Source organism: Pseudomonas sp. PVC-3-1 (genome assembly GCF_057444315.1).
The window spans coordinates 6,379,945-6,435,949 of record NZ_CM172023.1; the positions used below are offsets into that span (position 1 = coordinate 6,379,945).

The window sequence follows — 56,005 nt, forward strand, 5'->3', positions numbered from 1 at the left end:
CGTGAGCAGTTGGAAGAGGCCTTCGCCGGCGACATCATCGGCCTGCACAACCACGGCACCATCCAGATCGGTGACACCTTCACCGAAGGCGAGGCGCTGGGCTTCACCGGCATCCCGCACTTCGCCCCGGAACTGTTCCGCCGCGTGCGCCTGAAGGACCCGCTGAAGTCCAAGCAGCTGCGCCAGGGCCTGCAGGAACTGGCCGAGGAAGGCGCCACCCAGGTGTTCTTCCCCGAGCGCAACAACGACATCATCCTCGGCGCCGTCGGTGTGCTGCAGTTCGACGTCGTCGCCAGCCGCCTGAAGGAGGAATACAAGGTCGAGTGCGCCTACGAGCAGATCAACGTCTGGTCCGCGCGCTGGATCGAGTGCAAGGACGAGAAGAAGCTCAAGGAGTTCAAGGACAAGGCTTTCGAGAACCTGTCCGTGGACGGCGGCGGCCACCTCACCTACCTGGCCCCGACCCGCGTGAACCTGAGCCTGATGGAAGAGCGCTGGCCGGACATCACCTTCCGCGCCACCCGCGAACACCACTGAGTTCGCCGCCCTTTGAAACGCCCGCCTTGTGCGGGCGTTTTTGTTTTCCCTTCCTGGCTTTTTGTAGGAGCGAGCTTGCTCGCGAACCGGACCCCACAGGTTCGCGAGCAAGCTCGCTCCTACAGGCAGGCCTTGCCTCCTCTGCGACCTTTGGCATTGATCTGCACAGGGGATTGGCAATGGGGTTTCATGGCAAGAATTTGCGCAGCGGCCGCCACTCGGTTTCGGGTCAGATTTACTTTGTCACCACCGTTACTCACCAACGTGAGCCATTGTTTAGGGATTGGAGTGCCTGTTGCGCCGCCGCGCGAGAACTTCACAGCCTGGCGCAATCCGATATCCTCGCCTGGGTATTGATGCCGGATCATCTGCATTGCCTGATTCAACTCGACGGCAACTCGCTGGGTGACTTCATGCGACAGCTGAAATCACTCACCGCGATCTCGATCAACAAGGCTCTCAGGCGCACAGGGAAAGTCTGGCAATCGGGCTATCACGACCACGCTCTACGCCGTGATGAAGACCTGAAAGCCGCAGCCCGCTATCTGGTCGCCAATCCCTTGCGCGCAGGACTGGTCAAATCACTTCGTGAATATCCCTTCTGGAACGCTGTCTGGTTGTAACGCATAGCCCTGTAGGAGCGAGCTTGCTCGCGAACCCGGCCCCTGCAGCGGGGTTTGTTCGCGAGCAAGCTCGCTCCTACGAAGAGCAGCACATCATGGATCGAGAGCCCCGGCACTCCAGGTGCTCGAAGGCGCTGTGCCGGTAAACTTGCCCGCGATAGCCCCCTGGGGAATCAGCCGGTCACGGTAACGGGTGGCGAACAATCCACTCTGCGGCGCCCGCAGGATGTGCTCACTGCTTGTGTCGCCAGGGCGCGAAACGATGCGCGCAAAGCGCTCGCCCGCCTCGATGTACTCGCCCAACTCACGCTCGAACACCAGCACGCCGGCAGCTGGTGCAAATACGGTTTCCATGAACCCCATGGGCGTAGCGACGCCCTTCCAGTCCGGCAATGGCCCGGCATCGGTGACCACGCCACGGGCGCCGAGGAAGCGGTACAGGCCATCGGCATCCTGCTGCGCCAGCGCGTCGCTGACGTCGCCCTGGCCACGCAGCTCGACGGTCGCCACCAGGCGCCCGGCGAAGCGCTGCTCGGCCAGCCACGGGGCAATCACTACCTCTTCGAACGCGCCGTCGCCATCGCCTTCCCAGATGATCGCCAGCTCCGCGTGCAGCGCGGCGGCAAGGTCCTGCGCGGCCGGCCAGAAGCACTCGTGGATGTAGACGTACTGCAACGCCTCGTCGTCGGTGTGCAGGTCGAGCACGATGTCCGCCGGCGCGGCCAGCTCGGCCAGGCGCTTCTGCCACAGCGTGAGGTTGTCCAGGGTGCCGCTGGCGGCAGCCGAGGCGATGAAGCCGCGATTGAAATTGCGCGAGGTCGCGTCGTGGTTTCGACCGAGAATCCGTCCCTGGCGGAACTGCCCGATACCGATGGGATTGGCCTGCGGCACAAGCGTCACGCTGCCATTGAGCACGCCGCGCTCGGCGGCATCGCGCAGGCGCGGCAGCAGCTGGTGAAGCACCAGCATCCCGGCTATTTCATCGGCGTGCACGCCAGCCTGCAAGTGCACCTTTGGCCCCGGCCTGCCGCCGTCGATACGCCACGCACGTACGCGCAGCTCGGCACCGGAATCACCGGGTACGGCAAAGGATACGTCCTCGATCATCTGTGCTCTCTCCTCTGTCTGGTCTCTGTCTGCGCTCTATCCAAAAGGCCCGTGGAAATCTTCTTCGTCGCCTCCTAGTATCGAAACCGTTCGCCGCGTACCGGCACCACGCAACACAGGACGCCCGCCCTTGGATATCCTCCGCCAGAAAGCCCAGCGCGCCACACCCGAGGAACGCCGCGATCACCTCGTGCGCGCCTGCCTCAAGTGCCTGGTCGCCGATGGTCACGCGGGCATCTCGGTGCGCCGCATCGCCAAGGAAGCCGGCGTCGCCGTGGGCCTGGTGAACCACCACTTCGGCAGCATCGACGCGCTGGTCGCCCAGGCCTACGAAACCCTCGCCAGCGAGGTCACCCAGGCGCTCTACCAGCAGGTCGATGCGGTCGGCAACGACCCTGCCGCGCGCATGGAAGCCTTCCTCACCGGCTCCTTCTCGCCCCAGGTGCTGGACCCGGATCTGCTCAGCCCCTGGGTAGTGTTCTGGAGCCTGATCCGTCACTCGCCGCCGGTGAACGAAGCGCACGAGCGCGGCTACCACAGCTATCTCGCCATCCTGGAAAACCTCATCAGCCAGCTCGCCAGCGCCGAGGGGTTCCGCGTGGCGCGCCCGCGCCTCGCCGCCATCGGCCTCTCCGCCATGCTCGACGGACTGTGGCTGGAGTGGTGCCTGAACCCGACCAACTTCAGCGCCGCCGACGGCCTCGAACTCAGCCGCTGCTGGGTGGAAGGGCTCCGCCGCGGCGCCTACGCCTGAGGTTTGGCAACGATCTGCTGCGCGTCGGCTGGATGTCGTTGAGCGCCGCCCGCCTGATCCAGCTCTAGCTCGCAAGATCGTAAGGCGAACTATGCATCATCAAACTGCCGTCCTTGCCCTGCGCTTGCCCAACCATGATCGCTGCGCCGGCTTCTGCACCTCGCGGCGAACCGGCGTGGCGCGCTCCAGCACGGCGAACAGCGCCTCGATGATGAAGGTCAGGCAGACGTAGATCGCCGCCACCAGCAGCAGCGGCTCATACACCTGGAAGGTCTGCGCGCGTACCACGTTGGCCGCGCCGAGCAGGTCGACCACGGCGATGGTGGAGGCCAGTGCGGTGGACTTGAGGAGCATCACGCTCTCCCCCGCCAGGGTCGGCAGCAGCAGGCGGATCGCCCGCGGCAGCCACACGCGATAGAGCACCAGCGTGCGGTTCATGCCGAATGCCGAAGCGGCCTCCAACTCGCCGCGCGGCACGGCCTTCAGGCCGCCGCGAACCACCTCGCCGACGTAGGCGCCGACCGAGAGGATCAGTGCGATCACGATGTACCAGAAGCCATCGCGCAAATACGGCCAGAGAAAGCTGCCGCGGATCAGCGGGAACTGCGCGAACAGGCTGCCCAGGCCGTAGTAGAAGATGTAGATCTGCACCAGCAGCGGCGTGCCGCGAATCACGCTGGTGTACGCCAGCGCCAGGCGCGAGACGAGGAAGTTGCGCGACATCCGCGCCAATGCCACAGCCAGTGCGAGCACGAAGCCCAGCGTGGCGGAAATCAGCAGGATCACCAGGGTGGTGCCCAGGCCCTTGAGCAACAGGGCACCGTAGACGAATAGCCAGTGTTCGTTCATCGCCGCGCCTCGCTCAGACCGCCGGAATCCAGCGGCGGAAGCGCCGCTCCAGGTAGCCCGCGAACAGGTTGGAAAGCACGGTGAGCACGTAATACAGCGCCGCCGCGGTGAGGTAGAAGGTCAGGTAGTGACGGGTCGAGCCGGCAGCCTGCTTGGCGGTGTAGAGCAGCTCGTTGGTGCCCACCACGCTGATCAGCGCACTGTCCTTGATCAGGTTGACCCACAGGTTGGCCATGCCGGCCAGCGCGTTGGGCGCCATCATCGGCAACGTCACCCGGCGGAACAGGCCGAAGCCGTGCATGCCGTAGGCGCGCGCCGCCTCGATCTGGCCATAGGGAATCGATTGAATCGCGCCACGGAAGATCTCCGAGGCGTAGGCGCCCTGCACCAGGCCGAGCACGACAATGGCCACCATCATGCCGTTGAGCTTCACCTGGCCGTAGCCCAGCCACTCGAAGAACTGGTTCAGGCCCATGGAGCCGACGTAGAACAGCAGCAGGATCAGCAGCAGTTCCGGCACCGCCCGGCACAGCGTGGTGTAGCCACGCGCGAGCATCGCCAGTGGGCGCGGTCCGCCGATCTTGGCGCTGGCCGCGGCCAGGCCGATCAGCAGGCCGACGAGGAAGGCGCCGACGGAAATCTGCAGGGTGACCAGCAGCCCCTTGAGCAGGGCCGGGCCCCAGCCGGTAGGGCCGAAGCCGATCAGGTCGAAGATGCTTTGCATGGCCGTCTCCAGGATGGGAGGCTCAGGGTCAACCCCGTGCCCGCAGCGGGCACGGGTCCAGCTCACACCGGGATCACTGCTTGGGCGCGACGCTCATGCCGAAGTACTTGTCCGACAGCGCTTTGTAGTCGTCGCTGGCGAGCAGCTTGCCGATAGCCTCGTCCATCTTCGCCTTCAGCTCCGTATCGCCCTTGCGCAGACCGGCGCCGACGCCACGGCCGAACAGTGGGTCGTACTTCACCTCGCCCTTGTTGACGATGCCGGCCGCCTGGGCGTCCGGCGATTTGACGAAGGACGCCACGGCAATGCCGTCAGCCATCATCAGGTCGATGCGCCCGGCAACCAGGTCGGCGTTCACCGAGTCCTGGGTGTCGTAGTAGCGCACGTCGGCGATCTTCTCGTAGTACTTCTTCAGGTAGTTGGAGCTGACGGTGGATATCTGCACGCCGATAGCCTTGCCCTTCAGGCCCTCGGGGCTGATCTGCACATCCACCGCCTGGGGCGCGGCGACGGCCACCGGGGTGTCGTAGTAGGGGCGACTGAAGGCGATCTGCTTCTCGCGCTCGTCGGTGATCGACAGGGAGTTGAAGATCACGTCGATCTTCTTCGCCAGCAGCGCCGGGATGATGCCGTCCCAGGCCACTTCGTCGATCTCGCAGGTCGCCTTCATCTCGGCGCAGACCTTGTGGATCAGGTCCGGCTCGAAGCCGACCCAGCTGCCATCGGGCTGCTTCTGCGAGAACGGCGGATAGGGTTCGGCGGCCAGGGCGAAGCGGATCGTCTCGGCCTGGGCGCTCGCCACGCCGGCCACCAGCATCGCCGCACCCACCATCAGATTGCACAGACCTTTCTTGTTCATCGTGATCCCCTGCATTGTTTTATTTAGTGTTGGGTCACGCTCATCGATGCGCCGACAGCGCGGCATCGGTCAGCGATTCTGGTGCGCGTTGACGAACTGCCGGCAGCGCTCGCTGCGCGGCCGCAAGAAGACCTCCTCGGCGGTGCCCTCCTCCTCGATCAGCCCCTTGTGCAGGAACGCCACATGGCTGGAAACGTCGCGGGCGAAGGCCATTTCGTGGGTAACCAGGATCATGGTGCGCCCCTCCTCTGCCAGCGAGCGGATCACCTTCAGCACTTCGCCCACCAGCTCCGGGTCCAGCGCCGAGGTCGGCTCGTCGAACAACATCACTTTCGGCCGCACGGCCAGCGCACGAGCAATGGCCACGCGCTGCTGCTGGCCGCCGGAAAGGAAGGCCGGGTACTCATGGCGCTTCTCGGCCAGGCCGACGCGCTCCAGCAGCGCCTCGGCGCGTTCGCGGGCCTCGGCCTTGCTCTCGTGGAGGACGAAGGTCGGTGCCTCGATCAGGTTCTCCAGCACGGTGCGGTGCGGCCACAGGTTGAAGCTCTGGAACACCATGCCCAGTTGCGAGCGAATGCGCGTGAGCTGCTTCTGGTCGGCGACCTGTGGCTCGCCATGGCGGTTCTGGGTCAGGCCGATGGTCTCGCCGTTGACGGTGACCGAACCCTGGTTGGGAATCTCCAGCATGTTGATGCAGCGCAGCAGGGTGCTCTTGCCCGAGCCACTGGCGCCGATCAGCGAGATCACCTCGCCCTCGCGGGCCGACAGCGACACGCCCTTGAGCACTTCGAAATCGCCGAAGCGCTTGTGGATATCGCGGACTTCGATCACCGGCCTGGTTGCGGGCGGCTCTGCTTTCTGTAGGAGCGAGCTTGCTCGCGAACCAACCTCGACACCGGAAACATCAAGAGCGTTCGCGAGCAAGCTCGCTCCTACAGTTGATTCGGTACTCGCCGGAAGGGATTCGACGAAGCGGATGATCCGCGCGCAGGCCTCCGCCATGCTCTCGTCGCTCAGCCCGAATGACAGCCGCACGAAACCCTGCGCCTGAGGACCGAAGGCCGCCGCATCGAGCACCGAGACGCCGGTGGCATGGAACAGCTGCCAGGAAAAATCCAGCGAGCTGAGCCCGGTCTCACGCACATCGACCATGACGAACATGCCGGCTTCCGGCGACAGCACCTTCACCCGCGGGCAGTCGCTCAGCGCAGCGACCACCAGGTCGCGGCGACGGCGGTAGATTTCGCGCATCGCCGACACCACTTCATCGTGGCGTTCCACCGCCGCCAGCGCGGCCTCCTGCACAAAGCCCGGCAGACCGTAGAACATGTTCAGCGCGAGGTTTTCCAGGTGCCCGACCAGCGTCGGGTTGGCGACTATCCAGCCGGTGCGCCAGCCGGTCATGGCGTGGGATTTCGACAGGCTGCCGATGCTCAGGGTGCGCTCGGCCATGCCCGGCAATGCGGCGAAACTCTGGTGCTCGCGCTCGAAAGTCAGCCCCTCGTAGACCTCGTCCACCACCACCCAGAGGTCGTGTGCCTCGGCCAACGCGGCAATGGCCAGCAGCTCGTCGCGGCTGAGCACCACGCCGGTGGGGTTGCTCGGATTTGCCAGGAAGATCGCCTTGGTGCACGGAGTGATCGCCGCGGCGATATCGGCGGCCAGCGGGCGGAAGCCATTCTCCGGGCGGGTCGGAACGCCGACCAGCACGGCACCGGTGGCTTTCAGCGTGGCTTCGTAGGTGACGTAGACGGGGTCGAAGGTGATGACCTCGTCGCCCTTCTCCAGCAGGCACATGGCGGCGGCAAACAGGCCGTTTTGAGCGCCGGCGACAACGATGACGTTTTCGGCACCTGCCTTTTGGCCGAAACGCCGCTCATGTAGGGCGGCGATCGCCTGGCGCAGTGCGGGTTTGCCGGCTACATCACTGTAATGAGTGTCGCCGTCGCGCAACGCGGAAACGGCGGCATCGGTGATGAAGTCCGGGGTTGCGAAATCGGGGTCGCCGACGCTGAGCACGATCACGTCGCGGCCGGCTCGCTGGGCGGCGATGGCGGCGTAGTGAATGTCCCAGGCGGCAACGCCGGGTCCGACCATCCTGTCCACAAGCGACGAATAACGCATGCAAGGGCCTCATCCGAATGACGGAATGTCCTGCGAAGGGTCCGCAGGAGCGTGGGGCCACCATAGCCAAGGATGAACGAGTGTTCAACAGCGATTCGCGACAAGTCCTACGTCGTTTTCAGATAGTTCATCCATCTTCCCGCCCGCCTTCGGGTGCTTCATGTCGCATCTTCGCCCGACCAACGGAAACCCGACATCCACTTAACGCCTTCTTAACGAACTTCCCAGTAGCGTTCTCTTACTCCCTGACAGAGCCGGCACGGCCTTTGGAACACCACATGGAAACGCCCTTCCTCCCCTTCTCCCGCCCCAGCATTGGCGAGGAGGAGATCCAGGCAGTCAACGCAGTCCTGCGCTCGGGCTGGATCACCACCGGGCCGAAGAACGCCGAACTGGAGCAACGCTTCGCCGAGTCGATCGGCTGCCGCCACGCCGTGGCGCTGTCTTCCGCCACCGGCGGCATGCACCTGGCGCTGATGGCCCTGGGCATCGGCCCGGGCGACGAAGTGATCACCCCGTCGCAGACCTGGGTATCCACCGTCAACATGATCAGCCTGCTGGGCGCCACGCCGGTGTTCGTCGATGTCGACCGCGACACCCTGATGACCGACGCCGCCCGCATCGAAGCCGCGATCACCCCGCGTACCCGTGCCATCATCCCTGTGCACTACGCCGGCGCCGCCTGCGACATGGACCCGATCGATGAGCTCGCCCTGCGCCACGGCATCGCCGTGATCGAGGACGCCGCCCACGCCGCCGGCACTCTTTACCGCGGCCGCCCGGTGGGCCAGCGCGGTACCGCGATCTTCTCCTTCCACGCGATCAAGAACCTCACCTGCGCCGAGGGTGGCATGTTCGTCACCGATGACGAGGCCCTCGCCAACCGCGTGCGCACCCTGAAGTTCCACGGCCTGGGCGTCGACGCCTACGACCGCCTGACCCACGGCCGCAAGCCGCAGGCGCAGGTGGTAGAGCCGGGCTTCAAGTACAACCTGACCGACATCAATGCTGCCATCGCCCTGGCCCAGTTGCCTCGGCTCGAAGCGATCAACGCCCGCCGCGCCGAGCTGGCCAAGGCCTATGCCGAGCGCCTGGCGCATCTGCCCGCAGAGCCGCTGGCGCTGCCGGATTACCCGCAACACCACGCCTGGCACCTGTACATCCTGCGCATCGACCAGGAGCGTTGCGGCATCGACCGCGACGCCTTCATGCAGGGCCTGCAACAGCGCGGCATCGGCACCGGCATTCACTTCATCGGCAGTCACCTGCACAGCTACTACCGCCAGCGCTATCCGCGCGTGCAATTGCCCAACACCGAATGGAACTCCTCGCGGATCGTCTCCATCCCGCTGTTCCCCGATATGACCCAGGCCGACCAGGACCGCGTGGTCGACGCCATCGAAACCCTGCTTCGGTAACGCCACCGTGAAACCCTATCCGATCAATCGTGTGTCCATCGTCATCCCGGTGTACAACGAAGAGGCCAGCCTGCCTGAGCTGCTGCGCCGCACTAACGCCGCCTGCGAACAGCTGGGCCGCGACTACGAGATCGTGCTGATCGACGACGGCAGCCGCGACAGCTCCGCCGAGCTGCTGCAGGAAGCCGCCGAGGCGCCCGGCAGCCACGTGGTGGCGGTGATCCTCAACCGCAACTATGGCCAGCACGCCGCGATCATGGCCGGCTTCGAGCAGTGCCAGGGCGACCTGGTGATCACCCTCGATGCCGACCTGCAGAACCCCCCGGAAGAGATCCCGCGCCTGGTGGCCGAAGCCGCCAAGGGCTACGACGTGGTCGGCAGCGTGCGCCAGCAACGCCAGGACTCCGCCCTGCGCCGCTGGCCGTCGAAGCTGATCAACCTCGCGGTGCAGCGCTCCACCGGCGTGGCGATGAACGACTACGGCTGCATGCTGCGCGCCTACCGCGCGAGCATCGTCAAGGCGATGCTGGCCTGCCGCGAGCGCAGCACCTTCATCCCGATCCTGGCCAACAGCTTCGCCCGCCACACCAGCGAGATCCTCGTCGCCCACGCCGAGCGCGAGCACGGCGAGTCGAAGTACGACTTCCTGCGCCTGATCAACCTGATGTTCGACCTGGTCACCTGCATGACCACCTCGCCGCTGCGCCTGCTGTCCTTCGTCGGCGGCGGCATGGCGGTGGCCGGCTTCGCCTTCGCGCTGATGCTGCTGGTGCTGCGCCTGCTGTTCGGCGCCGCCTGGGCAGGCCACGGGGTATTCGTGCTGTTCGCCGTGCTGTTCATGTTCACCGGCGTGCAACTGGTCGGCATGGGCCTGCTCGGCGAGTACCTGGGGCGCATGTACAACGACGTGCGCGCCCGTCCCCGCTTCTTCATCGAGCGCATCGTCCGCGCTGATGCATCGCGCCCGCAGATTTCCTCTTCTTCCCCTTCCTTCGAGTCCATCCAGCCATGACCCAGCAGACCATCGTCTTCGCCTACCACGACTTCGGCTGCGCCGGCATCGAGGCACTGCTCGCCGCCGGTTACCAGATCGACGCCGTCTTCACCCACGCCGACGATCCCAAGGAAAACCGCTTCTACGGCTCGGTCGCGCAGCTCTGCGCGCGCCTGGGCATCCCGGTGCACGCACCGGAAGACGTCAACCACCCGCTGTGGGTCGCGCGCATTCGCGAGTTGCAGCCGCAGTACATCTTCTCTTTCTACTACCGCCACCTGCTCAGCGAAGAGCTGCTGGCCTGCGCCACCAAAGGCGCCTACAACCTGCACGGTTCGCTGCTGCCGCGCTACCGTGGCCGCGCCCCGGCCAACTGGGTGCTGGTCAACGGCGAAACCGAGACCGGCGTGACCCTGCACCGCATGGTCAAACGCGCCGATGCCGGCGGCATCCTCGCCCAGCAGAGCGTCGCCATCGGCGCCGACGACACCGCCCTGGTGCTGCACGGCAAGCTGCGCGAGGCCACCCGCGAGCTGCTCGCCTCCGCCCTGCCGCGCCTGGCCCGTGGTGAGCTGCAGGAAGTCGCCCAGGACGAATCCCGCGCCAGCTATTTCGGTCGCCGCGCCCCGGCGGACGGCCTGATCGACTGGAAGCGCCCGGCCCGCGAACTGCACAACCTGGTCCGCGCCGTGACCCAGCCCTATCCGGGCGCCTTTGCCCCGGTGGGTGATCGCAAGCTGATCGTCTGGAGTTCGCGCGTCGCCGCCGGCAACAACGGCATGGCACCCGGTTCGGTCCTGTCGGTCGACCCGCTGCGCATCGCCTGCGGCGAAGACTCGCTGGAAATCCTCTCCGGCCAGCAGAACGACAGCGGCCTGTTCCTCGCCGGCCCGCAACTGGCCCGCGAGATGGGCCTGGTGGATGGCTCGCGTCTGCACGGCGCAGTCGGCAAACCCAAGCGCAAGACCCGCGTGCTGATCCTTGGCGTCAACGGTTTCATCGGCAACCACCTCTCCGAGCGCCTGCTGCGCGACGGCAACTACGAGGTCTACGGCCTGGACATCGGCTCCGACGCCATCGAACGCCTGAAGGGCAACCCGGACTTCCACTTCGTCGAAGGCGACATCAGCATCCACACCGAGTGGATCGAATACCACATCAAGAAATGCGACGTGGTCCTGCCGCTGGTGGCCATCGCCACGCCCATCGAATACACCCGCAACCCGCTGCGCGTGTTCGAGCTGGACTTCGAGGAAAACCTCAAGCTGGTCCGCTACTGCGTGAAGTACAACAAGCGCGTGATCTTCCCCTCCACCTCGGAGGTGTACGGCATGTGCACCGACGCCAACTTCGACGAGGACAAGTCCAACCTCATCGTCGGCCCGATCAACAAGCAGCGCTGGATCTACTCGGTCTCCAAGCAACTGCTCGACCGCGTCATCTGGGCCTACGGCCAGAAGGGCCTGAAGTTCACCCTGTTCCGTCCGTTCAACTGGATGGGCCCGCGCCTGGACCGCCTGGACTCCGCGCGCATCGGCAGCTCCCGCGCCATCACCCAGCTGATCCTGCACCTGGTGGAAGGCACCCCGATCCGCCTGGTCGACGGCGGCGAGCAGAAGCGCTGCTTCACCGATGTGGACGACGGTATCGAGGCACTGGCGCGCATCATCGATAACGAGGGCAGCCGCTGCGACGGGCAAATCGTCAACATCGGCAACCCGGACAACGAAGCCAGCATCCGCCAACTGGGCGAAGAACTGCTCCGCCAGTTCGAGGCCCACCCGCTGCGCGACCAGTTCCCGCCCTTCGCCGGCTTCCGCGAAGTGGAGAGCCGCAGCTTCTATGGTGACGGCTACCAGGACGTATCGCACCGCAAACCGAGCATCGAGAACGCCCGTCGCCTGCTGAACTGGCAGCCGAGCGTGGAGCTCTCCGCCACCATCGGCAAGACCCTGGACTTCTTCCTCCGTGAAGCCTTGGCCGAGCGCTCCGGCGCCCAACCCCACGCCTTCCCGCTGAAGAAAAGCATCGCCTGATGAGAGCGGGCCTGCGCATCGACGTCGACACCTACCGTGGCACCCGTGATGGCGTGCCGCGGTTGCTGGACATGCTCGAGGAAGCCGACGTCAAGGCGACCTTCTTCTTCAGTGTCGGCCCCGACAACATGGGCCGGCACCTGTGGCGCCTGATCCGCCCGCAGTTCCTGTGGAAGATGCTGCGCTCCAACGCCGCCGGGCTGTATGGCTGGGACATCCTGCTGGCCGGCACCGCCTGGCCGGGCAAGCCGATCGGCCGCGACCTGGGCCACCTGATGCGACGCGCCCAGGATGCCGGCCATGAAGTTGGCCTGCACGCCTGGGACCACCACGGCTGGCAGGCCAACGCCGGCCGTTGGAGCGTGCAGCAACTGGAGCAACAGATCCGCCGTGGCGTGGACACCCTCGCTGACATCCTCGGCAACCCGGTGGAGTGTTCGGCGGTGGCCGGCTGGCGTGCAGACGAGCGCACCGTGGAAGCCAAGGAGCACTTCGGCTTTCGCTACAACAGCGATTGCCGGGGCCGCTCGCTGTTCCGCCCGCGCCTGGCCGACGGCCGCGCCGGCACCCCGCAGATCCCGGTGGACATGCCCACCTTCGACGAAGTCGTCGGCCCACAGGTGGCGCCATCCGCCTTCAACGATTACATCCTTTCCCGCTTCGACATGGACGCCTTGAACGTGTACACCATTCACGCCGAGGTCGAGGGCATTCTCATGGCCCACGACTTCCGCCGCTTGCTGGCCCAGGCACGGGCCGGCGGCATCCGCTTCGTCCCATTGGGTCGGCTGCTGCCGGACGATCCGACCACCCTGCCCGTCGCCAGCCTGGTACGCGGCGAACTGGCCGGCCGCGAAGGCTGGCTGGGGGTGCAGCGCGCATGAACCGCCTGGCCTACCCGACGCTGCTCGCCGCCTTCGTGTTGTGCATTCTGCTGCCGATGGCGTTCCACGGCCTGTGGATTCCCGACGAGTCGCGCAATGCGCAGATCAGCCAGGCCATGCTGCAGAGCGGCGACTGGGTTTCCCCGCACCTGCTCGGCCTGCGCTACTTCGAGAAGCCCACCGGCGGCTACTGGCTGATCGCAGCCAGCCAGGCGGTGTTCGGCCAGAATCTGTTCGGCGTGCGCTTCGCCTCGGCGCTGGTCACCGCGCTGAGTACCCTGCTGGTACTGCTGGTCGCCCGCCGGTTGTGGAATGACCCACGCCGCACCTGGGCCGCGGGCGTGCTGTACCTGAGCTTCGGGCTGATCGCCGGGCAGGCCGGTTACGCCAACCTCGACCCGCAATTCACCCTGTGTGTGAACCTCAGCCTCGGTGCCCTGTGGTTCGCCTTCGACGCCAGAACCGCGCGCGGTCGCTTCGCTGCCTGGAGCCTGCTGGGCGCGGCCTGTGCCTTGGGCTTCATGACCAAGGGCTTCCTCGCCTTCCTGCTGCCGGTTCTCGTCGGCCTGCCCTACGCCGTGCTGCAGAAACGCGTCGGCGAGCTGCTGCGCTACGGCCCGCTCGCGGTGCTGGTCGCCGCGCTGGTCGCCGCCCCCTGGGCGCTGCTGATCAATGCGCGCGAACCGGAGTTCTGGGACTTCTTCTTCTGGCACGAGCACATCCGCCGCTTCGCCGCTGACGACGCCCAGCACGGCCGGCCGATCTGGTTCTTCGTGCCGCTGCTGTTCGCCAGTGCGCTGCCCTGGGCGGTGCTGATCTTCCCGGCCCTACGCAACGGGATAAAAGGCTGGCGCGACTCGAAGCTGCTGTTCCTTCTGCTGTGGTTCGTCATGCCCTTCCTGTTCTTCAGCCTGGCCAAGGGCAAGCTGCCGACCTACATCATGCCGTGCTTCGCTCCGCTCGCCCTGCTGATGGCCGACGCCCTCGGCCGTGCGCTGCAGCAGCGCAAGCTGATCACCCTGAAACTCAACGGCGCGCTCAACCTGCTACTGGGCAGCAGCGCCCTGGCCGGCCTGCTGTTCATGCAGGCCCGCCACCCGCAGTACCACGACGAACTGCCCAGCATCCTGATGATCACCCTGGTCTGCATCGCCTGGCTGCTCGCCGGCCTGCTGCAACTGCTGCGGCCCGGTCGCTTCTGGGCAGCCCCGGCCTTCGCTGCCTGGCTGCTGGTGGCCCTGGTGCCCAATGCGATGCCGAACAAGATGGTCAACAGCAAGATGCCCGACCAGTTCATCGCCGAGCACCTCGACCAGCTCAAGGGCGCCCGCAGCCTGCTGAGCAATGACCTGGGCGCCGCCACCGCGCTGGCCTGGCGCACCCAGCGCAGCGACATCACGTTGTTCAACACCGAAGGCGAGCTGAAGTTCGGCCTGGGCTATCCCGAAGGCCAGGGGCGCAGCATCCCCCCCGAAGGTATCCATGCCTGGGTCGACCGCGCCCGCGCCGAGGGCTCCATCGGCGTGATCATGCGGGTCAACAGCGCCAGCGATGAAGCCGAACTGGCGATGCTGCCCAGCGACGCCATCAGCTACCGGCAGAACCACCTGGTGGTCCTGCTGATTCCGCAGGCCGCGCCATGACCGCCCTGCTGCTGGCCTGCGTATGCCTGCTTACCTGCCTGGGCCAACTGGCGCAGAAATTCGCCGTGGAAAGCTGGCGCGATGCGCCGGCCGGCATCGCGGCAAAACTCCTTTCGCCCTGGCTGCTGCTCGCCATCGCCTGCCTGGGCGGCGGCCTGCTGCTCTGGTTGCTGGTCCTGCAGCGCCTGGAAGTAGGCGTCGCCTACCCGATGCTGAGCCTGAACTTCGTGCTGGTGACGCTGCTGGCGAGCCGCCTGTTCGGCGAGCGCATCGATGCCCGCCACTGGTTCGGCGTGGCGCTGATCGTTGGCGGCGTCGCCCTGCTGGGGATGCACTCATGAAACGCGGCATCGCTTTCGCCCTGGGCAGCGTGCTGCTGGTGAGCAGTGCGCAGCTGGGCATGCGCTGGAGCATGACGCGCCTGCCCTCGCACTGGCCATTCGACCTGGCACAGCTCGACATCCCTGCCCTGCTGGCCCTGGCCGGCGCGGTGCTGGCCTACGCGCTGTCGATGCTCTGCTGGCTGCTCGCCCTCAAACACCTGCCGCTGAGCCGCGCCTATTCCTGGCTGAGCCTGAGCTATGCCCTCGTCTACCTCGGCGCCGCCGTACTGCCCGGCCTGGGCGAGCCCCTGAGCCTGCCGCGCACCCTGGGCGTTGCCCTGGTAATCGCCGGCGTGATCGCGATCAACGCGCCACGCCGCCATGACAGAACAACCGTCATCAAACCCAGCGACGCTCGCTCCGAGCACGCGCAGTTCGACTGACCTCAATCCCGCTTCAAGTCCCTTTTCGGGAGAGCAGACCATGAAAATCAGCGTATTCGGAATCGGTTATGTAGGCCTGGTGCAGGCTGCGGTCATGGCCGAAGTGGGCCACGACGTCCTGTGCATGGACATCGACGAGGACAAGATCGCCAAGCTCAAGCGCGGCCAGATCAGCATCTTCGAGCCGGGCCTCGCCGAGCTGGTGAAGGACAACCTGGAGGCCGGACGGCTGCGCTTTACCAGCGACGTCGCCGAGGCCGCCGCCCACGGCCGCGTGCAGTTCATCGCCGTCGGCACCCCGCCGCTGCCCGATGGCTCCGCTGACCTGCGTGCCGTGCTGGCGGTGGCCGAAGGCATCGCCCGCCACCGCACCCAGCCGGTGATCATCGTCGAGAAATCCACCGTACCGGTGGGCACCGGTGACCGCGTGAAGTCCAAGGTGCTGGCCGTGCTCGCCGAACAGGGCCGCAGCCTGGACTTCGAGATCGTCTCCAACCCCGAATTCCTCAAGGAAGGCTCCGCACTGGCCGACTGCCGCAAACCCGACCGCATCGTCATCGGCTGCGAAAGCCCCGAGGTGCTGGACGTGATGCGCGAGATCTACGAGCCGTTCAACCGCAACCACGACCGCATCCTGAGCATGAACCTGCGCAGCGCGGAGCTGACCAAGTACGCCGCCAACTGCATGCTCGCCACCAAGATCAGCTTCATCAACCAGATGGCCGAGCTGGCCGAGCACCTGGGCGCCGACATCGAAGCCGTACGCCAGGGCATGGGCGCCGACCCGCGCATCGGCTACCACTTCATCTACCCTGGCTGCGGCTACGGCGGTTCGTGCTTCCCCAAGGACGTCCAGGCCCTGATCCACAGCGCCGAGGAAGCCCACTGCTCCAGCGACCTGCTGCGCGCGGTGGAAGCAGTGAACCAGCGGCAGAAGAGCAAGCTGTTCGAGCGCATCCGCAGCTACTACGGCGGCAAGCTCAAGGGCCGCACCTTCGCGCTGTGGGGCCTGTCGTTCAAGCCCAACACCGACGATATGCGTGACGCCCCCAGCCGCACCCTGATGGAGGCCCTGTGGGCCGCCGGCGCCAAGGTCCGCGCCTTCGATCCCGAAGCCATGCCCGAAGCGCAACGCCTGTACGGCCACGATGAACGCCTGACCCTGATGGGCACTCCGGAAGCCACCCTCGGCGGCGCCGATGCCCTGGTGATCTGCACCGAGTGGCGACAGTTCAAGGCGCCGGACTTCGAACTGGTGGCCAGCCGCCTGAAGTCCCCGGTGATCTTCGACGGTCGCAACCTGTTCGACCCCGAGCGCGTGGCGCGCTACGGCTTCGAATACTTCCCCATGGGCCGCGGCGACTCGCACCGCCTGCCGGTACCGGCACAGGTCGCCGAGCAACGTCCGCGCCGCACGGCTTGAAGTGCATTCGCGAGCACGCTCGCTCCTACAGGAAGGACACGGCTTTTCGTAGGAGCGAGCTTGCTCGCGAACCCGCACACATCAACGCGGCCAAGCCTCTCACCCGCGCCCCGGCGCCTGCTCGCCCATCACCATCATCGGCGCTGCCTCGCCGCGCTTGAGCAGCGCATAGAGCACACCGGTCACCAGGCTGCCGATGGCAATTGCCAGCAGATAAAGCAACGCGTGGTTCATCGCGTTGGGGATCAGCAGCACGAAGAGTCCGCCATGGGGCGCCAGCAGCTTGCAGCCGAACAGCATCGACAGCGCGCCGGTCAGCGCGCCGCCAGCGATGCTCGCCGGGATCACCCGCAGCGGGTCCTTCGCGGCAAAGGGAATCGCTCCCTCGGAGATGAAGCACAGCCCCAGCACCAGCGCCGCCTTGCCGGCCTCGCGCTCGCTCTGGGCGAACTTGCGCCGCGCCAACAGCGTGGCGATGCCCATGCCAATCGGCGGGACCATGCCGCCAGCCATCACAGCAGCCATCGGCGCATAGCTCTGCGAAGCCAGCAGGCCGACCGAAAACGCATAGGCCGCCTTGTTGATCGGCCCGCCGAGGTCCACGCACATCATCCCGCCCAGCAGCAGGCCGAGCAGGATGGCATTGGTGGTGCCCATCCCGGCGAGAAAGTCGGTAAGCGAGCGCATCATCGCCGCCACCGGCGAACCCACCACGTAGATCATCACCAGCCCGGTGAACAGGCTGGCCAGCAGCGGAATGATCAGGATCGGCTTGAGCGCCGCGACACTGGCCGGCAAAGGAATCCACTGGGCAATCGCTCGCGCCGAATAGCCGGCGAGCAGGCCGGCGACTATGCCGCCGAGGAAGCCCGCGCCCAGCGTGCTCGCCAGCAGCCCGCCGATCATGCCCGGCGCCAACCCCGGGCGGTCGGCGATGGACCAGGCGATGTAGCCCGCCAGCATCGGCACCATCAGCTTGAACGCCGCGTCGCCGCCGATCTGCATCAGCGCCGCCGCCAGGGTGCCCTGCTGCTTGAACGCCTCGATGCCGAAGACGAAGGACAGCGCGATCAGCAGGCCGCCGGCCACCACCATCGGCAGCATGAAGGACACGCCGGTGAGCAGGTGTTTGTAGACCCCTCGCGCTTCGTTCTTCGCCGGCGCCGCAGCGCCGCCAGCGGACGAGGCGGACTCCGCCACCGCTTCCTTCAGCGCGCGCTCGATGGTCGCTTGCGGCTGCTTAAGCGCCACGCCGGTGCCGCAGCGGAATATCCGCTTGCCGGCGAAACGCTCAGGATTCACCTCGATATCCGCAGCCAGAAGGACCACATCGGCGGCGGCGATTTCCTCGGCACCCAGCGGATTACGCGCCCCCACCGAGCCCTGGGTTTCCACCCGCAACTCGACCCCCATCTGCTGCGCCGCCTGCTGCAATGCTTCGGCGGCCATGAAGGTGTGCGCCACGCCGGTCGGGCAGGCGGTCACGGCCACCAGCTTCGCCGTGTGCGTGACAGCGACAGGCTCACCCGGACGCTCCTCGCCTTGCCAGACTTGCGCCTCCTGCGCAGCACGCGGGAGGAAGCTGGCAGGCTCGGCCAGCGCCTCGGCCGGGCGCGCCTGCAGCAGGCGCTTGCCGACGAAACGCGAGAGGTCCAGCGGCTGCGCACTGACCACCAGCACCCAGTCGGCCGCGGCAATCTGGCCTTCGCTCAGCTGGCGCTCCGGATGCTGCGGGTCACATTGCTCGACACAGACAGACCAACCCAGGCGCTCGGCCGCCGCACGCAGCAGGCGAGCACTGAGCACACTGGAAATCTGGCCGTTAGGGCAGGCCGTGATCAGGGCAAGGTTCATCGTCATACCTCTTGTTGTTCTCTTGCTCAGGCCTGCGCCCGGACCTGCACCGCGTCTTCGATGCGTTTCAAACGCTGCACATCGCCGATGCCGAACTGGAACTGGGTGACCGCCAGCGCCGCCACCGCCGTGGCCTGGCGCAGCACGCGTTCAGCCGGCCAGCCGGCCAGCAGGCCATGGACCATGCCGGCCAGCAGCGAATCGCCAGCGCCCACCGTGCTGGCCACTTCCACCGTCGGCGGAACTGCCTGCCAGACTCCCGCCGGGCCGAACCAGCGCACGCCATTGGCGCCCTGCGAAACCACCACCTGTTCAATGCCACGAGCGTGCAACGACTCGACCTGCGCCGCTAATTCCTCGGCGCTGCCAGCAAGTTGTCCACAGGCCTCGCCCAGCTCCTGATCGTTGGGTTTGATCAGCCAGGGCGCCGCTTCGAGGCCCGCACGCAAAGCCGCGCCACTGCAATCAAAGGCGACCTTCAGGCCATGTCCCTGCAGGCGCAGCAGCAGCTCGCGCAACCACTGGGGGTCGACGCCGCGCGGCAGGCTGCCGGCGACCACCGCGATATCGAAATCGGCGGCAATCAGATCGAGACGATCCAGCAGCGCGTCCTGCTGCACACCACTGACTTCCGGGCCGGGGCCGTTGATATCGGTGATACGCCCAGTGCCTTCGGCGATCTTGATATTGCGGCGCGTCTCGCCCGGCACGCGGACAAAGGCATCGACGAATCCACGGCGGCGGAACAAGGCTTCGAAGGGCAGCACATTGTCCGCACCGAGGAAGCCGGCAACGGTCAGGGAGTGCCCCAGATCAGCCAGCACCTGGGCAACATTCAAGCCCTTGCCGGCGGCCTGGCTGAGCATCGACTCGCTGCGATTCACTTCGCCGACTTCCAGCTGCGGCAGGCGCACGGTGAGGTCCAGCGCGGGGTTCAGGGTCAGGGTCAGGATGCGGGCCATCAGTGCACCTCCGGCAGCGTGAGGGCAACGCTCTGGCGCACGTCCGCGGCCGAGCACAGGGTCAGAGCGGCCTGCGCCAGCTCGCGGGAAGTCGGCAGGTCCAACTCGCGGACCCGCGCTTTCACCAGCGGAATGCTGCGCGCCGAGACACTCAGCTCGTCCACCCCCAACCCGACGAGCAGCGGCACCGCCAGCGGATCGGCGGCCAGTTCGCCACACACACCTACCCACTTGCCGTGGGCATGGGCGGCGCGCACGGTCATGTCGATCAGTTGCAGCACCGCCGGGTGCAGACCGTCGGCCTGGGCGGACAGCGTCGGATGGCCACGGTCGATGGCCAGGGCGTATTGGGTCAGGTCGTTGGTGCCGACGCTGAAGAAGTCCACCTCCCGCGCCAGCACCGGCGCCAGCAGCGCGGCGGACGGCACCTCGACCATGATGCCGAGTTGCAGGTCATGCTCGCCGCCCAGCTCCGCGCACAGTTCGAGGGTCAGGTCGCGGGCCTGCCGCCACTCCTCCACCTGCCCGACCATGGGGAACATGATGCGCAGTGGGCGGCCTGCCGCAGCCGTCAGCAGTGCGCGCAACTGGGTACGGAATATCTGCGGGCGCTGCAGCGTGAGGCGCACGCCACGAATGCCCAGGTAAGGGTTGGTCTCCTCGGGAATCGGCCAGTACGGCAGCGGCTTGTCGCCCCCCACATCGAGGGTGCGGGCCACCAGCGGGCGGCCCTCCAGCGCATCGAGGACGCGGCGGTACTCGATTTCCTGGGTCGCCTGGTCCGGCGCCTGGGGGTTGTCCATGAAGACGAACTCGGTGCGCAGCAGACCCACACCCTCTGCGCCCAGCTCCACGGCTTGCGCCGCACCGCCGGTGTCGCCGAGGTTGGCGCAGACTTCCACGGCATGGCCGTCGCGGGTCACTGCCGGCTCATGGCGTCGCGCCTCGGCCTGCTCGGCGCGGCGCCGGCGCAGGTCACGCTGGGTTTCAGCGGCGTTCAGCGTTTGCGCATCGGGGGCGACCACCAGTTCGCCCTTCTCCCCATCGAGCAGCAAGGCCGTGTCGGATTCCAGCGCCAGCACGCTTTCCCCAGCACCCACTAGCGCGGGAATGCCCAGCGCGCGGGCGATGATCGCGCTGTGCGAAGTCGCACCTCCGCGCGCGGTGACGATACCGGCCACGCGCTCCGGGTCGAGCCGCGCCACGTCCGATGGACCAACTTCGTCCATCACCAGAATGTACGGCTCACCCGGCTCCACCGCACTCTCGACACCACACAAACGCGCCAGTACCCGCCGGCCGATGTCGCGCAGGTCCGCCGCACGCTCGGCGAGCAGCGCATCGCGCAGGGCTTCCTGCTCACCGGCCACACGCTCGATCACCTGGCTCCAGGCCGCTTCGGCGCTGGCGCCTTCGACCAGGCGCGCCTGCACCTCGTCGAGCAGTTCCGGGTCATCCAGCAGGGCCTGGTGGGTAATAAAGATGTCGCGGATCGCCTTCACCTGGCTGCGCTCCACCAGGGTTTCAATTTCCCGGTTGATGGCAGTACGCGCCTCGTCCAGGCGCGCGCGTTCGGCCTCCGGCGACTCGCCGCGCGCGGCGAACTCGAAGGTACGGGCGACCTGCACATAGGCCGGCCCATGGGCAATGCCCGGCGAGGCGGGAATGGCCTGGATCTGCGCGCCCGCTTCGGGCGCCCGCACGGCCTGTAGTTCCTGCTCATCCAGCTGAACGCTTTCGAAGCTCAGCTCGATGGCTTGCGGCAGTGGCTCGACCTCTTCGCCCAGGCCCTGCTCCACTGCAACGCGCACGGCGGCCAGCGCCGCTTCGGCAATCTCCGGTTCGGCGAAGAACTCCAGCATCTGCCCGCGCCGAGCGCCAAGGCTGAGCAGCTTGCTCAGGCTGCGGATCGACACCGGAGCGCTGTCGCCCTCGGCAAGGCGCACGCGGATTTCTCCGCTGAAGTCCCGCGCCAGCAGCATCAAAACCTGCGCTGGCCGAGCGTGCAGGCCATGCGGGTTGGCCAACGGCACGCGCACGCTGGGCCAGTCCACCGGCAGTTCGCCGCCCAGGGCTTCCAGCACCGCGCGAACGACAGTGGCGCTCGCCAGCTCTGCGGCACGCCCATCCACCAGCAGGTCGCACAGGCGTGCGAAGACCGATTCGTGGGCGTCGCCCTGGCGGGCCAGGCAGAACAGGCCGCGCACCGGCTGGCCAGCGTGACTCAGCTCGCGAGTTGGGGTGACGAAAACGAGGCCGGGGCGAGTGACGCACTGCTCGCTGTCCTGCCACCAGAGCCCTGCTCCCAGTGGCAGGGCTTCCTGGTCGTGCAGCGCGGCGGCGAAGCCGGGCACCACACAGCCGGCCTTCTTCAGGCGCCGCGCGCCGACCAGCGCCAGTTCGTCGAAGTCCTCGGCAGTGACGCCCAGCCCGACCAGGTGCTCGTCGAACAACAGCGGCTGCGGCGCGCCACCCTGCAGCAACTGCAGCAGGTCTTCGGGCTTCTCCGCCGCGCGCAATGCCGCGCCCACTTCGCCGTCACCCAGCGCACGGGTGAGTAGTTGCAGCAGGCGCAGGTGTTCGTCGGACTTGGCGGCAATGGCGATGGCCAGGTGCACAATCTGCCCGTCACCCCAGTACACGCCCTCTGGGAAGTGCATCAGGCGCACGCCGGTGCGTTGCACCAGGTGGCGCGTCTCTGGGGTGCCGTGGGGAATGGCGATGCCCTGGCCGAGGTAGGTGGAACCCTGCGCCTCGCGGGCCTGAATGCCGGCCAGATAACCGGCGGCGACCAGGCCGTCGTCCTCCAGGGCCGCACCGAGCATGGCCAGCGCGGCCTGCTTGTCGGCAGCGCGCTGGCCCATGCGGACCTGCTGCGCGTTGAAATCGAGCATCGCATTCTCCTCACCGGCATTCGTGCGCGCCGGCGCTGGGGGCGGTAGTCCGCTTGTACGGTGATCAGCTTAGAGGTTGCGGCGCAGGAACAGGGTTCAGGCAATACTGCGCGCGCAAAGCTGAATCGTTTCACCTATTGAGACTGGCACGTTACTCGATAATGCGTGATCCTTGAAGCCCCCAATTGTCGGCAGCATCCCGCGTTGAAACTCAGTGATATCGCCCGCCTGGCCGGTGTTTCGGTCACCACCGCCAGCTATGTGATCAACGGCAAGGCCGTCCAGCGCCGCATCAGTGCCGCCACGGTTGAGCGCGTGCGCGCGGTGATCGAGGAGCACGGCTACCATCCCGACCAGCAGGCCGCCAGCCTGCGCCGCGGGCAGACCCGCACGCTGGGTTTCGTCCTGCCGGACCTGGAAAACCCCAGCTACGCCAAGCTCGCCAAGCTGCTCGAACAGGGTGCGCGGGCGCGTGGCTACCAGTTGCTGATCGCCTGCTCCGACGACGAGCCGGACACCGAGCGCCAGGTGCTCAACCTGTTCCGCGCGCGACGCTGTGACGCGCTGATCGTCGCCAGTTGCCTGTCCGCCGATGACGGCAGTCACGCGCGCCTGCAAGCCGACGGCGTACCGATCATCGCGGTGGACCGCCAGCTCGACCCGCAGCGCTTCTGCTCGGTGGTCAGCGATGACCGCGACGCCAGCCAGCGCCTCACTGCCAGCCTGCTCAAGCCGGCGCCGCGCAGCATCGCCCTGCTCGGCGCGCGACCGGAGCTGATCATCTCCCAGGAGCGTGCCGCGGGGTTCCGCAGCGCCTTGCGCGACTATCAGGGCCAGGTGTTGATCGAGCATGGCGAAACCTTCAGCCGCCCCTGCGGACGCCGCCTGATGGAGGAACTGCTGGCCAGTCAGGGCCAGCTACCCGAAGCGCTGATCACCACCTCCTACGTGCTGCTCGAAGGCGTGTTCGACGTGCTCCAGGCGCTGCCCGCAGGTTGGCCTGCGAACCTGCGCATTGCCACTTTCGGCGACACCCAGCTGCTGGACTTCGTGCCGCTGAAGGTCAACGCCATTTCCCAGCAGCACGCGCTGATCGCCGAGCGCGCGCTGGACCTGGCGCTGGCCGCCATCGAGCAGAACAGCTACACCCCCGGTGTGCACCCGATCCCGCGCAACCTCAAGCTGCGCACGGAGTGAGCCGATGCGCCTGATCGATACCCACAACCACCTCGACTGCCCGGACTTCGAGCAGGATCGCGCCGCCGTGCTGCAGCGCAGCCGCGAGCTGGGCGTGGAGCGACAGGTGCTGCTGGGGGTATTCCGCGAGAACTGGGAAGACGTCTGGGCGCTGGTGGAGAAAGAGCCGGACCTGTACGCCGCCCTGGGCCTGCACCCGATCTACCTGGCGCGGCACCGGCCGGAGCATCTGGCGGCACTGCGCGAGTGGCTGCAACGCCTCGCCGGGCATCCGAAGCTCTGCGCAGTAGGCGAAATCGGCCTGGACTATTACCTGGAAGACCTCGACCGCGACGGCCAGCAGGCCATCTTCGAGGAGCAGCTGCGCATTGCCATCGACTTCGAGCTGCCGGTGCTGCTGCACGTGCGCCGCGCCCATGCGGCGATGATCGCCACGCTCAAGCGCTACAAGCCCAAGCGCCAGGGCATCATCCATGCCTTCGCCGGCAGCCGCGAGGAGGCCCGCGAATACCTCAAGCTGGGTTTCCGCCTGGGCCTGGGCGGCGCGCCAACCTGGCCGCAGGCCAACCGCCTGCGCAAGGTGGTGCCGGAGATTCCGCTCGAATCCATCGTGCTGGAAACCGACTCACCGGACATGGCGCCGTCGATGTACCCCGGCGTGCGCAACAGCCCGGAGCATCTGCCGGATATCTGCGTGGCACTGGCGGAATTGAAAGGCATCAGCCCGGAAGAACTGGCCAGCGCCAGCACACGCAACGCCATGGAGCTGTTCGGCTGGAGGTAGGAGCGGACTCCGTCCGCGATCGGTTTCCAGCCACTCCTGATCGCGGATGAATCCGCTCCTACAGGATCACGTTCGGCTGGGGGAGCTTTTCGTAGGAGCGAGCTTGCTCGCGAACCGCCCAACAATGAAGTGACCGGCTGACTCTGTTCGCGAGCAAGCTCGCTCCTACAGGGAATGGCTGCGCCGTCACGATCATGAGTCCACCGACAAACCGATGCCCGTGAGATGGGGTGCATCCGTGCGACCCACGGACATCGGTCTGCTGGCGAAAACCCGTTGCGGGGCGGATGGCACGTCCGCCCCTGATCCCTGAAGATCAGACGCGGAACGCGCCGATCAGTCGCTTCAGCTCCACCACCTGCCCGGCCAGTTCGCGGCTGGCGCGCTCGGTCTCGCTGGCACCTTCGGAGGTGCGTTCGCCGGCCTGGTTGATCTCGACGATGTTCTGGTCGATGTCATGGGCCACGGCGGTCTGCTGCTCGGCGGCGGCGGCGATCTGCTGGTTCTGGTCGACGATCGCGCCCACCGCGCTGAGGATGTTCTCCAGCGCTTGCTGCACCTGGGCCGATTGGCTGACCGTGCCATCGGCAGTCTGGTGGCTGCTGCCCATCGCCTTCACTGCGGCGCCCACACCGTTCTGCAAGCGCGCGATCATCTGCTCGATCTCTTCGGTGGACTGCTGGGTGCGCTTGGCCAGGGTGCGAACCTCATCGGCAACCACCGCGAACCCCCTGCCCTGCTCGCCGGCGCGCGCAGCCTCGATGGCGGCGTTGAGCGCCAGCAGGTTGGTCTGCTCGGCAATGCCCTTGATCACGTCCAGCACGCGGCTGATCGAGGCGCTGTCGGCGGCCAGCTGGTTGATCACCGCCACCGACTCGTCGATCTCGCCGGCCAGGCGCTGGATGCTGCCGACCTGGGACTCCACCAGGGCGCGACCGCTGGTGGTCTCCTGATTGACGTTGTGCGCACTGCCCACCGCGACGGCGGCGCTGCGCGCAACTTCCTGGGCGGTCGCGGCCATCTGGTTCATGGCCGTGGCGACCTGTTCGATCTGGTTGCGCTGCCCAGCCACCGCCTGGTTGCTTTCGGCGGACACCGACTCCACGCGCACGGTCTGCCGCTCCACTTCGCTGACAGTGCGGCCAACCTGCTCGATCAGGTCGTGGATCTTCGACACGGTCTGGTTGAAGGCATCGCCCAACTCGCCCAGTTCGTCGCGGCTCTGGGCCTGGAAGTTGACGGTCATGTCGCCGGAAGCGACGCGCTCCATCATCTTGCCCAGGCTCTTGAGCGTGGTACGGGTGGAGACGTAGAAACCGCCGTAGAGGTAGACGATGGAGACGAACACCACCACCAGCGCCAGGACCAGCAGCACCATCTGCCGCTGCTTGCTGGCCAGGCGCGCCTGGAGTGCGCCGTCGACGTAGTGAAGGACTTGGTCGTCGAGGCGGTAGGTAACGTCCATCGCCTTGCTGACCTGTTCGTAGAACTCGGCCCAGGGCGTGTCGAGGGTGTCGGCCATGACCACCTTGTCCTCGAACAGCTTGCCCATGCTCTTGATGGTTTCGCGGCTGGCCTGGGCGTCTGCGGACAACGCGCTCTGCGCAGCCGGGCTGGCACCCAGGGCGTCCTGCAATTTGAGTGCGTACTCGGCGTCGAGCTTCTCCAGGTCCTGCAGCAGGTCATCCAGCTTGCTGCTGGTGGAGGAGTTGAGGAACCCCTGCCCCAGCGCGCCGGCGCCCATGGTGCGGCCCTGGCTAAGGGTCTCGGTGACGTGCGGGGTGCCGGAGGTGATCAGTTCGGCAAGCTGGCGAAGGTCACGGGCATCGTCCTGGCTCAGGCCCGCCTGGGACACCAGCAGCTTGTTGAACACCTGCACTTCACTGAGCAGGCGCGTGGCCATGGCCGATTTGCTCTGCAGCGAGCCCTCGGCGTCGACACCCTTCAGGCTGGCCAGCAGCTCATCGCGCTTGCTGTTGAATTCGGCAATCTGCTCGGCGTCCTGGGTGACCGGTTGCAGGGCGCTGATCTGCGCCAGCAGATCCTTGTGCAACTGGCTGATGCGCGAATCGATGCCGGCGGATTTGTTCGATTGCCCGAGAATCCCATTGATCTGCAACAGGTCGTTGTAGGACTCGAGGTGGCGGCGCACCTGCAGCCCGTTGCCGATCAGCTGGAGGCTTTCCAGCTCGGCGCGGGTACTGACGAACTGCCCGTAGGAGTCGCGCACCAGGTAGAAGTTGGTAATCAGCATCGGCAGGAAAAACAGCACACTGATCAGGCTGAACTTCATGCCGAAGCTCAGACGGTTCATCAGCGCGATGGCCGGATAGAGCACGGTCCTCACGAAAGACGTCTCCTGTTCCCGTTATTGTTATGTCGCTTGTCGGGGATGGTGCGGCGCGCCCCTGGACGGGCCGTCGCCACGCGCGCTCACCGGAACGGCCACTGCACTGCAGCGGCCGTCACCTCGCGCTTTGGAATCGATGTGTACCTGATATCGGCGGGGAGTTCTGTAACTTAAGGTTAAAATGCCATCATCGGACCGGTGGTCGCCGGTCCGATTCACCGCCTCAGAGCAGCAGCGCCCAGATGGCAAAGACGGCGTACCAGAGCACCGCAGAGCGCACCAGCAGCTGCCAGAGCGCGTCCAGGCTGGCGACGCCCTTGGCGCCGAGACCGCCTTCGTTGAAGTCTTCGGCGACATAGCCGGCGCGCGCAAGCAGACGAGCGGCCGGTACATCCCAGGCCAGCAGGTCGTGCAGCAGGGTGCGAGTCACCGCAACGAAGTTGCCCACCAGGGCAAAACTCAACACCAGTGCGCGCGAGGGCAGCCAGTCGAAGGCGTGCCGCAGTTGCGCAGCGCGCTCGCGCAGCTCCGGGTGGCGGCCCTGCTCGGCGGCGATGGCGAGCAGCCGGTAGGCCAGCGCGGCCACCGGGCCGAGCAGCGCGAACCAGAAGATCACGGCGAAGAAGGCCTGATAGGCTTCCCACACCAAGGTGCCCTGCACCACGGCGAGCAGATCATCGTCGCCATCGGCCTGCACCTGTACGCCCAGGTCGCGCTCGGCGACGTGATAGGCGGCCTGGGCATCCTCACGGCGCCAGGCATCGCGGAACGGCCCTATGGCGCGCAGCACGTCGCCGCGGCCCAGGCTCCAGACCAGCACCAGCAACTGCACAGGCAGCGCCAGCAGGCCGTAGGCCACCGGTTCAAGAATAGTCAGCAGCAGCGCCAGCAACAGCAGCGGCGGCAGGATCGCCACCAGCAGGCCAAGCCAGGGCTGCGCCACCAGCGACTTCACGCCACCCACGGCATCCAGCCATCCAAGCCACCAGCCGTCACGCTGCACCCGCGCGCGCCAGCCGGAGAACTTCTCGACCAGCAGGACCAGCAACAGCACCAGGAAACTCATGTCGACTCCTTCTTCACACCCGCGCCGATGTCGGCAAAGTAGCGCGCCCAGTCGAACGCCTCGCCAGGGTCGGTCTTGCGCTCCGGCGCGATATCGCAGTGCCCCTGGATGCGCGGCGGAGTGATCGCGGGATAGACCTTGCGCAGTTGCCGTGTCAGTTCTGCGAGCACTTCGTACTGACGCTCGCTATAGGGTTCGGTATCGGTACCTTCGAGCTCGATGCCGATGGAGAAATCGTTGCAGTTCTCGCGACCGTCGAAGCGCGAAATGCCGGCATGCCAGGCGCGCGAGTTGCACGAGACGAACTGGAACAGCGAGCCATCGCGCTCGATGAGGAAATGCGCCGAGACGGTCAGGCTGCAGATGCTGGCGAAGTACGGATGCTCATCGGCGTCCAGGCGGTTCTGGAAGAACTCCTGCACCTTGCAGGTACCGAACTGGCCGGGCGGCAGGCTGATGTTGTGGATGACCAGCAGCGAGACTTCCTCGCCGTCGGGGCGGGCGTTGAAGTTCGGCGAGGGACAGCGCTGGGCTTCGAGGCACCAGCCGGATTCGGGGTCGATCTGCATGGAAGCTCCTTGGCAGAGCCCCACTCTAAAGCAGGCGACCGGGGAAATGAACTCGCTGGCGCGAGGCCAGCGGGCTCAGGCGTTCTTCAGGCGACGCAGGTTGCCGATCACCGACTCCAGAGCGCGGTCGAACAGCAGCGCATCGTCGAGCAGGCGCACGGCATTGCGGCGGAACTCGACGGCGAGGCTCATGCGCGTCTTTTCCAGCACCTTCATGCCGGTGCGGTTGACGAAGATGTAGCGACCGCTGGGGCGAATCACCGCAGCCAGCTTGCAGCGAAGCTTGTGCTCTTCGTCTTCCTGGATTTCCACCCAACTGCCGACACGCAGGTCATCGACCTTGCGCAGCGATTCGTCGTCATCGGCGAAGACTTCTTCAGGCTCCACCGCGCGGGCCTGTTCCGGCGAGGCGAGGATGATCTCCTCGACCACCGCGACCATGGCCGGCTGGGCAGCGGCGGGTGCGACGGCCACTGGAGCGTCCAGCGGGTCGTCCAGCAGCGGCAGGTCATCGTCCAGGTCGAGCAGCGGCGCTTCCTCGACCTGCTTGTAGCGCTGGAAGGCCTGCACGTGCAGCCCTTCCAGGCGACTGAAGAATTCGCCGGTGGAGAACGGATCGAAGGCGGCCGAAGCCAGGCCTTCGCGCAGCGACTTGAGCAGCTGCGGCACCATTTCCAGCAGGCGCAGGCGGGAGTCCGGGTCCTCGTGGGGCTCGACGCTCCAGATCAGGTCATCCATGGTGGCCAGGGCAGCTTCCCATTCGCTGGAATGGGTGCCGTGTTTCAGGCAAGTCAGCAGCAGGACCTGGCTCCAGGCTTCCTGCAGCAGGCGCACCACCACTTCGGGCAGGGTGCGGCCCAGCAGACGCTCGTTGAGCACGCCTTCCACATCCTGACGAGCCAGTTCGGCGCGCGCGCGGCCTTCCTCGGCATCGCGGGTGCGTTGCTCCAGCAGGTCGCTGCGGCGGCGCTCGTCGCCGGTGAAGGAGATGAACTCGTCGAGCAGCTCGGAGAAGATCGCCGGGTCGTCGACGAAGTCGTTCAGCAGGCGCATCACCACCTGCTCGATCTTCTGGTACAGATGGTCGCGCTGGCCGTCGGAGTGTTCGGCCCAGCCGAGGGCGGCCGAGGCGATCTCGTTGAGCAGGCGACGCGCCGGGTGGCTGCCACGGCTGAAGAAGGTCTTGTCGAGCACCGCGACCTTGAGCATCGGGATCTGCATGCGGCCGATCAGGGCCTTGAGCGAATCCGGCAGGGTGCGGTCATCGAGGATGAATTCGAAGAGCATGGAAACGAGGTTGATGACGTCCTCATCCACCTGGCCGACCACGCGGGAGCGGCCGCTCTTGCTGCTGACGCGGGTCAGCAGGTGGTCCAGGTGCTGGCGCACGTCGACTTCGTCGATGGTCTGCGCCGGCAGGTGCGACTGCAGGTGCGACAGCAGGCGCATCAGGTCATTGCTGGTAATAGGCACCGCGTCCGCCGGCATCGGGCGGGACGGTGCGGCGCTGCCGCGAACCTGCGAGAGCAGATCGCGCAGGGCGGCGAAGGCAGCCTGGCTGTCGGCATCCATGTACTGGCCGGCGCCCGGCTCGCCCGCTTGGGCGGTGGCAGCAGCGGCTGGCGCAGCACCCTGCTGGCTGCTGGGCACGGTGCGTTGCGGCGGGCGGCGCAGCGGAACGGATTTCAGCTCCGGCAGTACGCCGAGGGCGATCAGCGTCTGGTTGGCTTCCGCGTACAGGTGCTCGGCGTCGGCCAGCACATACTTCTCGAAGAGCTTGAGGATGATCAGCTTGACCTTGATCTCCACGCCCAGGCCACGGCAGGCCTCGAGGAAGGCCTCGCACAGCTGGCGCGGACCGAGCGGGTTGCTCTTGTCCTCGACCTTCTTGCTGACCAGGGTATTGAAGCGGGTGGTGAGGTGCGTGAGGGCAACGCCGTCGCGGCTCATCACCTTGGCGACCATGGCGTCCAGGGCGACGGACTCTTCCAGCTCGTCGTTCTGCACCAGGGTGAGATTCTCGTAGGAAACCGTGTCCAGCGCCGGCGCGCGGCCGATTTCATACTGGTTCAGGTTGGCGAAGCTCTCGAAGACCTTCTGCAGGAAGCCGCGCTCGATCCCCTTGCGCTTGAGGCGCAGGTCCCGCATGGCTTCGAAGTAGGCACTCTGTTCGGCGTTGTTGGCGGCGCGATCGGCCATCTCGAACAGGGTGTCGTCGGCGTTATCGAACAGTGCCTGCATGGCATGACGCAGTTGGACGGCGACCTTGTCGCGGACAGCAACGAGCCCCGCCGGAACACGTCCAGCGAAGGAAGTCTGCGAGGTTTCCGCGGCCGACTTGTTCAGCGGCACTACGTTCGCGTCGTTCTGCATCGCAAGTCTCCTGCCGTCAGACCCATCTGGCGGCACCAACAGTCATCGAAGCGTCATCCGTAACGTCAATTTAGTGGCGTCAAAAAGCGGAAAGGTTCAACGTCATTATAGGGAAGCTTCTTACACAACCAAGAGACATTTCACGCATTCTTGAAGAAATTCACACCCTCGCGCCCGCCGTCCGTCCGACAAATCGTACGATGATCCAAAAATACGCCTTCCCTGCACGCCGCGCGCCGTCGCCCGTATAATCGCGCCACTGCGAACAGGAGCCTTCCATGCCGAACCTCACCCTCGCCGAGCTTTCCGGGGAAATCCAGGCCAACGTCCGCGCCGCACTGGCCGAAGACGTCGGCAGCGGCGACATCACCGCCCAACTGATCCCCGCCGAGCGCGACGCCAGCGCCCGCATCATCACCCGCGAGAACGCCACGATCGCCGGCACCGCCTGGGTCGACGAAGTGTTCCGCCAGGTCGACCCGCGCGTGCAGGTGAAGTGGCAGGTCCGCGACGGCGAGCACGTCAGCGCCGACCAGACCCTGTTCACCCTGGAAGGCCCGGCCCGCGCGCTGCTTACCGGTGAGCGCAGCGCGCTGAACTTCCTCCAGCTGCTCTCCGGCACCGCCAGCCGCGCCCGCCACTATGCCAACCTGGTGGACGGCACCGGTGTGAAGCTACTCGACACCCGCAAGACCCTGCCCGGCCTGCGCCTGGCGCAGAAGTACGCGATCACCTGCGGTGGCTGCCATAACCATCGTATCGGCCTGTACGACGCCTTCCTGATCAAGGAAAACCACATCGCTGCCTGCGGCGGCATCGCCCAGGCCATCGCCGCCGCCCACCAGATCGCCCCCGGCAAGCCGGTGGAGATCGAAGTGGAAGATCTGGACGAGCTGCGCCAGGCCCTGGACGCCGGCGCCGACATCGTCATGCTCGACGAACTGAGCCTGGACGACATGCGCACCGCCGTGGCCCTCACCGCCGGCCGTGCCAAGCTCGAAGCCTCGGGCGGCATCACCGAGACCACCCTGCGTACCATCGCCGAGACCGGCGTGGACTACATCTCCATCGGCACCCTGACCAAGGACGTCAAGGCGCTGGACCTGTCGATGCGCCTGAGCCTGTAAGCCGGGCGTACGACCTTTCCGACCTGCCGACACGGTCACGCCGCCCTCGATGGTGCCGATTCGTGCGCCTCTGACATACTCAGACGCTCACGAATCAGCGAACCGCGAAGGGAGCAAGAGCGCGATCATGACGAAAAGGATTCTGTTGACCGGGGGCTGTGGCTATATCGGCTCCCACATCTGCCTGGAACTGATCGAGCAGGGCTTCCACCCCGTCGTCCTCGACAACCTCAGCAACAGCTCGCCCATTCCGCTGCAACGCATCGAGCAACTCACCGGCCAGACAATTCCCTTTGTGGAAGGTGACGTCCGCGACGAAGCAGTCCTCGACCGCCTGTTCCGCGAGCACGACATCGACGCCACCGTGCACCTCGCCGGCCTGAAGTCCGTCGCCGAATCGGTGGCCGACCCCATCGCCTACTACCAGACCAACTTCGCCGGCACCGTGAACCTTTGCCAGGTCATGCAGCGTCATGGAGTAAAGCGCTTCATCTATAGCTCCTCGGCGACGGTCTACGGCCTGGCGGCCGAAAGCCCGATCCGCGAAGACGCCCCCACAGGCCCGGCCAGCCCCTACGGGCAATCCAAACTGATGGCGGAAATTGCCCTGCGCGACATCGCCCGTGCCGACCCGCAGTGGACCATGGCCATCCTGCGCTACTTCAACCCCGTCGGCGCCCACGCAAGCGGCCGCATCGGCGAAGACCCCAACGGCATCCCCAACAACCTGATGCCCTACGTCTCCCAGGTCGCCACCGGCAAGCAACCCTTCATCCGCGTATTCGGCAACGACTACCCCACCCCGGACGGCACCGGCGTGCGCGACTACCTGCACGTCGTCGACCTCGCCAACGCCCACCTCAGCGCCCTGCGCTGGCTAGACGGCACCAGCGGCGCGAAGACCTTCAACATCGGCACCGGCCGCGGCTACAGCGTGCTGGAAATCATCCGCGCCTATGAGAAAGCCTGCGGCCGCGAACTGCCCTTCCAGTTCCTCCCTCGCCGCGACGGCGACATCGCCAGCTACCACGCCGACCCTGCGCTGGCGGGCACAGAACTACGCTGGAAGGCCGCCCGCGACATCGAAGACATGTGTCGCGACGCCTGGAACTGGCAAAGCCAGAACCCCGGCGGCTACGCCTGATTTTTCTGCAATCGGAAAACAAAAAGCCCCGCTCGAATGCGGGGCTTTTTGCTGAAGATGGTGCCGGTAAGAGGAATCGAATAAATCCATTAAACCCCTATTACTACTGGGCCTCTTCAGAAAACAACTTATCAGTACCCCTATACGTACCCCTAAACCAGAAAGCACCCCATACCGCCACCGGCAGCTACCGCTTCCGCCCCATAGCAGAACTTCGTGATCACGATGCAGGTGTGACCCTCAGCGTTGCGCGAAGCCCGCCGGAGGATAGATTGCTCAACTGCACGCTTCCTCCAAGCCGCTCCATGATCATCGCCACAATGGACAGGCCCAGTCCGGCGCCGTTCTCAGAACCTTTACTGTAAAAACGTTCGAAGACACGCTCCAGATCTTCCTGGTCGATTCCAGGCCCCTGATCTTCCACGTTCAGTACGATGGCGTTGCCTTCACGGTGTAGCGTGACGTTGACTCGCCCGCCAGCTGGTGAATGATTTACTGCGTTTGCGACCAGGTTCTGCAGAGCAATGCCCAAAGCGCCTGCATCACTTTGAAGCTGATAGTCGCCCTCGGTGATTTCCAGCGACGGTTCCTGGCCTTGATCCAAAATCCAGGGCGTCATCTCCGCCAATGTCTCTGTCGCCACGACAGCCACATCCACTACCACCCAGTTGCGTTGCCCGAGTCGCGGCTCGATTCTCGCCATGGTCAGTAGCTGGTTTACCACTCGACTGAGACGATCCACGCCACCAACCAGAAACTCCAAGGCTTTATCTCGCTCGACATCGCTCCTGGCCTCAAGCGCGTTCTGCGCATGCAGCCGAAGGATTGCCAGGGGCGTACGCATCTCATGGGCGGCGTCGGCGATAAATCGATGTTCACGGCGCAGCAGCTCATCAATCTGCCCCAGCAGTCGGTTGAGCGCCGCCTGCATGGGTTCTAGCTCTCGAGGTAGGGGTACCAGCTGCAGTGGCTCCAGTGACTCTGCATGCCGCGCTCGGATAACACGTGCCATGTTCTGCAACGGTTGCAGCCCCCAGCCGATGGCCAGCCATACCAGCAACGCTAACGCGAGGCTACCGATCAGGAAGGGAAATAAGGTGTGGCGGACGATGCGGCCGATCAGATCGTCCCGCACATCGTTGCGCTCACCGACCCAGATCACCAACTGGCGCTCTGGCACGGGAAGCACGAAGCTGCGCCATTGTTGCTCCCCCACCATGATGTTGGAAAAGCCGGGCTCGGTCAGCGGACGAGTGAAGCTTGGGGCGCTGGCCGTATGTACCAGGACTTCACCGTTGATGCGCCACACCTGGAAGGCGAGTTTGCTCTCGTAAGGGTGACCGACGCGATGCTTGCCCGCCTGCCTCAGCGCTTCGTTGAATGCCAGGTACAACGCATGGCGATCCTTGTCGTCTAGCGGCATGCTCATGACGCCTTGTAGGAGGCGCGCGTTCTGCGCCAGATGGGCGTCGTAGATCTCGTCAATCTCGTGGCTGCTGTCGTGATAGTTGTAGAGCGCAAGCAGGCTGGTACCGACCAGTAACAGCACCATGACTCGCCAGAGCGTGCGTTGGCGCAGCGAACTCATGCTTTGCCTTCCACCAGGTAGCCAATGCCGCGAACGGTGCGAATCAGATCGTTGAAGAGCTTCTTGCGCAGGTGATAGACGTTCACTTCCAGCGTGTTGCTCTCGGGCTCTTCATCCCAGCCGTAAAGGAGCTGAGTGAGCCGCTCGCGGGTGAAGACCTTGCCGGGTTGGGACAGCAGTTCATGGAGCAGCCGGTACTCTTTCGGGGTTAGCACGACTGGATGCCCCTGGTAGCTGACTTGCCGAGTGGCCGGGTCGAGTGTGACCCCGGCATGCTCAATCAGCACCTTGGCGCGACCGGCGCTGCGACGCAGTAGCGCACGCAGACGAGCTTTCAGCTCGTTGAGGTCGAACGGTTTGACCAGGTAGTCGTCGGCGCCGGCATCGAGACCCGCAATGCGATCATCGGTCGCGTCACGGGCTGTCAGGATCAGCACGGGCACCGCATCGCCCCCAGCACGCAACCGGCGCAGCACCTCGATGCCATCCAGGCGCGGAAGTCCCAGATCCAGCACGACCAGATCGAAGGTCTCCTGCTGCAAGGCGTGCAATGCACTCACCCCGTCCTGCAGCCAGTCGATGGTGTACCCCTCCTGGCGCAATCCGTTGCATATACCTTCCCCTAGAGCGGGATCGTCTTCGACCACCAGCAGCCGCATGCTTAGTCCTGCTTGTCCTTGATCGTCTTGAGTAAAGCATCGATTTCGCCGCGTCGGCCCTGGTCGGCCAGCTCACGGCCGGGCCGTGGCTGCGCCTGCAGTGCTTTCTGCAAAGCCGCACGCGCTTCGACGTAATGCCCTTGGCGATAGAGATGGTCACCCCAGAAGTAGTTGCTGTCGATGCCTTCTGGATTCAACTGCAGCGCCTTGCGCAGCAGCCCATCTGCCTTGTCCGAGTCACCGAACCCGATGGGCCAGCCAGGCACTCGGTCATACAGTGCGCCGAGGCTCGTGTAGGCCGATCCCTGCAAAGCGCTTGCATCGAGAGCCAGGGCCTTCTCCAGGCTTGCCCGGGCCGCTTTCACCTTGCCCAGTGCACCCAGCCCGCCTGTGGCACCGGCCCAACTGCTGGTGACGATTCCATTCCAGATCCAGGCTTCCGCAGCCTGAGGCTGCTCGCGGGTGAAGGCCTCGGCGTCGCTCGCCAGCTTTTCGAAAGCGGCTGCGCGTTGCGCCTCAGGCATCTGGTACTGGATTTGCGCCCAACGTTGCTGGATCGCGCTGAGGTGCTGGCTACCAGCCTGATCGAGCGCCCAGGTCAGTGGGGAGAAGGCAATGAGGCTGGCGAGTATCAGGCGTTTCATTTGCTGTGCTCCTTGGCGTTGGCATCGCTGTAGCGGCGGATCAGTGGGAGCTGCTTGCGCAACGCGCGGTCAACCACGCCGGGCAGCATGCCGTTGAGGCGCACGAAGAGTTTTTCAGGCCATCCCAGGTACAGCTCGTTGCGTTGCTGTTGCACCGCATCAAGTACTGCCCGCGCGACATCGACCGGATCATCCATCCCCACTTTCAGCGCTTGGTTGAGCGCGGTGGCGGCAGTTGTATTCATCGATGTACGGGTGGCACGTGGCGCTGCGTAGAGTACGTCGACCGTGGTATCGGCCAATTCGCGTCGAAGCGCTTCGGAGAATCCGCGCAAGGCGAACTTACTGGCGCTATAGGTCGCGTAGCCGGGATAGCCGATGGAGCCGTAGATGGAGCCAACGTTGACCACCAACGCATGAGGCTGCTCGCGCAACAATGGTAGCAGCAGGCGGGTCAGCTGCAGGGGGGCCTTGATGTTGAGATCCAGCAGGTCGTCCAGCGTGTCTTCGTCGATCTGCTCAAGCAGGGCGAAGCGGTTCACGCCTGCGGCGTTGATCAGCACGTTCACGCCGCCCATGGCCCAGGCAGCGGTGGCTACCTCCTGCCGGCCATTCTTGGTACGAAGATCAGCAGAGTGCCAGCGCAACTGATTGGGATAACGGTTCATGAGCACCGCCAGACCGCCAAGGTGCCGGCTGATGGCCAGCACTCGGGCGCCACCAGCACACAGCTGGCTGGCCAGTTCCAGGCCAATGCCGCCGCTGGCACCGGTCAATACCACCACCGACTCACGCAAGCGCATGCTGCACCTCTGGCTGGTGGGCTCGCGGTAGGCCTCGGAACATCTCGGTGTACAGCTGGTAGACGACCTTGGCGGAATGAATCACCGCCTCTTGATCTTCCGGACGATCCAGGCGGTTCATCAGCTCGCGATAGGTTGCCATGTGATCCTGGTCGAGCGCGCCGTGGGAGCTCAGGTAGCTGAATGCCGTCGGCGGCAGGCCAAGTCCTTGCTGGATGCTGCCGGCGGCCTGGGTAGCCAGGGCGATACTGGTACCTTCGAGGACGTTGACCATGCCGAACAGGCCGACGGGATTGTCGCGGGCAATCAAGTCATAAAGGAAGGCCACCATCAGCTCGATCGGCAGGCTGGGGCGGCTGTTACGCACCTGCTCCGCGTCGCCACCGCAGGCTGCAATGTCGTTGAGAATCCACTGCTCGTGGCCGTACTCCTCCTCGATGTATTCGCAGACTGCACCGCGCAACCATTCAAGTCGGCTGGGCAGACGAGCGCCGCACGCCATCATCAGTGGCACAGTATGGCGAACGTGGTGATAGGCCTGAGTGAGGAAGGCGATGTAACCCTCTAGGCTGACAACGCCACCCAGGGCATCGCGAATGACAGGGACGCTGAAAAGTGCCTGGCGTTCCTGAGTGGTTGCTGATTGGAGAGTGTCGAAGAAATTCATGGCTGGCCTCAGGGTTGCGAGAGTTCAGTGATGAGGGGCTGGTGGCGACGGAGGATTTCCAGGCGGCGCGGTCGGCCGTTACTGGTAAGGGTTCCGTCAGCACCGCTAAAGGGGCTGGGTAGGCGTCTCCAGGCATGAACCCGTGCGTAATCGGGTAAGCCGGCGTTGCATTGCTGCACAGCCTGTTCGATGACTTCGTCGCTGATGCCAGGGTCGATGGGCCAGAGCAATGCGAAGTTGCGCGGCAGCCCCTCGCCGTGGACGAAGGCCTGGAGGATTACGCCCGTCTGGGAAAGCTCGGCCTCGATCCACTCGGGATTCACGTTGCGACCGAAGCTGGTGATGAACTGGTTTTTTTTGCGGCCAGCCAGGTAGAGGAATCCAGCAGCGTCGAAATGGCCGAGATCGCCGGTTGGCCACCATTCCCCGTCGAAAGAAGGTTCGCCCAAGTAGCCCAGCAGGGTAGAACCGCGAACCAGCACTTCCCCGTCATCAGCGATACGCACCTGGACGTGCGGCAGAGGGCGGCCCACGCTGCCTGGATGCTGATTACCAGGGCGGTTCAGGCAAACCACGGAGGCGCATTCGGAGAGCCCGTAGCCTTCGAAGACCGGAAGCCCCACTGCTTCGGCGCGCTCCAGCAAGCTGCTCGCGACTTTGGCACCACCTACTGCGACGAATCGCAGGGGGCCGACTTTCATCATGCCGCGCTCGATGGCGGTGACCAGGCCAAGCAGGAGTTGTGGTACCAGGATCAGGCTCTCGGCGCCGCTGAGTGCAATGGTGCCGAGGAAGCGTTTCCAGTCGACCTGGCTGGCGCCACCGATGCCCATCTGCGCTTGCGGGTAGAGCGTGATGCCGGCTCCCGCCAGTAGGGCAGCATAAATACCGAGGTTCTCCAGCAGGACGGCCAGCGGAAGCACTGCGAGGTACTTCGTGGGCTCGGTGGGACGGCTCGCCGCTTCGAGCTCCTGTGCGACGCACAGCAGTGAAGAGGCGCTCAGGCATACGCCCTTGGGCGACCCGGTGCTCCCGGAGGTGTAGGTGATCTTGGCAGTGCCTGCCGGTAGATCGGCGTCGACAACGGCCGGCCGCTCCCAGAAGCGCTTGCCTGGTGTAAAACCGGCTGCTTGCAAATCTTCCGCGAAGGCGTCGTTGGCAACGGCCAGTGTCGCCTGGGTCTGCATCAAACAATGCAGGCGCTGTGCGGCACTAAAAAAGGGCGGGAGGATGACACAGGGGCGCTCAGCGAAAAGTGCGGCCAGATCCCAGAAGAGCGCTTCGGGGCCGTTCTCCAATGCGAGGGCAAACGGCCCTTCGGGTTGCTCTCGCAACCAGGCTTCGCGACGTTCAACTTCAGCCAGAAGCTGGGCATAGGTGACGTTGCCCGTGATTCCGCGTACAGCCACTTTCGACGCATGCTCCGTGGCGTGCGCCTGCAGCACCTCACGAAAGGCATTCAGTTCATGCGGCATGGCCGGCCTCCTGCAGCAGCATCGGGAAACCCATGCGCTTGTACACACCCGTGCGCTCCAGTTCTTCATGGCCGTAACCGATGTTTCCTGCGTAGACCAGTGGATGCTGCGCGTAATAGCTGCCCCAGCTGGCCAGTTCGCCATTCAGACGACGCGGATCTGCTTCGGCGATGACGGTTGGTTCCAATCCCAATCGGTGGAAGCTGTTGACCAGGGTGGAGGCGCCGGTAAAGGCGACCCACTGCAGGTCGCGCGCAGCCAGCAGCCAGGTCACGGCAGTGATGATTACGCGCGCACTGCCAGCACTCAGGGCAGCAAGGTTGCCTACCTCGACCAACTGCTCACGCTCGACGGCACGACCTGCAAGCCGCGACACAACGCCCTCCAGCGGCTCGTCCAGGTAGTGCTCAAGAAACAGCGGCCCGTGACTGGCCGGACGAATGCCTGCGGCTGCGATCAAGCGCCCGCGGCTGTCCTGAAGCCCGATGAGCTCCGGTAGATAGTGGTGGATGTCAGCGTGGTGGATGGACTCGAAACGCGCGTGAATGAAGGTTTCAAGCTCCTCGCGGTCGGAGTCGCCCTCGCGGCGCAAGGTCAGACGGGCTTGTCGCTCGATGACGGAGCCAAAGTGGAATGGAAATAGGCTGCTCCATTCTTGCTGGGTCATGGTGATCCCCCCAGGGGTCGTTCGATGAGGGGAGTATCAGCGGCGAATCTGAAAGTAGTCTGAAGTCGCTGAGAGTCAGCGGCGGTGGAAATGAAATATCCGGCACGCCCGTTATAAGGGCATCTCCAGCCGTAGGGCTTGGCTGAGCCACAGTCGATGCACTTCAGGTTCTTTTAAGGATTCCACGCGCATTCTCTGTGCTACAGCGCAGTAATGGATGGCAGGAGTGCCAGGCTGAAGAACTCGGGCTTCCTCTGCTCCATCAGAGCGATGGTTCAGGCGAAGCCAGGTGAGGGTGTGAAAAGAGGGACGTCATTGTTCTGCCCTGTTTATTGGCGTACTGCTGGCAGAGTATTCAATTGGACAATCATTCTCGCACGGGTCGCCCGTCGACCTATTTGGTCACCGCTATTGGTTCCTACTGCGCAGAAGCGGTGATCCAATCCCTTCGCCGCCTGCCCCAGACGCGGGTCCTCGGAGTCAGCACCCTGCCCCGGGAGTGGAGCGCCAACTCCGTCCTACTCGATGCCTTCCATCGCGTCCCTCCCGCCCGCGACGTGCCCGCCTATATCGCGCGCATATTGGAGGTCTGCCATGTGGAGCAGGTGACTCATGTGCTGCCGCTGATCGACCTCGAGGTGGATGCTTTCTCGCCGTACCGCAAGTTGTTCAGCGACCGCGGCATCACGCTGTGCATGGCTCCCGCCGAGACGGTACATGTGGCCCGGGACAAATGGCTGGTCTACGACAGGTTCCGCGATCATCCTTTGGTGCACCCGATCCCAACATGGAAAATGGAAGACCCGGAGATCGACAACCTGCCTTTCCCGTTGCATGCCAAGCCGCGCGATGGCCGCAGCAGCGAAGGGCTGGCGCGGATCATGGACGGCGACGACCTGGCCTATCTACGCAGGAAGCTCAGGGGACGCTCCTACGTCGTGCAGCCGCTGCTGGATGGCGACGTCTGCGTCGTCGATATCGTGCGGCAGCGGGCAAGTGGTCAATGGGCGGCGATGGGGCGCCAGGAGCTGGTGCGCACCTCCAATGGCGCTGGGGTGACCGTGCAGATGCTCGACGAGCCGGCGCTGATCAACGCCGCGAATCAGATCGCGCTGGCACTGAATCTCGATGGCTGCATCAACATCGAGTTCCTAGTCGGCGGCGACTGGCCCCTAGTCATGGACATCAATCCACGGTTTTCCGGAGGCGTCGAATTCACTCATCGATCAGGTTACGACATGGTGAACAATCACCTGCGCTGTTTCACTGGTGACGTACTCGACCCGCCAGTTATTCCGACGCCGGTCATTCATGCTCGACGTTATGTGGAGACGACATTCGAAGCTCTCGAGGTTGGACCAACGGCGATACTTCGACCTTGCTGATGCAGGCACTGGACGGAAAGAAGGAAGGCAGTGGCGGGATTCAAGGTCCAGGTTGGTGTATTGATCGCCTGGGAACCCCGTAGTCACTGTGTTTGAGGGTAGCGACGAAACAACAACCAACCTAGGAAAAAACTCATACATAGTGTGTGTGCGGGGCTCGAATTACCCTCACGAACTCCGTATCTGCTAGGGGCCCCCTCTCGCTACCGGCTGTAACTGCCCCCCCCCTAGAAGACTTCAGCACCAAACCAATTTGACCGCCGAGGCTGGGAGTGCCGAAACTTTAATGAAATGGCTAAAGATAGGTATCGACGTACAAGCTAATTCACTGCGCGACAGAGGCATCTTTTATCTTTATCGCTGCCCAGTTCGCCAGAGCGTAGCGAATTAGCTTTATGCACTCACTGTAACGATGGTTAGACTGCCTATCTACACTTCCACTATATATGCTGATTCGCGGCCGTTGATTGAACTCGCCGAATGCAAACTCGCCTGCGTGAAAATGTGCGGACCGCACAGAACCGTGCATAAAGTTGAGGAGATGTTCAACATTTTGCGTCGGCTGTGCGTAGTGACGGACAAATGAGCTCGGATCGGTATATTTTGCATCTGATTTGCACAGAGCATCGATCGCGGCAACTAGATAAGATAACTTCACTGTGGGGAGGCTCTTTCCTGCAGTTAGCGCTAGCTGATAGAGAAAAGCACAATTATCAAATGCTGACTGGATCTTGATTTCACAACGATCTAGTGAAGCAATAAGCCTTCTTGCTTCGGAAGGAAACTTTATGCTTTCTCCGGCATATCTAATGCGGGGGTGCAGAGAGTGCTCATACTTTCCGAGCCTGCAAGCTTTCCCCTTCCGTGGCATCTCCTCCATCTTCGGTCCTTTATATATATATCCTAGCTGACGAAGTTCGCAGGAAGGGGTATTAGAGTTGTCTATTGTCCAGCGCTGCTCATGGGCGGGCGCGTATATTCCAAGATCCAAGATCAGTGAGAGTCGCGCCGCCCATTTGTTGCCTATGTTAGTAGCAAGAACTGAAGCATGAAAAGCATCAATGGCCTCGACATTCAGATCAATGGAGATATAACGCTCGGCATTCATGAGTTGAGGATTTGGGTCTTCTGGATCTACCGGGGCAATTCGTAGATTGTTTCCGAACCAATACTCACCATCCAGTCGCTCCCCTGTGTAGCAAAACCAGATGCGCCGAAAGAAATTAATCTTCTTTGCTCCCAAGGCACTTGCAAGGGATTCAACTATCAGCTTGTTGAATAACATCTCTATCAGGTCGGAATCCTGGCTCTCAAACTCAATTAACCTTAATTCATCATACTCACTCGCAACAACACGGACCAAGAGACCGCCTGAGATGTCATCTTTCTTTAGAGAAATCGCAGACTCATCAATGTAGTCGCCATTTGCATCATAGTAACTGCATCCGCTTGAGGACTCACTGTAAAAATTAAGTGCCGAATCGAGGTACTCTAAAAATAGTCGTTGCTTACCAGCATCTTCTATACTGGATAGCGAGAAGCTGTTCTTTAGAGGGGTGCGAAGTTCTGCGTCCTGCACGTTAGTTCCTTCATAGAGTTCTGCATGAATAGCCGGCTAGAAGCATTGACAGAGCACGTGTCATGTCCCGTCTGATACGAAACAGCGTACGACGCTCATGGCGCCATTTTTGTCCCTATTCTTAATGGACGGGTCAGTAACTATAGATTGGTTTTCCAACTCTGAGCTCAAATCGGCGACATTCAATAGTAAGGCATGGCGGGCAGAGCTGGGTCGGGCGATGTACAACGCTCTGTCCTTCCGGATATCGCTGCGCCCCTTGTGCTGCGAGGCCTGCACGGGTATTCAACCAGAAAAAGACCTGTACATCGAAAATTGAAGAATGCTCACCCTGCACAGTCTCCAAAATAGCCTGCATCCCAGATAAATCGCGGCCTCCGGGCAGCTTCTGTATGGCCTGTGGTGGAGCATCCGAAAAATCGAAAATTTCTGCCTTACCACGCGGCTCGACGCCTCCCCCGTGGGGGTGGGGGGTATGCCAGGGTCCCCACCACTGGCCATCCCGACCTGAGAATCAATAGAATCAATCAACATCAGCACTAACAGGGACGCTCAGCATGAAAGGAAGTATGTTCACATTCGCGTTGCTCGCTTGGATTGGTAGTAGTTCAGCACTGGCTGCCGAATTCAGTGCTGCAGATATCTGCAAAGCCACCGTAGCTGTCGAGATGGGCCGTAACACCAAGGGTATGAAGTCGAGCAGCGCATCGTCCTCTGTCCAGATTTCCTATCGTCGCGACGATGGCAACCTCTATAAATACCAATGCAAGATCGACGATACGTCCGCCGTATGGCGCGCCTTCCTGAGTGATACCGGCACTTGGGGACGCTGGAGGAACTCCTACGAAATGGGAGACGCACGAACCAGCTATAGCATCGCCAACGGTGTTCTGAGCATCGAGAACGACCAGCTTGGAACAAAGACGTTTACGAAGAAGGATTTCTAAAAGAAAGCCCGGCGAGTGCCGGGCTTTTTCGTAACTGGGGCTTAAACCGCTCCTTTCACCAGGCCCTCCAGGGAAACCTCGTCGGAGGCATCCACCACCTCCGTGCGGGTGAGAGTCTCGCGGTCCTGCGTGCCGAACAGAGGGATGTGCAGTTTCGTCAGGTGCGCCCCCCAGCCCCCGTTGATCCGATCCGCTGCAACCAGGTGAGCACCGATGCCGGCCAAGATCTTGGCTGCAGTGTTCCACTCCTCGGCGTACTTGCTCCACAGGGCCTCCGACAGCGCAGACTTGGCTACCTGTTCGCGCTGCCTGGAGTCGGCGGCCTGCTGCTTCATGTTGGCCACTTCGCCGTCCATGGTCTCGATGGTGCGGCGCTTCACTCGGATGGTGGCCTCGGTCGCCAGCGCCAGCTCCACAGCTTTCTCCAGTTGCGTGCGTGCAGCTTTCTCGGCCTTGGCGTCTTCCGCCTGGGCGAGTGCCTGACCGGCTGCTTGCTCAGCCGATTCCGCCGCGGACTGTGCTACAGCAATTTCCTCTTCGATGCCCTGGCTTCGCGTTGCGGCCTGCTCAATGCGAGTCTGTAGCGAGGCCTGCAGGCGCTGTTCGGTTTTGATCTGCTCCATCGCCTGGGCAATGGCGGCGCCCGCCGACTCGGCTTTCTCGACCAGCTCCAGGCTACGCTCGGTCTCCTGCACTAGCCCGCGCAGAGTGTTGATGCGCGCCCTGGTATTCGATAGCTCTTCCATCACCTCGTGGCTGCCGTTGTCGATGTGATGCAAGGTCGTGCGCACGACCTTCTTTCGCAGTTCCACCAGCTTGGTTTCCAGGCCGGGGACTCGTGCCTCCAGTTGCTCGATTTCTTCCAGGTACTCATCCCGCTGTTGGAGCAGTTGTTCAGTTCGGGTGGACAGCGGGTGTTTCTGCGTTGCAGCTTTCATGTGACCTCCATAGGTCAAAGTAAGCGCCAGCCCTGCGGCCAGCGCAGGGTCGGTGTTACTCAGTGATCTCGGCGCCGGGCCAGCGCCAGCGCGCTTCAATCAGTGCCTCTTCGAATGTCAGTGGCGGCGTGATCATCGTGCACAGCGGCTTGCCGCCCTGCGTGATCGCCCAGTGCATGCGACGCGTTTTGCCATCCATTGAGCCCAGCTCTGCGAGCAGTTCGAGGCGGTGCCGGCGCACGTACTGGCGGACCTCTTCGGTGAGCCGGCTACCAGGTGAAATGCTGACCTTGTTGCCGCTGATACGGGCGGCGAAACCGCGTTCGGTGAGGAAGTCGAGGGCTGACATCAGAACTCCTCCCGATCAGTTTCATCGTGAGAAGTCGCCTTCGCCTTGCCTGCCCCTTTCCTTGGAGGGGGTGTTTTATCCGTAACATCGTCACAACCCGCGCCAGCCGTGGCTTCTGGCGATTTTTCATCCGTCACGGATGGGGGCTGTGTGACGCTTCCAGATTGGCTGGAAGCCGCGCCGTTACTGGTTTGTGCCGATGTGACGCTTGTGACGGGGGTACTAGGGGAAAGGTATCGACCAAAAGCGTCACGGAACTGCTCGAGGGAGTAGCCCTTTTTCGTCATGACGCCGACACGGACGGTGCCCGATTTCACGCCGAAATCGGCCAGCTTTGCGGACAGCTGACGGGGCGACATTGCCTTGCCTCTGTTCCACGTCGACCAGGGTGCTTCCTCATCCGCGATGAGGTATTCGAGCAACTCGGCGCTGAATAGCTTCGTGGCCTTCTTGGCATCGAATGCAGCCTTCACATCACCCAGCAACTCGACGCCGACACTGGGCGCATCACCCTCCAGACCGTGCAATGCGATTGCGGCAGTGCGTGCCGACTTCGGCCAGTGAGCGCCGGCCTGATCCGCGATCGCCAGCAGCGGTTCCCAGGAGTCGTTGGCGCGATCGTTAAGCCCTTCGATGGGCTTCGGCCGTGCCTTGCCGATCGCCTCGGAGTTGTCCTGTGCAAAGCGCGCCAGCCGCGAGCGCAGTTGCTCCCATAGGGCTGGGTCAGAGTGGCGCAGGTTCTCAACGCTCTCGCCCGGAGTGCGTCGACGTAGGCGCAGGGGCACGCTCCGATCAGCCAGTGTGTCGGCAATGCGGCCGATACCACAGAGCGCTTTCGCGCCCCATACGTTGAACGGCGTGGGTATGTGGTCGTCGCCCACGCAGCGGATGACCACTGCGCTATCCCGAGTGAAACCAGCATTGAGGATGCCGCGGGCGTCTTCGTGTGCAGCAAGGAAGGCGTCCACCTCATCGATCAGCAGCGTCGGAGACCACAGTTCGATGGAGCGGAACAGCGCAGCCGGCCCGATGTTCGACACCTGCAGCGGGCGATTAACCAGCTTGCCCAGGGCAGTGAGCAGGACCGATTTACCGCAGCGCTTCTCCGGAGCCGTGATGTTAGCGATGGGGGCTATCTGCACTACATCGACCAACCAGGTGAAGGTTGCCCACAGCGCGGCGGCGCGGAGCGTTTCCTTCTCTGCAATGACATGCCGGGCAAGCGCCTGAGTAACGTCATCCAGAAGCTCGGCACCATCCACCGGCTTTGACCAGGGCTCCACGTCGGCGAAGATGCTTTGCCCTGCAGCAGCTCCTGCGTCCGATTCGGCCGAGACGGTCAGGCGATCGAACTCCGCCATGCTCAGCATCTTGGTTTCCTTCACCTGGATGCGTAGACGGGCGAAGGCGGCAGGGTCTTTGCTGCGCATCGAACGCAGCTCCTCGAGCACGGCCGGCGCGTACAAGGCGCCAGCGTCCTCGGAGAGGTTGTGGATGGCTTCCTGTATCGGGCTCTTGGCCTTCAGAGTGATCGGGCTACTCATGCGCCAGCCCTCCACACGTGCAGGTCGTTGAAGTCGGTGAGGGATGGCGGCGCGTCGTCGGGCCAGTCGGGGAAGGTCACCAGCGCGCCAGCGGCGAGTGCTGCCGCAGTAGCCGCATTGCGCCCCGGATTGCCGGGTGTGTTGCGGTCGTCGTCACCAGCAACCACCAACTGCACCTGGTCGCCGTAGCGGGCCTTGAGCGCCAGCGTCACAGGCATCAGGTTGCCGGCGTTCATCGCGCAGGCCACAGCCATGCCGGAGCTCTCGTGGATGGTCGCGCCAGTTGCCCAGCCTTCGCAGATGTACAGCGGCTTGCCGGCCGTGATCTGGCCGAGCGGTGAGTAGCAGCCGGTGACGCGCCCTCCGAAGAGGAAGCGCTTGCGGCCGGTGGCGCCGATGCGCTGCAGGTTGACCAGCTCGCCGGAGTGGTAGAGCGGCACAAGCAGTTCACCGGCTCGTTGTCGCAGCGCGTAGGAGCGAACGTGCTTGCTGGTGAGGTAGGCGTGAGCGGGATCGGCGCGACGGGCACTTTCCCACCAACGGTGGGAAAGCTCTGCCGCGGCCTGCTGGCGTTGTTGCTGTTCGGCCTGCCGCTGTGCCCGAGCCTGCTCGATCCGCTGCCGGCTTTCCTCAAGCTCGGTGGAGGAGAGCTCGCCGGCGCTGCTCCAGTGATGCACCTGGGCGCTCTTCCACGTACCGAAGGCGCCAGCTGCTACCCCATCCACGAACAGCACGTACCAGCCATTGCGACTGCCGGCGCGATCGCCCGGCACGTGGAAGCGATGAATGCTTCCGTCGCCTTTAGGTAGCCAATCCAACTGCCCGAAGATGCCCTGCAGGGCCTCGCGGAAAGCGTGTTCCACTTTCTGCAGGCAAGCCGATCCCGTCAGCGCTACGCGGCGCTGTTGAAAAGTCGTCATGGATTACTCCTTGGTCAGGCCGTTGAATGCCTTGGCAGTGGGAGTGGGCGCCTGCAGCATGGCGCTCAGTTCATCGCGCGCTCGCAGCCGGGCCTGGGTCATCGCCTCGCAGGTCTGCGCGACGCCATACACCGTTCCGCCGTACACGTTCAGCACGCTCTCAGGGCGAACGCCCCGCAACTTGCTGGCTGCCTTCTTCGCTTCTCGGCGCTTGGCGAAGGGACCGCACACACCGAAGGGCAGGACGGGCCGGCGCTCATCGAGGACGAAGAAGTAGCCAACGGCCTGGCTGCGCTTAGGAGCGAATGCCTTCATGCCGCACCTCCCTGCGCCAGCACCTTGGATGGGCCTGAGGTGAGCACGTCGCGTGCATCGTGAGCAGCGCCCACATGGCGATGGCGCCAGCAGAAGTTGGAGGACAGCACCTGGACGTTTTCCAGATGGGCACCGAGCTCTTGGCTGAGCGAGGACTGCCAGCCACCCACAGCAGGGATGACGACCAGGCGGATCAGGTTGGCCAAGTGCTCGAACTCCGCGCGGGCGGCGTTCATGTAGGCCATGTCCATGTCGCTGAGGCGAGCGTCGCCCAGCAGTTCGACGAAGCCGAGGCGATTAACTTTCTGCATGGTCCACCCCCTGCGCTTCGAGCGCGCGGACTTTGGCCATGGCGGCGTTGTAGCGAGCGAGACGAACAGAGAGGGAGGAATCAGCACGGAGTGCAGCCAGGGCGCAGGCGCGATGGAAGCGTGCTCGTGCTTTGGACGGATTGAGCGTAAGGACACGACGCTTGGTCATGGGAAAAGCTCCAATTCGAAGGATCTTTTCCGCCCAACTGACGCCAATCAGGGAGGGCGGAACCGTGTGGCGTTGGCGTACCGGGAATTGGAACCGGCGCATCCGAAGATGCCACCACACGGCCCACCCATAGAGGTGCGCGCGTGCAGCGGACACAAAAAAACCGCTCGTAGGCGGTGTGTCCGCCAATTCGTCCGGGACGCCAATCCCGGTCACGGGATTTACCGTGACGGGCAAACCATACCCCCGGCGGGAGGTGAGTGCAAGGGTGTCCATTACGCACCGCCCTCGGAGCAGGCGCCCCGGGTAGCTCGCGCTACAGCGAAGTGGTCCTGCCTCACTTTGCTTACCGCATTGATGGGCTGCCGTGCCCTACGCCGATCCTTCCGGCCACGCTGCGAGCAATCCAATTGCGGGATATTCCCGCATTTAGTTTTGGACTCATCGCAGGGCAGCGTGCCGATGTAGTACAGCGCCACCCGCTGATGTTTGCGGCCGTGCTCATCGGTCTTGGTTACCAGGTGGGTCTTGATCGGATAGCCGCGATCGCGGAGCTCTTGGATGCGTGCGGCCGGATGAAGGATGTTGAGCTCAGCCCGAGCAGTGAGGGTATCTACAGGGCCTTCTTGAACCCGAGCTAGCAGGCGCGCGCGCTGCGCCTCGGTCGAGATGTCGAGGACACTCATACCGCTGCACCATCGCGCTTAGCGATCTTGTTCTGCAGCCAGGCCTCCACCTCGGCAACGACGTAGTACGCAGCAGCTTGGCGGGTCGGGCTGTCCTTGATCGGTTTGGGAAAGCTGGGGTCCTTCGCCTTGAGCTTGTCGAGACCGCCAGGGGTGATGTCCAGCCAACTGCAGAGGGAGGTTTTTCGAATCAGCGCCTTTGCGGGCGATTGCTTGGGTTGGGTGTGCATGTAGATGGCTCCGTATGACTACGGCGCCATCTTTCTACCGGGCGGATGGACAGTCATTGCAACTGCAAAAACCACCTTTGCTAGTGCAACTTGCTCACTTGCCGCGCTCAGGAGAAAGACCCTGATCCCGCGCAGCCCTATTCGCAGCAGCGAAGAGCTTTTGAAGGGTGCTCTCACTGAGGCGCCATTCCGGGTATCGCTCCGTAATTTCGGCAATGATGCCCGAGGCATTTCGCTTGCGAGCGCTTCCATCCCTGGCCAGCTCGAGCAGCGCCGATAGCGCTAGCAGCAGAGAAGGTCTGTTGCCTTCAGAGTACTTATCCTGGCTGGGCCTCTCCCCTTCCGACTGATCTGCATTCGGAGCCAAGTTGTACAGTGGCCCACCGTCGACGTTGAGGGACGGAGCTTCTCGCATGAGGCTGGGCTTCTTGGGCTCTGGCTCATCCTTGTTTGCCATGTCTGCAAACCAATAAATGTCCTTGGGCTCGATGAGCAACTCTTCCATGTCAGGCTCGGCATCGCCAAAGGGAGACAACAGCTCCAACGAATCAATTGGCTGGAGCGCGAAAAACTCGCCGCGAGCGTTTTGGAGAGCCCAAACCCTGATGTTATCGATATAGACATACGCGCAGGGGTGATGGAAGCCATGGCAGATCATCAGCTCCCCTTCCAGAGGAGTCATGAAGGGGCGGCCATCCCGAATGTGCTCAGCCTGCTCTTCGGGTGGGTAAGCTGGCGCCAACGGGATCAGCTCAAATGCACCAGGCCTGAAGACAGGCAGCCAGTCGTTATCGTGCAGATAAAGCAAATCGTCGATCGATACTGGCTCACCGATTAGCCGTGAAAGAAGCGCTGCAGCCTCTTCGAATCGCAGATAGCCTTTGAACTTCGCCAGCTTGCTCATTCTGCTGCTCTCCGTAGCTCTGTCACGTTGCTCCCGCTCGGCCTGGCGTACTCAAAAGGCGTGATCGGCCGGTGACGGCTTTCGTCCAGGTAGTTGCTCCACCAGTTCACCATCAGCCGGCGCTCCTCGATGTGTTCAGCGCGATGGATGTACGCTGCGCGCACGCCGTTGCGTTCCTTGTGGCTCATCTGCCGCTCTACCGCGTCCTTCGACCACAGCCCCGACTCAACCAAGGCGGAGCACGCCATTGTCCGGAAGCCGTGGCCACATACTTCGGTTTTCGTGTCGTAGCCGACCCGGCGGAGAGCACCGTTAATGGTGTTCTCACTCATGGGCTTGGAGGCATAGGCGTCATGGGGGAATACCAGCATCCCGCTCCCCGTTAGCTCGTGTACCTGACGCAAGATCGCTAGGACCTGTGGCGACAGCGGCACCAGGTGCTCGTCACGCATCTTGCTCCCGCGGGTGGAGTGCCTCACTCCTGGCAAAGCTTCGCGCTCCGGCGGAATGATCCACAGGGCCCGATCAAAATCGAATTCCGGCCACCGCGCCATGCGCAGCTCGCTCGATCGCACGAACACCTGCAGAGTGAGCTGCAGCGCGTACTTGGTGAGCGTGCGCCCGCTATAGCCGTCAATGCGCTCTAGGAGCTCGCCAAGGCGTTCCAGAGGCAAAGCCGGCCGATGGACCGTCTTACGCGTGGAAATCGCGCCAGAGAGGTCCTGAGCGGGGTTGTAGTCGATGATTCCTGTCTGGGTGGCGTAGCGCATGACGGCGCACAGTCGCTGCCTGAGCCTGGCCGCCATGTCGAGTGCATCGCGGGCTTCCACTTCCAGGAGCGGCGCCAGCAGGTCACGAGTCTTCAACTGCTCCACCGGCCGCTTACCGAGGGCCGGGAACAGATCCCCTTCCATCTCGCGAAGGATTCGCTCCGCGTGGCCGGCTGACCACTTCCCACGCTTCACCTGGGCGGCGTGCCATTCACGGGTGACGGCTTCGAAGGTAGTGGCGTTCTTCGCCTGGGCCTCCTCGCGCTTTGCCTGCTCGGCCGGGTCGATACCCTGCGCCAGCAGATCGCGGGCCTTCCTGCGCTTCTCACGTGCCTTGGCGAGGGAAATACCCTGCCGGCCGTACTCGCCGAAGGTAAGCGTGTTTTCGCTGCCATTGGGGCGGGTGTACTTCATCCGCCAGACCTTGCTGCCGTTAGGGCGGACAAACAGGTACAGGCCTTGGCCGTCAGCGAGTTTGTAGGCTTTCTCGCGCGGCTTGGCAGCTTCGCACTTGGAATCGCTCAGAGGCGTGATGGGACGGGCCATAGCGTCACTTTTAGGGGTACGGGCAATATCGAACTGGGTCGTACCCCTATTTGTACCCCTAAAAACCTGGATTGTGCATCAGCATACAGATTTATACGGGCACAAAAAAACCGGCCAAGAGGCCGGTTTTCCTGAGCTCCGGGATGATTCAGGATCATTCGGAGCGGTACATCTGGTGCCGGTAAGAGGAATCGAACCCCCGACCTTCTCATTACGAATGAGCTGCTCTACCGACTGAGCTACACCGGCAAGTGGCGCGAAAGATTGCAGGATGCTCGGCTAAAACGCAACCCTGCGAACTCTATCAGCAACAAGCACACCACATCAGAATATCCCCGGCAGGAATCGCCAGCGCGTCCTGACCATATAACTCTGGTAAAGTGGATCCAAGCGAAGAACCTTTTCCTCTTCGAGAATTCGCACAAACTGAACTCCGTAGAGGAGTGACAAAACTATTAGGTTATGAACGCTGAAAGCACCGAGCAAGAATCCTACATGAGCAATAAAGTACCCCAAATAGATCGGGTGCCTTACTAATCGATATGCACCACCGGTGACGACATTACGATTCGCAGGTACCAATCCGAAGCTGCGCCCCAGACTAAGCTTCGCAAAAATCTGGAAAAGAACTCCCGTAATCTGTATCGACTCCGCGAGGCGCAGAGGAACAAGGCTGACTGAGTGAGCACTGAAACTGAAAAACAGATAATAGAAGCTGCCGGTGAACGCAGCTAAAATTGAAACCAGAGATAAACCAACCGCTCGCGCCCCACGGGCCGAGAGAACCAAACCCAGCGTAATCGACTCACCCACCAGCAAGACCAAATAATTAACAGTCTTATGCAACTGGTAGGCCTGAATTGCGGAGATCGCAAAACCTGCGATCATAAAGAATACAACTACTCTCGCACCAATGCGCGTAGCTGGGTATGACCATAGATAATTTGCAAAATCCTCAAATCTTTTGAGCTGAGCAAACATCATTGCATTACCACATATTTTCTGACTTCAGCATTGGTTCCGCGCCATATCACGCTATCAAGAAAATAATGATGAATATTGACAAACAACAGAAACGCAACCATGAAAACAGTTGGTGAAATTTCACTCACCCCAAGAGCATCGTCCAGCCGCACAGGTAACAGATAAAAGTAAACTGCCGCTACAGTAAAAGCAAAGCCCCACCAGTGGAGATACCCCGCCCAACCTTTTCCCGACTGCCGCACACGTCCCCGGGTGTAGGCGCCGCTAAACAGCAAGTACTGAAGCGAATGAAAGAGAGGCACCAAGTATAGAAATCCTGCATCCATAAAAACAGGAGCGAGCCACAGGTAAATCGCAACAAGCGGGGTAAGGGCAACAAGACCGGGGAGCGGCATTTTAAGCACAAAGCGCCTTATGAGAATCCCCATCATCAACAGGATACTGACAGCGGAGAACACCTGGCTCAACAACTCTAAGTCAAAATCAATCGGCGATTGGTACTTCAGCCCCCAAAAATCGCCGTCTCCCACCGTCGCAAAGAAAAATGAATAGGAAGCCCACCACAATGGAAAAAGTGAGTACTTGAGCGCATTCAGCTCAACTCGAGAAAATCGTACGCCCTGCCCGCCTGAATAAACGATGAAACAACCGTAGGCTTGCTTGACATAGTGCCAGCCGACCAAAAACACCATCGCATAGAGCAGATAGACGAAAACCGCTTTACTGACAAAACTGAACCCGAGTGAGATCAGGGCTATTAGGACGAATGGAACAACAACACCCACAAAGAATGCCGGAAACTCACGAAAGAGCGTAGCAAACTTACTCACATAGAAAATCTGATAACTAACAAGAAAGTGCGGCCCATTGACAAAGAAAGCAAGAATCAACGCCCACCATGCAATGCTGGCGGCATCAATGCCCCCACGCAGAACAATAAAAAATGGATAGCACAGAATCGACAGACCACCGATCATGAGAAAGTCGATCTTCGGCGAGAAAAGGCTCTTGCTTTTTGCCATAATATTACTTCTTCCAAAAAAAATGCGCCGCAGTGCGGCGCATTTCTTAAAACAACATTACGGGCTAGGAGCAGCGGCAGCGATATTGTTTTTGGTGATCGCGCCCGAGGCAACAGTGTTGGACACAGTAGTTGCATTGGACCAAGTCAGCGCGCTTCCCCCTGCAGTGGAGGTCGGAGTCATAGTAATGGTCTGGGAATCAACGCCAGTGCCAATACCGGTAGCCAAGGTCAGCGTAATAACGCCGTCGGCAACGGTAGCGCCGGATACTTCTTTGGTTGCGGTGAAGGTCGGCATACCAGCGGCACCCGTGTCGCAAGAAGTCAGAACGCCGCCGGCCTCCTGGGCACACAGGGCAACTGCAGTTTTCAGCGAGTCAGCCGCAGTGAGAGCGTTACCGACCTTGGCCTTAATGGTGTAATCCTGGTATTGCGGGATAGCAACAGCAGCCAGGATACCGATGATCGCAACGACGATCATCAACTCGATCAGAGTAAAACCTTTTTGAGCCTTCATAATTCTCTCCAGTGTTTAGGTGCCGGTCGTAGGACCTGACAGTTACGAAAGCAGATTCCATGCCAATACGTTCAGCGCCAAAATTAACGGAGCTCGAAGGTTTTCTCCGTTTCTACAGAGCGAAATTACGCAGGAACTGACAAATTTTGACACCTGTTAGCGTCTGATTTGGCACCTCACCGCATCTGCGTTATAAGGCTTGAAACTCTTATCTGGCTATTTTCCATGAACGATCAAGTCGTACTGTCAGGACTCGCTCGTCAGTTGGTGCAATTTCAGCTGCTCGACGAGAAAAGTGCCCGGCAGGCCCAGGAGCAGGCCCAGCGCAATAAGCTGTCGCTGGTCACCTATCTGGTACAAAACAAGCTGGTCAAAAGCCGCCCGCTAACTGAACTCGCCGCAGAGCAGTTCGGCGTGGCCTTTTGTGACCTGGGCGGCCTAGATCGTGAGACATTTCCTAAGGAGCTGGTGTCTGAAAAGCTTGTGCGCCAGCATCGCGCGCTCCCCCTATGGAAGCGGGGCAACAAGCTATTCGTGGGCGTCTCAGACCCGACGAATCACCAGGCAATTACAGACATCCAATTCAGCACGGGGCTCACCACCGAAGCGATTCTGGTTGACGATGACAAGCTTGGCGACGCCATCGAAAAACTGTACGAAAGCGCCACAGGCGGCCTCGACGATCTTGGCGACATTGATCTCGAGAATATCGATGTTGAGGGCGGCAGCGCTGCCGCAAGGGACGAGGACGTCGGAGGGGACGCCGATGATGCGCCGGTCGTGCGATTCGTCAACAAGATGCTGCTAGATGCCATCCGCGGCGGGTCTTCCGACCTCCACTTCGAACCTTATGAGAAGGTTTACCGGGTTCGTTTTCGTACTGACGGCATGCTGCACGAAACAGCCAAACCGCCGATCCAGTTGGCGAGCCGCATATCCGCGCGCTTGAAGGTCATGGCGGGCCTGGACATTTCGGAACGCCGCAAACCCCAGGACGGCCGCATCAAGATGCGCGTGTCTAAGACCAAGTCCATCGACTTCCGCGTCAACACCCTGCCTACGCTGTGGGGCGAGAAGATCGTGATGCGGATTCTCGACTCTTCCAGCGCGCAGATGGGCATCGATGCCCTGGGTTATGAAGAATCGCAGAAGCAACTCTACCTGGACGCCCTCAAGCAACCCCAGGGCATGATCCTGGTGACCGGCCCCACCGGGTCGGGCAAGACGGTATCGCTATATACGGGCCTGAACATTCTCAACACGCCGGATATTAACATCTCCACCGCCGAAGACCCGGTGGAGATCAACCTAGAGGGGATCAACCAGGTCAACGTCAACCCGCGCCAGGGCATGGACTTCGCCCAGGCGCTTCGAGCCTTCCTACGCCAGGACCCGGACGTGATCATGGTCGGCGAAATCCGTGACCTGGAAACAGCCGAGATCGCCATCAAGGCTGCGCAGACCGGCCACATGGTAATGTCCACATTGCACACCAACAGCGCCGCCGAAACCTTGACCCGTCTACTCAACATGGGCGTTGCGTCGTTTAATCTGGCCACGTCGACCAACCTCATCATTGCCCAACGCCTGGCACGCAAGCTCTGCCCGCACTGTAAAAAGGAACATGACATCCCTCAAGAAGCCCTTCTGCATGAAGGTTTCCCGGCGGACAAGATCGGCACGTTCAAGCTGTACTCCCCCGTCGGGTGTGAGAATTGCAAAGGCGGGTACAAGGGACGCTTGGGTATTTATGAAGTGGTTAAAATCACGCCTGCCCTGCAGCGGATTATCATGGAAGAAGGCAACTCCATTCAGATCGCCGAACAGGCCCGCAAAGAAGGCTTCAACGATCTGCGCACTTCAGGGCTGATGAAAGCGATGCAAGGCATCACCAGCCTCGAAGAAGTCAACCGCGTGACCAAGGATTAATCCATGGCGGAAAAAGCATTGAGGACCAGTGTCTTTACCTGGGAAGGCACTGACCGTAAGGGCGGGAAGGTTAAAGGGGAGCTTTCCGGAGTCAACACGGCGCTGGTCAAGGCACAGCTTCGCAAGCAGGGTATCAACCCGATCAAGGTGCGAAAGAAAGGCATTTCGCTGCTGAGCAAGGGCAAGAAGATCAAGCCTATGGACATCGCCTTGTTCACCCGACAGATGGCAACCATGATGGGCTCGGGCGTCCCCCTGTTGCAGTCCTTCGACATCATCGGCGAGGGCTTCGATAATCCAAACATGCGCAAGCTGGTCGATGAGATCAAGCAAGAAGTAGCCTCGGGTAACAGCCTCGCGAACTCTCTACGCAAGAAGCCGCTCTACTTTGATGATC

Annotated in this window: 53 protein-coding genes, 1 tRNA gene and 1 pseudogene (2 of these 55 running past the window's edge); 19 read left to right on the forward strand and 36 right to left on the reverse strand. The window is 63.1% G+C overall.

Translation table 11 applies throughout. From position 1 onward, the window contains the following. Positions 1-537: the final stretch of a peptide chain release factor 3 gene (locus AC2T4A_RS29390; RefSeq protein ID WP_017517575.1), read on the forward strand. 1,047 nt of this gene lie to the left of the window's left edge; only the last 537 of its 1,584 coding nucleotides appear in the window; its start codon lies beyond the left edge, outside the window; the stop codon is at positions 535-537. A 179-nt stretch (positions 538-716) separates the two neighbouring features. Further along, complete coding sequence (locus tag AC2T4A_RS29395) at positions 717-1,160, forward strand: REP-associated tyrosine transposase (protein WP_486742423.1); 444 nt, start codon at positions 717-719, stop codon at positions 1,158-1,160. A gap of 93 nt (positions 1,161-1,253) precedes the next feature. On the opposite strand, the gene AC2T4A_RS29400 is transcribed toward AC2T4A_RS29395, so the two are convergent. Beyond that, the gene (locus tag AC2T4A_RS29400; protein ID WP_486742424.1) at positions 1,254-2,267 is read right to left on the reverse strand and encodes a M14 family metallopeptidase; all 1,014 of its coding nucleotides are present in this window, start codon (positions 2,265-2,267) and stop codon (positions 1,254-1,256) included. A 130-nt stretch (positions 2,268-2,397) separates the two neighbouring features. Here AC2T4A_RS29400 and AC2T4A_RS29405 point away from each other — a divergent pair, with 130 nt between their 5' ends. After that, complete coding sequence (locus AC2T4A_RS29405) at positions 2,398-3,021, forward strand: TetR/AcrR family transcriptional regulator (protein WP_486742425.1); 624 nt, start codon at positions 2,398-2,400, stop codon at positions 3,019-3,021. 99 nt (positions 3,022-3,120) lie between these two features. Here AC2T4A_RS29405 and AC2T4A_RS29410 read toward each other — a convergent pair whose 3' ends face one another. The 4 genes from AC2T4A_RS29410 to AC2T4A_RS29425 form a co-directional block, all read right to left on the reverse strand. Then, positions 3,121-3,870, reverse strand: coding sequence for an ABC transporter permease (locus AC2T4A_RS29410; protein WP_478377326.1), 750 nt, complete (start codon positions 3,868-3,870; stop codon positions 3,121-3,123). A 13-nt stretch (positions 3,871-3,883) separates the two neighbouring features. After that, complete coding sequence (locus tag AC2T4A_RS29415) at positions 3,884-4,594, reverse strand: ABC transporter permease (protein ID WP_015475765.1); 711 nt, start codon at positions 4,592-4,594, stop codon at positions 3,884-3,886. A gap of 73 nt (positions 4,595-4,667) precedes the next feature. Beyond that, positions 4,668-5,453, reverse strand: a complete 786-nt coding sequence (locus AC2T4A_RS29420; RefSeq protein ID WP_416745680.1) for a transporter substrate-binding domain-containing protein — start codon at positions 5,451-5,453, stop codon at positions 4,668-4,670. A 69-nt stretch (positions 5,454-5,522) separates the two neighbouring features. Continuing rightward, on the reverse strand, positions 5,523-7,577 hold the full coding sequence (locus tag AC2T4A_RS29425) for an aminotransferase class I/II-fold pyridoxal phosphate-dependent enzyme (protein WP_486742426.1): 2,055 nt from the start codon (positions 7,575-7,577) through the stop codon (positions 5,523-5,525). 278 nt (positions 7,578-7,855) lie between these two features. Here AC2T4A_RS29425 and arnB point away from each other — a divergent pair, with 278 nt between their 5' ends. From arnB to AC2T4A_RS29465, 8 genes are read left to right on the forward strand one after another with little or no spacing between them, the layout of a single operon-like run. Next, positions 7,856-8,995, forward strand: a complete 1,140-nt coding sequence (gene arnB / locus AC2T4A_RS29430) for a UDP-4-amino-4-deoxy-L-arabinose aminotransferase (protein ID WP_486742427.1) — start codon at positions 7,856-7,858, stop codon at positions 8,993-8,995. A gap of 7 nt (positions 8,996-9,002) precedes the next feature. Beyond that, positions 9,003-10,007, forward strand: coding sequence for an undecaprenyl-phosphate 4-deoxy-4-formamido-L-arabinose transferase (arnC, locus tag AC2T4A_RS29435; RefSeq protein WP_478377330.1), 1,005 nt, complete (start codon positions 9,003-9,005; stop codon positions 10,005-10,007). After that, the gene (arnA, locus tag AC2T4A_RS29440) at positions 10,004-12,025 is read left to right on the forward strand and encodes a bifunctional UDP-4-amino-4-deoxy-L-arabinose formyltransferase/UDP-glucuronic acid oxidase ArnA (RefSeq protein ID WP_478377331.1); all 2,022 of its coding nucleotides are present in this window, start codon (positions 10,004-10,006) and stop codon (positions 12,023-12,025) included. Before arnC ends, arnA begins: the two co-directional genes overlap by 4 nt. Then, the gene (gene arnD / locus AC2T4A_RS29445; RefSeq protein WP_478377432.1) at positions 12,022-12,909 is read left to right on the forward strand and encodes a 4-deoxy-4-formamido-L-arabinose-phosphoundecaprenol deformylase; all 888 of its coding nucleotides are present in this window, start codon (positions 12,022-12,024) and stop codon (positions 12,907-12,909) included. The genes arnA and arnD overlap by 4 nt, the downstream gene beginning before the upstream one ends. After that, positions 12,906-14,552: a lipid IV(A) 4-amino-4-deoxy-L-arabinosyltransferase gene (gene arnT, locus AC2T4A_RS29450; protein WP_478377332.1), complete on the forward strand. Its 1,647-nt coding sequence runs from the start codon at positions 12,906-12,908 to the stop codon at positions 14,550-14,552. Before arnD ends, arnT begins: the two co-directional genes overlap by 4 nt. Then, positions 14,549-14,893 carry a 4-amino-4-deoxy-L-arabinose-phosphoundecaprenol flippase subunit ArnE gene (arnE, locus tag AC2T4A_RS29455; protein WP_017516757.1) on the forward strand — a complete coding sequence of 115 codons (345 nt, stop codon included), beginning with the start codon at positions 14,549-14,551 and terminating at the stop codon, positions 14,891-14,893. Before arnT ends, arnE begins: the two co-directional genes overlap by 4 nt. Beyond that, entirely contained in the window at positions 14,890-15,318 is a 429-nt protein-coding gene (gene arnF / locus AC2T4A_RS29460; protein WP_478377333.1) for a 4-amino-4-deoxy-L-arabinose-phosphoundecaprenol flippase subunit ArnF, read from the forward strand. Before arnE ends, arnF begins: the two co-directional genes overlap by 4 nt. A 40-nt stretch (positions 15,319-15,358) precedes the next feature. Beyond that, complete coding sequence (locus AC2T4A_RS29465; protein ID WP_478377334.1) at positions 15,359-16,741, forward strand: UDP-glucose dehydrogenase family protein; 1,383 nt, start codon at positions 15,359-15,361, stop codon at positions 16,739-16,741. Between the two features lie 99 nt (positions 16,742-16,840). Here AC2T4A_RS29465 and AC2T4A_RS29470 read toward each other — a convergent pair whose 3' ends face one another. The 3 genes from AC2T4A_RS29470 to ptsP are packed head-to-tail and all read right to left on the reverse strand — an operon-like array spanning position 16,841 to position 22,451. Next, on the reverse strand, positions 16,841-18,595 hold the full coding sequence (locus AC2T4A_RS29470) for a PTS fructose-like transporter subunit IIB (RefSeq protein ID WP_486742428.1): 1,755 nt from the start codon (positions 18,593-18,595) through the stop codon (positions 16,841-16,843). A 26-nt stretch (positions 18,596-18,621) separates the two neighbouring features. Continuing rightward, complete coding sequence (pfkB, locus tag AC2T4A_RS29475) at positions 18,622-19,557, reverse strand: 1-phosphofructokinase (protein WP_486742429.1); 936 nt, start codon at positions 19,555-19,557, stop codon at positions 18,622-18,624. Beyond that, a complete protein-coding gene (ptsP, locus tag AC2T4A_RS29480) occupies positions 19,557-22,451 on the reverse strand; it encodes a phosphoenolpyruvate--protein phosphotransferase (protein WP_486742430.1) in 2,895 nt (964 codons plus the stop codon). Before ptsP ends, pfkB begins: the two co-directional genes overlap by 1 nt. 204 nt (positions 22,452-22,655) lie before the next feature. Between ptsP and cra the strand changes: the two genes are divergently transcribed. Together cra and AC2T4A_RS29490 are read left to right on the forward strand one after the other, a co-directional pair. After that, positions 22,656-23,648 carry a catabolite repressor/activator gene (gene cra, locus AC2T4A_RS29485; RefSeq protein ID WP_416745703.1) on the forward strand — a complete coding sequence of 331 codons (993 nt, stop codon included), beginning with the start codon at positions 22,656-22,658 and terminating at the stop codon, positions 23,646-23,648. A gap of 4 nt (positions 23,649-23,652) precedes the next feature. Continuing rightward, complete coding sequence (locus AC2T4A_RS29490; protein WP_486742431.1) at positions 23,653-24,432, forward strand: TatD family hydrolase; 780 nt, start codon at positions 23,653-23,655, stop codon at positions 24,430-24,432. A 316-nt stretch (positions 24,433-24,748) separates the two neighbouring features. On the opposite strand, the gene AC2T4A_RS29495 is transcribed toward AC2T4A_RS29490, so the two are convergent. The 5 genes and pseudogenes from AC2T4A_RS29495 to AC2T4A_RS29515 all read right to left on the reverse strand — a co-directional run bounded on the left by AC2T4A_RS29495 (position 24,749) and on the right by AC2T4A_RS29515 (position 30,790). Beyond that, complete coding sequence (locus tag AC2T4A_RS29495) at positions 24,749-25,678, reverse strand: methyl-accepting chemotaxis protein (RefSeq protein ID WP_486743739.1); 930 nt, start codon at positions 25,676-25,678, stop codon at positions 24,749-24,751. Beyond that, positions 25,655-26,746: pseudogene (locus AC2T4A_RS29500) on the reverse strand (methyl-accepting chemotaxis protein); the annotation flags it as partial. The gene AC2T4A_RS29495 and the pseudogene AC2T4A_RS29500, both read right to left, overlap by 24 nt. Before the next feature lie 259 nt (positions 26,747-27,005). Continuing rightward, positions 27,006-27,848, reverse strand: coding sequence for a regulatory signaling modulator protein AmpE (ampE, locus tag AC2T4A_RS29505; RefSeq protein WP_416745707.1), 843 nt, complete (start codon positions 27,846-27,848; stop codon positions 27,006-27,008). After that, positions 27,845-28,417 carry a 1,6-anhydro-N-acetylmuramyl-L-alanine amidase AmpD gene (ampD, locus tag AC2T4A_RS29510; protein ID WP_416745709.1) on the reverse strand — a complete coding sequence of 191 codons (573 nt, stop codon included), beginning with the start codon at positions 28,415-28,417 and terminating at the stop codon, positions 27,845-27,847. The genes ampE and ampD overlap by 4 nt, the downstream gene beginning before the upstream one ends. Positions 28,418-28,492: 75 nt before the next feature. Continuing rightward, positions 28,493-30,790 carry a DUF1631 domain-containing protein gene (locus AC2T4A_RS29515; RefSeq protein WP_486742432.1) on the reverse strand — a complete coding sequence of 766 codons (2,298 nt, stop codon included), beginning with the start codon at positions 30,788-30,790 and terminating at the stop codon, positions 28,493-28,495. Positions 30,791-31,068: 278 nt separating this feature from the next. Between AC2T4A_RS29515 and nadC the strand changes: the two genes are divergently transcribed. After that, on the forward strand, positions 31,069-31,917 hold the full coding sequence (gene nadC, locus AC2T4A_RS29520) for a carboxylating nicotinate-nucleotide diphosphorylase (RefSeq protein ID WP_486742433.1): 849 nt from the start codon (positions 31,069-31,071) through the stop codon (positions 31,915-31,917). A gap of 127 nt (positions 31,918-32,044) precedes the next feature. After that, positions 32,045-33,061 (forward strand): UDP-glucose 4-epimerase GalE, encoded by a 1,017-nt coding sequence (galE, locus tag AC2T4A_RS29525; protein WP_486742434.1) that lies wholly within the window; start codon positions 32,045-32,047, stop codon positions 33,059-33,061. A gap of 220 nt (positions 33,062-33,281) precedes the next feature. Here the strand turns inward: galE and AC2T4A_RS29530 are convergent, their stop codons facing one another. Genes AC2T4A_RS29530 through AC2T4A_RS29560 form a run of 7 tightly spaced genes read right to left on the reverse strand, consistent with a single transcriptional unit; the run spans position 33,282 to position 39,564 of the window. Then, positions 33,282-34,649, reverse strand: coding sequence for an ATP-binding protein (locus AC2T4A_RS29530; RefSeq protein ID WP_486742435.1), 1,368 nt, complete (start codon positions 34,647-34,649; stop codon positions 33,282-33,284). Then, positions 34,646-35,308, reverse strand: a complete 663-nt coding sequence (locus tag AC2T4A_RS29535; protein ID WP_024767066.1) for a response regulator — start codon at positions 35,306-35,308, stop codon at positions 34,646-34,648. The genes AC2T4A_RS29530 and AC2T4A_RS29535 overlap by 4 nt, the downstream gene beginning before the upstream one ends. A 2-nt stretch (positions 35,309-35,310) precedes the next feature. After that, positions 35,311-35,952, reverse strand: a complete 642-nt coding sequence (locus AC2T4A_RS29540) for a tetratricopeptide repeat protein (protein ID WP_486742436.1) — start codon at positions 35,950-35,952, stop codon at positions 35,311-35,313. Further along, positions 35,949-36,755 (reverse strand): SDR family oxidoreductase, encoded by an 807-nt coding sequence (locus AC2T4A_RS29545; protein ID WP_486742437.1) that lies wholly within the window; start codon positions 36,753-36,755, stop codon positions 35,949-35,951. The genes AC2T4A_RS29540 and AC2T4A_RS29545 overlap by 4 nt, the downstream gene beginning before the upstream one ends. Beyond that, positions 36,742-37,422, reverse strand: a complete 681-nt coding sequence (locus AC2T4A_RS29550) for an iron-containing redox enzyme family protein (RefSeq protein WP_486742438.1) — start codon at positions 37,420-37,422, stop codon at positions 36,742-36,744. The genes AC2T4A_RS29545 and AC2T4A_RS29550 overlap by 14 nt, the downstream gene beginning before the upstream one ends. Before the next feature lie 8 nt (positions 37,423-37,430). After that, positions 37,431-38,897: an AMP-binding protein gene (locus tag AC2T4A_RS29555; RefSeq protein WP_486742439.1), complete on the reverse strand. Its 1,467-nt coding sequence runs from the start codon at positions 38,895-38,897 to the stop codon at positions 37,431-37,433. After that, positions 38,887-39,564, reverse strand: a complete 678-nt coding sequence (locus AC2T4A_RS29560) for a thermostable hemolysin (RefSeq protein WP_486742440.1) — start codon at positions 39,562-39,564, stop codon at positions 38,887-38,889. Before AC2T4A_RS29560 ends, AC2T4A_RS29555 begins: the two co-directional genes overlap by 11 nt. A 359-nt stretch (positions 39,565-39,923) precedes the next feature. Here AC2T4A_RS29560 and AC2T4A_RS29565 point away from each other — a divergent pair, with 359 nt between their 5' ends. Further along, positions 39,924-40,949: an ATP-grasp domain-containing protein gene (locus AC2T4A_RS29565; RefSeq protein ID WP_486742441.1), complete on the forward strand. Its 1,026-nt coding sequence runs from the start codon at positions 39,924-39,926 to the stop codon at positions 40,947-40,949. Positions 40,950-41,274: 325 nt separating this feature from the next. Here AC2T4A_RS29565 and AC2T4A_RS29570 read toward each other — a convergent pair whose 3' ends face one another. Beyond that, complete coding sequence (locus AC2T4A_RS29570; RefSeq protein WP_486742442.1) at positions 41,275-42,528, reverse strand: hypothetical protein; 1,254 nt, start codon at positions 42,526-42,528, stop codon at positions 41,275-41,277. Positions 42,529-43,085: 557 nt separating this feature from the next. Between AC2T4A_RS29570 and AC2T4A_RS29575 the strand changes: the two genes are divergently transcribed. Continuing rightward, entirely contained in the window at positions 43,086-43,475 is a 390-nt protein-coding gene (locus AC2T4A_RS29575) for a hypothetical protein (RefSeq protein WP_256576714.1), read from the forward strand. Positions 43,476-43,516: 41 nt separating this feature from the next. On the opposite strand, the gene AC2T4A_RS29580 is transcribed toward AC2T4A_RS29575, so the two are convergent. The 15 genes from AC2T4A_RS29580 to AC2T4A_RS29650 all read right to left on the reverse strand — a co-directional run bounded on the left by AC2T4A_RS29580 (position 43,517) and on the right by AC2T4A_RS29650 (position 53,679). After that, positions 43,517-44,512 carry a hypothetical protein gene (locus AC2T4A_RS29580; protein WP_143514269.1) on the reverse strand — a complete coding sequence of 332 codons (996 nt, stop codon included), beginning with the start codon at positions 44,510-44,512 and terminating at the stop codon, positions 43,517-43,519. Then, a complete protein-coding gene (locus AC2T4A_RS29585; protein ID WP_017522314.1) occupies positions 44,469-44,762 on the reverse strand; it encodes a hypothetical protein in 294 nt (97 codons plus the stop codon). The genes AC2T4A_RS29580 and AC2T4A_RS29585 overlap by 44 nt, the downstream gene beginning before the upstream one ends. Beyond that, positions 44,762-46,306 (reverse strand): DUF3631 domain-containing protein, encoded by a 1,545-nt coding sequence (locus AC2T4A_RS29590; RefSeq protein ID WP_486742443.1) that lies wholly within the window; start codon positions 46,304-46,306, stop codon positions 44,762-44,764. Before AC2T4A_RS29590 ends, AC2T4A_RS29585 begins: the two co-directional genes overlap by 1 nt. After that, positions 46,303-47,226, reverse strand: a complete 924-nt coding sequence (locus AC2T4A_RS29595; protein ID WP_486742444.1) for a toprim domain-containing protein — start codon at positions 47,224-47,226, stop codon at positions 46,303-46,305. The genes AC2T4A_RS29590 and AC2T4A_RS29595 overlap by 4 nt, the downstream gene beginning before the upstream one ends. Before the next feature lie 3 nt (positions 47,227-47,229). Continuing rightward, the gene (locus tag AC2T4A_RS29600; RefSeq protein WP_486742445.1) at positions 47,230-47,541 is read right to left on the reverse strand and encodes a hypothetical protein; all 312 of its coding nucleotides are present in this window, start codon (positions 47,539-47,541) and stop codon (positions 47,230-47,232) included. Continuing rightward, complete coding sequence (locus AC2T4A_RS29605; RefSeq protein ID WP_486742446.1) at positions 47,538-47,852, reverse strand: hypothetical protein; 315 nt, start codon at positions 47,850-47,852, stop codon at positions 47,538-47,540. The genes AC2T4A_RS29600 and AC2T4A_RS29605 overlap by 4 nt, the downstream gene beginning before the upstream one ends. Beyond that, positions 47,839-48,021 (reverse strand): hypothetical protein, encoded by a 183-nt coding sequence (locus AC2T4A_RS29610; RefSeq protein ID WP_486742447.1) that lies wholly within the window; start codon positions 48,019-48,021, stop codon positions 47,839-47,841. Before AC2T4A_RS29610 ends, AC2T4A_RS29605 begins: the two co-directional genes overlap by 14 nt. Positions 48,022-48,296: 275 nt before the next feature. Further along, positions 48,297-48,707 (reverse strand): helix-turn-helix domain-containing protein, encoded by a 411-nt coding sequence (locus AC2T4A_RS29615; protein ID WP_486742448.1) that lies wholly within the window; start codon positions 48,705-48,707, stop codon positions 48,297-48,299. Then, complete coding sequence (locus AC2T4A_RS29620; RefSeq protein WP_486742449.1) at positions 48,704-48,937, reverse strand: helix-turn-helix transcriptional regulator; 234 nt, start codon at positions 48,935-48,937, stop codon at positions 48,704-48,706. Before AC2T4A_RS29620 ends, AC2T4A_RS29615 begins: the two co-directional genes overlap by 4 nt. Positions 48,938-49,031: 94 nt before the next feature. Then, on the reverse strand, positions 49,032-49,841 hold the full coding sequence (locus tag AC2T4A_RS29625) for a hypothetical protein (RefSeq protein WP_486742450.1): 810 nt from the start codon (positions 49,839-49,841) through the stop codon (positions 49,032-49,034). Further along, positions 49,838-51,157, reverse strand: coding sequence for a tyrosine-type recombinase/integrase (locus AC2T4A_RS29630; protein WP_486742451.1), 1,320 nt, complete (start codon positions 51,155-51,157; stop codon positions 49,838-49,840). The genes AC2T4A_RS29625 and AC2T4A_RS29630 overlap by 4 nt, the downstream gene beginning before the upstream one ends. 173 nt (positions 51,158-51,330) lie before the next feature. After that, positions 51,331-51,406 (reverse strand) — tRNA-Thr (locus AC2T4A_RS29635). A gap of 75 nt (positions 51,407-51,481) precedes the next feature. Then, positions 51,482-52,141 carry a methyltransferase family protein gene (locus tag AC2T4A_RS29640; protein ID WP_416745717.1) on the reverse strand — a complete coding sequence of 220 codons (660 nt, stop codon included), beginning with the start codon at positions 52,139-52,141 and terminating at the stop codon, positions 51,482-51,484. Continuing rightward, positions 52,138-53,163, reverse strand: coding sequence for a hypothetical protein (locus AC2T4A_RS29645; protein ID WP_416745719.1), 1,026 nt, complete (start codon positions 53,161-53,163; stop codon positions 52,138-52,140). Before AC2T4A_RS29645 ends, AC2T4A_RS29640 begins: the two co-directional genes overlap by 4 nt. A gap of 57 nt (positions 53,164-53,220) precedes the next feature. After that, entirely contained in the window at positions 53,221-53,679 is a 459-nt protein-coding gene (locus tag AC2T4A_RS29650; protein WP_416745721.1) for a pilin, read from the reverse strand. 225 nt (positions 53,680-53,904) lie between these two features. Here AC2T4A_RS29650 and pilB point away from each other — a divergent pair, with 225 nt between their 5' ends. Next, positions 53,905-55,608, forward strand: a complete 1,704-nt coding sequence (gene pilB, locus AC2T4A_RS29655) for a type IV-A pilus assembly ATPase PilB (RefSeq protein ID WP_416745723.1) — start codon at positions 53,905-53,907, stop codon at positions 55,606-55,608. A gap of 3 nt (positions 55,609-55,611) precedes the next feature. Next, on the forward strand, positions 55,612-56,005 hold the beginning of the coding sequence (locus tag AC2T4A_RS29660; protein WP_416745725.1) for a type II secretion system F family protein. It continues 824 nt past the right edge of the window; 394 of the gene's 1,218 nt are visible here — the first part of the coding sequence; the start codon lies at positions 55,612-55,614; its stop codon lies off the right edge, out of view.

Bases quoted from the DNA above. Each gene is read 5' to 3' on its own strand.
- AC2T4A_RS29395 (WP_486742423.1), top strand. From the start codon at position 717: ATGGGGTTTCATGGCAAGAATTTGCGCAGCGGCCGCCACTCGGTTTCG.
- AC2T4A_RS29400 (WP_486742424.1), bottom strand. From the start codon at position 2,267: ATGATCGAGGACGTATCCTTTGCCGTACCCGGTGATTCCGGTGCCGAG.
- AC2T4A_RS29410 (WP_478377326.1), bottom strand. From the start codon at position 3,870: ATGAACGAACACTGGCTATTCGTCTACGGTGCCCTGTTGCTCAAGGGC.
- AC2T4A_RS29415 (WP_015475765.1), bottom strand. From the start codon at position 4,594: ATGCAAAGCATCTTCGACCTGATCGGCTTCGGCCCTACCGGCTGGGGC.
- AC2T4A_RS29420 (WP_416745680.1), bottom strand. From the start codon at position 5,453: ATGAACAAGAAAGGTCTGTGCAATCTGATGGTGGGTGCGGCGATGCTG.
- AC2T4A_RS29425 (WP_486742426.1), bottom strand. From the start codon at position 7,577: ATGCGTTATTCGTCGCTTGTGGACAGGATGGTCGGACCCGGCGTTGCC.
- arnB (WP_486742427.1), top strand. From the start codon at position 7,856: ATGGAAACGCCCTTCCTCCCCTTCTCCCGCCCCAGCATTGGCGAGGAG.
- arnA (WP_478377331.1), top strand. From the start codon at position 10,004: ATGACCCAGCAGACCATCGTCTTCGCCTACCACGACTTCGGCTGCGCC.
- arnT (WP_478377332.1), top strand. From the start codon at position 12,906: ATGAACCGCCTGGCCTACCCGACGCTGCTCGCCGCCTTCGTGTTGTGC.
- arnE (WP_017516757.1), top strand. From the start codon at position 14,549: ATGACCGCCCTGCTGCTGGCCTGCGTATGCCTGCTTACCTGCCTGGGC.
- arnF (WP_478377333.1), top strand. From the start codon at position 14,890: ATGAAACGCGGCATCGCTTTCGCCCTGGGCAGCGTGCTGCTGGTGAGC.
- AC2T4A_RS29465 (WP_478377334.1), top strand. From the start codon at position 15,359: ATGAAAATCAGCGTATTCGGAATCGGTTATGTAGGCCTGGTGCAGGCT.
- AC2T4A_RS29470 (WP_486742428.1), bottom strand. From the start codon at position 18,595: ATGAACCTTGCCCTGATCACGGCCTGCCCTAACGGCCAGATTTCCAGT.
- pfkB (WP_486742429.1), bottom strand. From the start codon at position 19,557: ATGGCCCGCATCCTGACCCTGACCCTGAACCCCGCGCTGGACCTCACC.
- ptsP (WP_486742430.1), bottom strand. From the start codon at position 22,451: ATGCTCGATTTCAACGCGCAGCAGGTCCGCATGGGCCAGCGCGCTGCC.
- AC2T4A_RS29490 (WP_486742431.1), top strand. From the start codon at position 23,653: ATGCGCCTGATCGATACCCACAACCACCTCGACTGCCCGGACTTCGAG.
- AC2T4A_RS29495 (WP_486743739.1), bottom strand. From the start codon at position 25,678: ATGACCGTCAACTTCCAGGCCCAGAGCCGCGACGAACTGGGCGAGTTG.
- ampE (WP_416745707.1), bottom strand. From the start codon at position 27,848: ATGAGTTTCCTGGTGCTGTTGCTGGTCCTGCTGGTCGAGAAGTTCTCC.
- ampD (WP_416745709.1), bottom strand. From the start codon at position 28,417: ATGCAGATCGACCCCGAATCCGGCTGGTGCCTCGAAGCCCAGCGCTGT.
- AC2T4A_RS29515 (WP_486742432.1), bottom strand. From the start codon at position 30,790: ATGCAGAACGACGCGAACGTAGTGCCGCTGAACAAGTCGGCCGCGGAA.
- nadC (WP_486742433.1), top strand. From the start codon at position 31,069: ATGCCGAACCTCACCCTCGCCGAGCTTTCCGGGGAAATCCAGGCCAAC.
- galE (WP_486742434.1), top strand. From the start codon at position 32,045: ATGACGAAAAGGATTCTGTTGACCGGGGGCTGTGGCTATATCGGCTCC.
- AC2T4A_RS29530 (WP_486742435.1), bottom strand. From the start codon at position 34,649: ATGAGTTCGCTGCGCCAACGCACGCTCTGGCGAGTCATGGTGCTGTTA.
- AC2T4A_RS29535 (WP_024767066.1), bottom strand. From the start codon at position 35,308: ATGCGGCTGCTGGTGGTCGAAGACGATCCCGCTCTAGGGGAAGGTATA.
- AC2T4A_RS29540 (WP_486742436.1), bottom strand. From the start codon at position 35,952: ATGAAACGCCTGATACTCGCCAGCCTCATTGCCTTCTCCCCACTGACC.
- AC2T4A_RS29545 (WP_486742437.1), bottom strand. From the start codon at position 36,755: ATGCGCTTGCGTGAGTCGGTGGTGGTATTGACCGGTGCCAGCGGCGGC.
- AC2T4A_RS29550 (WP_486742438.1), bottom strand. From the start codon at position 37,422: ATGAATTTCTTCGACACTCTCCAATCAGCAACCACTCAGGAACGCCAG.
- AC2T4A_RS29555 (WP_486742439.1), bottom strand. From the start codon at position 38,897: ATGCCGCATGAACTGAATGCCTTTCGTGAGGTGCTGCAGGCGCACGCC.
- AC2T4A_RS29560 (WP_486742440.1), bottom strand. From the start codon at position 39,564: ATGACCCAGCAAGAATGGAGCAGCCTATTTCCATTCCACTTTGGCTCC.
- AC2T4A_RS29575 (WP_256576714.1), top strand. From the start codon at position 43,086: ATGAAAGGAAGTATGTTCACATTCGCGTTGCTCGCTTGGATTGGTAGT.
- AC2T4A_RS29585 (WP_017522314.1), bottom strand. From the start codon at position 44,762: ATGTCAGCCCTCGACTTCCTCACCGAACGCGGTTTCGCCGCCCGTATC.
- AC2T4A_RS29590 (WP_486742443.1), bottom strand. From the start codon at position 46,306: ATGAGTAGCCCGATCACTCTGAAGGCCAAGAGCCCGATACAGGAAGCC.
- AC2T4A_RS29595 (WP_486742444.1), bottom strand. From the start codon at position 47,226: ATGACGACTTTTCAACAGCGCCGCGTAGCGCTGACGGGATCGGCTTGC.
- AC2T4A_RS29600 (WP_486742445.1), bottom strand. From the start codon at position 47,541: ATGAAGGCATTCGCTCCTAAGCGCAGCCAGGCCGTTGGCTACTTCTTC.
- AC2T4A_RS29605 (WP_486742446.1), bottom strand. From the start codon at position 47,852: ATGCAGAAAGTTAATCGCCTCGGCTTCGTCGAACTGCTGGGCGACGCT.
- AC2T4A_RS29610 (WP_486742447.1), bottom strand. From the start codon at position 48,021: ATGACCAAGCGTCGTGTCCTTACGCTCAATCCGTCCAAAGCACGAGCA.
- AC2T4A_RS29615 (WP_486742448.1), bottom strand. From the start codon at position 48,707: ATGAGTGTCCTCGACATCTCGACCGAGGCGCAGCGCGCGCGCCTGCTA.
- AC2T4A_RS29620 (WP_486742449.1), bottom strand. From the start codon at position 48,937: ATGCACACCCAACCCAAGCAATCGCCCGCAAAGGCGCTGATTCGAAAA.
- AC2T4A_RS29625 (WP_486742450.1), bottom strand. From the start codon at position 49,841: ATGAGCAAGCTGGCGAAGTTCAAAGGCTATCTGCGATTCGAAGAGGCT.
- AC2T4A_RS29630 (WP_486742451.1), bottom strand. From the start codon at position 51,157: ATGGCCCGTCCCATCACGCCTCTGAGCGATTCCAAGTGCGAAGCTGCC.
- AC2T4A_RS29640 (WP_416745717.1), bottom strand. From the start codon at position 52,141: ATGATGTTTGCTCAGCTCAAAAGATTTGAGGATTTTGCAAATTATCTA.
- AC2T4A_RS29645 (WP_416745719.1), bottom strand. From the start codon at position 53,163: ATGGCAAAAAGCAAGAGCCTTTTCTCGCCGAAGATCGACTTTCTCATG.
- AC2T4A_RS29650 (WP_416745721.1), bottom strand. From the start codon at position 53,679: ATGAAGGCTCAAAAAGGTTTTACTCTGATCGAGTTGATGATCGTCGTT.
- pilB (WP_416745723.1), top strand. From the start codon at position 53,905: ATGAACGATCAAGTCGTACTGTCAGGACTCGCTCGTCAGTTGGTGCAA.